This window comes from Bradyrhizobium sp. CB2312 (assembly GCF_029714425.1).
Classification (GTDB): Bacteria; Pseudomonadota; Alphaproteobacteria; order Rhizobiales; family Xanthobacteraceae; genus Bradyrhizobium.
In genome coordinates, this window is the sequence record NZ_CP121668.1 from 3,170,887 (window position 1) to 3,227,493 (window position 56,607).

Here is a 56,607-nt window from a genome sequence, read left to right on the forward strand (position 1 = left end):
GACCAGCACGTTGGCGACGATCTGACGAGAAGCTGTGTCTATAAAATGCGCCATGTTGGTCGTCTCGGACGTGTTGATCAACGTCTTGCCGTCGGGGCTGATGGTCATGCCCTCGGGCTCGACGCCGACCTGGATGTCGCCGAGCCGCGCGCGCTTCTCGAGGTCGATCACGGTCACCGTATTGTCGTTCTCGTTGGCGACATAGAGAATTTTTCCCGCCGCATCCTGGGCGAACAGCTCGGGGTCGGGTCCGGAGGGCAGGCTGTCCACCACGGCTTGCGTCTTGGCGTCGATGACCTGGATGGTGTCGTCGTCGCCGACCGCGACCATCACGAACTTGCCGTCGCGGGTGAACTCGATGCCGCGCGGGCGCTGGCCGACCTTGATCGTCTTGGTCACGGTCCAGCCGTCGGTGTCGATCACCGAGACCGTGTTGCTCTTCTCGTTCGAGACATAGGCGATGAAGGCATGCGCGGGCGCTGCGGTGAGCGCTACGAGCACCGTTGCCATCAGCAGACGTAACGTCTGTCCGCGGGCGGTCCTTACCTCCCCCGCTTGCGGGGGAGGTCGTATCGCATCGCTAGATGCGATACGGGAGAGGGCTCTCTCCTCTTGGGGGTTATCGCTTGTGGAGACACCCTCTCCCCAACCCTCCCCCGCAAGCGGGGGAGGGGGCGCAGTGTCGTCGCGGTGGCAGCTCGAACTCATTTCAGAATGCTCACTTCAGCTTGCATTTGCTCTCCGGGCGATCGTAGCCGAGCGTGTCGAGCTCGGAGACCTGGTGCAGGAAACCTTCCTGCGGCGAGACCGACACCACCATGCGGCCGTCGACCAGCAGGATCGGCTGGCGCAGTTGCAGGTTCCAGTCGCGCAAGGTCAGCTTCGTGCCCTTGAAGGCGGCGACGGAGAAATCCGGTCCCTTGATGAAATCGGTGACCTTCTTGACGTCGCCGGAGTTGGTGCGCGAGGTGGCTTCACCGATCATGCGCACCGCGGTCCAGGCCTGCATGTCGAGCGGGGTCATGCGCCGCGAGTTCAGCTTCACGAACCGATTCTGCATCTGGATCGCGCCCCATTGGTCCTGCGAAGCGTCCCAACTGCGCGGCACGAGGCCGGCCGAGCCGGCGACGGGGCGCGGGTCCCAGGTGCGATAGGGCAGGTACGCGCCGAACACCTCGCTCTCGTCGGCAGCGACCAGCACGTCATAGGCGGGCGCCTGTTGCGTGAACACCGGCATCTGCCGCTGGATCAACGTCACGCCGCTGTCGGTGCGCCGCGCGCCGCCCTTGTCCTCGAAGATGCGCTCCTGCACGATCTTGGCGCCGAACCGCGCCGCAGTGCGCCGCAGTGCATCGGCGAACAGCTTGTCCTCGTCATGCGAGCCGACCACCAGCAGCCAGCGTGACCACTTCTTCCACACCAGGTATTGGCCGAGCGCATCCGCCAGCATCGCACGGGTCGGCGCGGTGTGGATGACATTGGCGCGGCAATCGGCCTCGCGCAGCCGCTCGTCGATCGCGCCGGCGTTGAACAGCAGCGTGCCGCGATCGCGCAGGGCGTCGGAGACCTTCAGCAGCGCGTCCGCCGGAAGATCGGCGATGATGAAGCCGTTGCGCGCGGCAAGGTCGGTCGCAGCCTGCACCGCATCCTCGCCCTCCTTGATGCGGCGCTCCTCCAGCGTGAAGCGCTGGCCCGTGAATTTTCCCGTGGTGTTGTTGTCCTCGATGGCAAGGCGCGCGCCGGCGACGCCGTCATTCTCGGCGGGCTGCTCGACCAGCGACAGCGTCGATCTGGTACCGGCGACACCGAGATAGCCAACGCCGATCGTGACAGGGTCGGCCGCGAGCGCGCTCGTCGCGGCAAGACCTAAGCCGATCAGGCCGACCAACCATCGGATCATGTTTCCTCCAAACGTTCTCCCCGGCTTGACCGCCGGTGGAGAATTGTCTCTGCTGAAGCATGACCGATTTGTCAGGGCATGCAACCCCGCATTTCGTCGTCGCGAGCTGTGGAGGCGGAATCACGATCATGCGAGCGCTGATATGTTTCGCGGCTTTGCTGTTGACCAGCTCGGTCGCGTTCGCCGATCCGCCGAAGCTCGCGGTGTTCGATTTCGAGCTGATCGACACCAGCCTGCCCGGCGAGTTCTATGGCTCCAAGCCGGAAGAGGCGCGGCTGCTGCGCATCAGCGAGCAGCTCCGCAAGGAACTGGCGGAGTCAGGCAAGTTCCAGGTGCTTGACATCGCGCCGGTCAGGGACGCCGCCCACCACGCCAATCTGCAAGCCTGCGGCGGCTGCGACCTCAAGCTTGCCGGGCAGCTCGGCGCCGAGCTCGAGATCACCGGGATGGTGCAGAAGGTCTCGAACCTGATCATCAACCTGAATATCTATCTGCGCGACGTGAAGACCGGCAGCATGATCACGGCGGCCAGCGCCGACATGCGCGGCAACACGGACGAATCCTGGTCGCGCACGATGAGCTATCTGATCCGCAACCGCCTGCTCGCGCCGAATTACGGCAAGCCGGAGTAGGGCACTTTTTCCCTCTCCCCTTGTGGGAGAGGGTGGCTTCGCGAAGCGAAGCCGGGTGAGGGGTATCTCTCCGCGAGTCCCGTAGCCATTGAATTCGCGGAGACAGACCCCTCATCCGGCGCTTCGCGCCACCTTCTCCCACAAGGGGAGAAGGAAGTAAGCTCACCCCTTCAATCTCTCCGCGTGCCAGTGCAGGTGATCGCTCATGAAGGTCGAGATGAAATAATAGCTGTGGTCATATCCTGCCTGCCGTCGCAGCGTCAGCGGGATGCTGGCCTTGGCGCAGGCGGCCTCCAGCAGCTCGGGCTTGAGCTGTTCTTTCAGGAAATTATCGGCCTCGCCGACATCGACCAGAAAGCCGGAAAACTTCGCGCCGTCCTCGATCAGCGCCACCGTGTCGTGGTTGCGCCAGGCATCCTTATTGGGGCCGAGATAGCCGGTCAGCGCCTTGATGCCCCAGGGCACCTGTGAGGGTGCGACGATCGGCGCGAATGCGCTCGCGGCGCGGAAGCGGTGCGGGTTGCGCAGCGCGACCGTCAGCGCGCCGTGGCCGCCCATGGAGTGGCCCATCACCGATTGCCGCTTGCCATCGACGGGAAAATTTCCCGCCACGAGTTTGGGCAATTCGTCGGTGACATAGCTCCACATGCGATAATTGCGCGCGAACGGCTCTTGCGTCGCATCGACATAGAAGCCGGCGCCGAGACCGAAGTCATAGGCGTTGTTGGGATCGCCAGGCACGTCGGGCCCGCGCGGCGAGGTGTCGGGCGCGACGAAGATCAGGCCGAACTCGGCGCAGGCCCTGCGGAATTCGCCCTTCTCGGTGACGTTGGCATGCGTGCAGGTGAGGCCGGAGAGATACCAGACCACGGGAAGCTTGGCGCCGTCGGCATGCGGGGGAACATAGACCGAGAACACCATGTCGGTGCCGGTCGCCTGGCTCGCATGGCGATACACGCCCTGCACGCCGCCGTAGGATTTGTTGGTCGAGACAGTCTGGATCGTCATGCCTTTTGCTCCGTGGCATCTAACCACATCAACATTGCAACGCTTGTGTGACCGAATTTGCGGCGGTGTGTTTCGTCAGGCGACGCCGCTGTCGATCGCCAGCCGCACCAGCTCGACCGAGGTCTTCACGCCGAGCTTCTGTCGCATGATCGAGGAGGTGTTGGCCACCGTCTTGTAGGACGACTGCACCAGCCAGGCGATTTCGGACAGGCTCTTTCCGGCGCTGAGCAGCCGCAGGATCTCCATCTCGCGCGCGTTCAGCTTCGACAGCGGGCTTTGCGCGAGCGTCGGCCCGGCGAACGCAATGCTGCGCGCGATCGCGGTTGGCAGATATGTGCCGCCGGCTCCGACCGCGCGGATCGCCTCGACGAGGTCGTCGGGGTCGCCGGTCTTTGAGACGTATCCCTTGGCGCCGCACTCGATCGCACGCGCAGCGAAAGCCGGGTCGTCATTCATGCTGAACATGATGATGCGCGCCTCGGGCGCGCGCTCGAGGATGCGGCGCGCCAGCTCGAAGCCGGAAACGGTCGGCAGGTTGATGTCGATGATCGAGAGGTCGGGGCGCTCGACGATGAAGACGCTTTCGCCGTCCTCGGCGTCGGCGGCCTCCAGGATTTCGATCTCACCCTCGTCGGCCAGCACGGCACGGCAGCCGGAGGCCACGATAGGATGATCGTCGACGATCAGAATGCGCATAGGCGTTCCCCGTGACAGTGCCGGACTCTTTATTTCGCGCCGCATGATCCCGAATGAGGAAACGTGTCTCATGTCGGATCATGCAACCCGGCCGGGATTGCTGTATGCTTTCGATTAGATATCGGGCGCTTCGCCCCTGTCAACGTCATCGGACAGGTGCGGCCCAACCTTCGCGAGACACGAGCAGCATCAATGTGGCAAAATCTATCGTTGCGTGCGCGCATCAACCTGCTGCTGGCGCTGTTGCTGGCACTGGGGCTCGCCGTCAATATCGGCCGGCAGGTCGCGGAAGCAGGTCCCCGCGTGCAGGCCGAGGACCAGAGCGTGATCCGGCTTGCGCGCGAGTTCATCGAGATGATCGTTGCTGATCTCAACGAGGCGCCCGATCCCGATGCCAGGCTGAACCAGATCCCGCGCGATCTCAGCCGGCTCCGCCATGTCAGCATCGCCCTCATGGATTCCAGCGGGAGCCCGCTGACGCCACCCCGTCCTGATACCGATGACGACGCGCGCGGGCCGCCCGCCTGGTTCGTGAGTCTGGTTCATCCCGAGCAGACCGCGGTCAGTGTGCCGGTCTCGGTCCATGGCAAGCCCGGCTCTCTCCTGATCACCTCGCATCCCGATGACGAGATCGCCGAGATCTGGGACGGCATCGTGACCCAGCTCGAGGTCGGCTCGGTGATCGCGCTCGCGCTGTTTTTCCTGATGATGACGGTGGTCGGCCGCGCGCTCACCCCGCTTCAATCCCTGTCCGACGTGATGGCCGAGCTCGAAGGCGGGCGCTACGAGGCGCGTGTCGCGCCGGGCGGCGCGCCGGAGCTGGCCGCGATCTGCACCAAGCTCAATCACCTGGCCGCAACGCTCGGCGAGGCCGTCGAGGACAAGCGGCGTCTTGCCGAGCGCGCGGTGTCGCTCCAGGACATCGAGCGCAAGGAGATCGCGCGCGAGTTGCACGACGAGTTCGGGCCCTATCTGTTCTCGCTGCGGGCGCATGCCAGTGCGCTGGCGAAGCAGGCGGACGGGCGCGACCCGAGCACGGACGCCGTGCGAAAACACGGCAGCGCGATGATGGAGCAGATCAACGCGCTCCAGCAGTTCAATCGCCGCGTGCTGGAGCGGCTTCGCCCCGTCGGCCTTGCCGAGCTCGGCCTGCGCCAGGCGCTGGAATCGCTGTCGCGGCTGTGGCGGGAGTCGCATCCCGACGTCGCGATCGAGACCTCGATCTCGCCCGCGCTGGGTCCGACGACGGGCGAGACGGCCGATCTCACCATCTACCGGATCGTGCAGGAGGCGCTCACCAACGTGTTCCGCCACGCCGGCGCGACTTCGGTCAATGTCGTGATCGAGCCTGTCGAGCAGGCCGGCGGCCGCTCCTGTGCGCGGGTGCGGATCAGCGACAATGGCCGCGGCATGGAGCCGGGCCAGAAGCTCGGCTTCGGCCTCGTCGGCATGCGCGAGCGGATCCTGGCGCTGGGCGGCACGCTTAACGTCGTCTCTGGCGACGGCGGACTGACCTTGGAGGCGCTGGTTCCCACAGTGGTGTCCTGATTACATCGGGAAAAATTCCCGATTTGGTCGGGAAGGCGGGTTCGGATATTGCCCGACCTTTTGTGGCTGGTGCATGGGCTCTCGCCGATTACACTCGTCTCGACCAAACGGCGACATCAAAACAGCCGGGGGGTGGGGATGGGAAGGCTGGGATGGGCAAGCGTCTTTGGTTCAAGCGTCTTTGGTTCAAGCATCTTTGGTTCAAGCGTCGTTGGTTGATGGCCTCGGTTTCGACCGGGCTGGGGCTGGTCTGCGCGAGCCAGGCCGGCGCCGCGCAGGACGAGGAGACCAACGTCCAGAACCTGCCGGCGGTCGAGGTGACGGCGCCGCCGTCGACACCGAGGCGCACCGCGCCTTCGCGCCCGGTCGCGCGCGTGGCGGGAGCATCGTCGTCCGCACGCCCGAAGACGCGCATCTACGTCTACCCGACGGCCCCCGGAGCCGGCAGCGCCATCGAGGTCGACAAGATTCCAGCCAGCATCAACGCGGTTGATGCCAACCAGATCAGGCGCACCCGCTCGCCAAATATCGCCGATGCCCTGCAGCAGTACGTGCCCGGTGTCAGTATCAACGAAGTGACCGGCAATCCATTCCAGCCCGATGTGCAGTTTCGCGGTTACGTCGCTTCACCTCTGGCCGGCACGCCGCAGGGCCTTGCCGTCTACCAGAACGGCGTGCGCATCAACGAGGCGTTTTCCGACATCGTCAATTGGGATTTGATCCCGACGGCAGCGATCCGATCGGCAGTGGTCGTGACCAATAACCCCGCGTTCGGCCTCAACGCGCTCGGCGGCGCCATCGACCTGCAGATGAAGGACGGCTTCAACTATCAAGGGGCCGAAATCGACGTCATGGGCGGCTCATTCGGCCGCATCCAGGGCTCTGCACAATGGGGCAAGCAGGTCGACAACAACTGGGCGGTCTACGGAGCGCTCGAAGGCATTCACGACAATGGCTTCCGCAACTTCTCGGCATCGGACGTCCGGCGCTTCTATGGCGATGTCGGGTACCGCTTTGAAGGCAACGAGTTTCACATCAACGGCGGCATCGCCAACAATTCCTTGGCTGGACCCAGCACTGTTCCGGCCGAATTGCTCCAGCAATATTGGGGGGCGACCTATACAACGCCACAAACCATTTCCAACAAGGTCGGCTATCTCAACCTGACCGGCAAGGTGGAGGCGACGCCGACCTGGACCATTGAGGGCACGGCGCATGTGCGGGCCTTCAAACAGAATACCGTGGACGGAAATCCGACCGATACGGTGCCCTGCGACGCCGATGCGACACTGCTTTGCTTTGGCGATGTCGACCCTTTGACTGGCCTCCAACCGTCGGCCAATGGCCTCAATGGCGTTCAGCTCGCCAATACCTTTGCGCCAGGTGCCATCCTCAGCGAGATCGATCGCACCAGCACGAAATCGACCACGTTTGGCGTGTCCGGGCAGGCGACTAACAGCGATCAGTTGTTCGGTCATGAGAACCGCTTCGTGGTCGGCGCAAGCTATGATGTCAGCAGCACGCGGTTCACCGGTAGCGCCGAATTGGGAACGATAGGCACGAACTATGTCATCACGGGCAGCGGCATATTCCTGGGCCCGTCCGGCGACCCGACATCGATTGGCCCTGTGTCGCTTCGCACCGTCAACCAATATCAGGGGCTCTATGCGCTCGACACGTTCAACGTGGATGAGCGCTTCGCGATCACGGGAGGTGGGCGGTTCAATGCGGCCCATATCTCCCTGATGGACCAGCTCGGCACGGCGCTCAACGGCGATCATAACTACGATCGATTCAATCCGATCATCGGCGGCACCTACAAGATCACGTCCGAAGTGACCGCCTATGCGGGTTATTCCGAAGCCAACCGTGTGCCGACGCCGCTCGAACTTGGCTGCGCCGATCCGGCGAGGCCTTGCATCATCGGGCAGTTCCTGATCGCGGACCCGCCCCTTCAGCAAGTCGTATCCAAGACCTTCGAGGCGGGCTTCCGCGGCACCAAGGAATTGAACATCGGCTCGCTCGGCTGGAAAATCGGTGCCTACCGTGCCACCAACTACGATGACATCCTCGCGACCCCAATTCCGGGCCTGACGGGCTTCGGCTTCTTCCAGAACGTCGGACGGACGCGCAGGCAGGGTATCGAAGCCGAGGTGAGCCTGAAGTCGAATGTGCTTCAGTTCCAGGCGAGCTACGCATTCCTGGATGCGCGCTTCCTCGATGCGCTGACGCTTGGCTCAGACAGCCCGTTCGCCGACGCAGGCCACATCCAGGTCTTGCCGGGCAATCACATTCCGCGCCTGCCGAGCCACCTCATCAAGGCCAGTGTCGAATATGCTGTTACCGACGTGTGGAAGGTCGGGGGCGACGCGCTCTTTGTTTCCAGCCAGTATTTCGTCGGCGACGAGTCCAACCAGTTTCCGCAGCTGCCGTCCTATACCGTGTTCAATCTCCACACCTCCTACCAAGTCACCAAGAACGTCCAGCTTTACGGTCGCGTCAACAACATCTTCGACAACCGCTACTCGACCGTCGGCACCTTCTTCGACCGCGAAGCCTTGCCCAATTTCACCAATGGCGGCGCAGAATTCACCGACCCGCGCTCGCTGAGCCCGGCAAGGCCGCGCGCGTTCTATGCGGGCATGCGGGTGACGTTCTAACCTCGTGCCGAAACAGGGCGCATAAACGCGCCCTGCATCGATCCTCGTCCAACCTGCGGTCAGTAATCCCAGAACACCGGCACCCACCGGAACGCATCGCCGTCGGCCGCGACCCGGCCTACGGACGGGAACGGCAGGTGCGTGGCCACCAGCAGCCCTCCGGTCTGAACCAGCTCCTTGAACAGCTGAACCCGGACGCGGGCCGCTTCCTCGGGATCGTGCTCGAAGCCGTTGTACCAGTCGGGGTGCTCGAACCCGACTGCGAACACGGCATCGCCCGCGAACATCAGCCGGTCGCCGCCGGACACCACGCGAACCACGCTGTGTCCGGGGGTGTGACCGCCGGTGCGACGGACGACGACGCCCGGGGCAATCTCATGCTCCTCATCGAACTGGCGCAGCTGACTGCCGTATTCCTCCACGAAACGCTTGGCGGTCGAGCGAAGCGCATCCGGGAATCCCGGCGGCATGGACACGTGGGAGAAATCGGGAGCGTTCCAGAACTTGACCTCGGCGGCCGCCACGTGGATGCGCAGGTCCTTCCGCAGCCGCTCCTTCACACCGTCAACCAGCAACCCGCCGACATGGTCCATGTGCATGTGGGTGAGCACCACGTCGGTCACGGACGAAAGATCGATGCCGGCGGCCTCCAGTCGCTTGATCAACTGCCCGGCCCGCGGCAAGTGCAAGTCCGGGTCGAATCCCAACCCGGCATCGACCAGAATGGTCTGCTTGCCGCTCCGCACCACCACGACGTTCAGCGCCCAATCGAAAGCGTCCGGCGGCAGGAACATCTCCTTCAGCCAGGCCGCCCGGGCGGAAGGATCGACATTGTGGGCCAGCATGGCGGTTGGCAGCGGCAGCACGCCGTCGCTGACCACCATCACGTCGATGTCGCCGATCTTCAGCGCATAGCGCGACGGGACCAGCTCTTCGGGCTTCGACTTCACGGCGGATGAGGTGTTGTGCATGCTCATGTTGGTCTCCTGTTTCAGGGTGAAGACTTCCGGCTGGTCATGGTTGAGCAGGCCGCGCCGCCGGGAGAGCGCGGCTGCCGTCGCGAGATGCGACTAGAGGCTGGTCACGCGTTCCGGATCGGCTGATGCTAACGCCGCGGCGCGCTCGGCGCGGGGCGGGTAGATCCAGACGGTGTTGATCTCCCGCTTGGTCTTCTTGGCGACGTCGCCGACCAGCTCGACCGCGCGCTCCCAGCCGCGCGTGAACAGCGCGCCGGCTTCGCCGAGATCGAGGCAGGTGACGTAAGCCTTCTGGTGATAGGGCCTGGTCGCAACGCCGAGCAGCTCGGCGGCGGCGTTGTTGCCGGCAAAGGCGCCCATGCGCGTCGCGTGCTGGCAGGACATCAGCGCGTAATTGCCGTCGTCATCGCATGCGGCCCGTGCGGCATCGCCGGTGGCAAAGACGCTGGGGATGGCGGGCACGCGCAGGTCGCGGTCCACCAGCAGCCGGCCGAAATTGTCGCGCTCGGCGGGAATCTGCGCCGTCAGCGGCGCGGCGCGGATGCCCGCCGCCCACACCACCGTTTCGGTTTCGATGTGCTCGCCGGTCGAGAGCGTGACGCCGGATTTGTCGAGCGAGGCAACGCCGGCGCCGAGCCGGGTCTCGACGCCGAGCTCGCGCAGCGCCTTCTCGATCACGGGGCGGGGACCTTCGCCCATGTCGGGGGCAACCGCGCTGTTGCGCTCGACGATGATCACCCGCGCCTCGGAATCCTTGCCGAGGATCTGGCGCAGACGCGCGGGCAGTTCGGTGGCCGCCTCGATGCCGGTGAAGCCGCCGCCGGCGACGACGACGGTGTCGCGTCCGTTGACGGCCGGCCGGCCGGCAAGGCCGTGCAGATGCTTGTCGAGTGCGATCGCGTCATCGAGTGAATCCACGCTGAAGCCATGCTCGGCGAGGCCTGGAATGTTGGGACGGAACAGGCGGCTGCCGGTGGCGACCACCAGCCGGTCGTAGGACAGCATCTTCCTGCCCCTGGCCGTGGCGATCTGCACCGTCTGCGCCTTGGCGTCGATCGTCTCGGCGCTGCCCTGGATGTAATCAACGTCGATCGCCTCGAGGACATCGAGCAGCGGCGCCGTCAAGGTTTCCGGCTTCGGCTCGTAAAGCCGCGGGCGGATCACCAGCGTCGGCTGCGGTGCGATCAGCGCGATCTGGAGATCGTCGGGCGAAACACCCTGAATGTCGCGCAGGCGGGCGGCGGAGAGGGCGGCGTACATGCCGGCGAAGCCGGCACCGATGATGAGTAGTCGCATGTGATTGTCTCCCATGTTTGGTTGGTTCGAAACGCGCGCGGCATCGCCGCCGCTCGATGCGAGCGGAGCCTGTTACGACCAGTGATGACGCAAAGAGGTGAGACGGAGGGCGCCGGGCCGTTACGGCGCGGTGCAGTTCGGTAGCGAGGACAGCAGGGCGGGGCCCTCGCAAGCCGCGCGGCAGCTGCGCGGGCCGAGCGGCCAGCCGCGCAGGGCGACCGGCATCGCGGGCTTCCCGAGCCAGCCGCGATCGAGCAGGATCGACGTCGCGGCATTGGCGCTTCGTGGGCCCTGTAACCCCGCCTCTTCGGCGATCGGCGAGGTGAAGCGCACCGTCAGCGAGAGCCCGTAGACGAGCGCCGAGGCGGCGGCCTTCCGTTTCGGTGCGATTGCAAGCTGTTTCCAGTCCATCGTTCGTCTCCGTCCGGATGATGTGACGTTGCGATCTTTAGCGAACCGGATAGTCGACTGCGCCAGAGCGATTGCCGCCCCTGTCGAGAGATTGCTGCTACCGCATGCGCCTGCGCCAATCGCTCGGCGTTTCGCCCGTCAGCTTCTTGAAGGCCGCGGCGAAGGCGGTCTGCGAGGAATAGCCGAGCGCTGCGGCGATCGAGACCACCGGCTCGTCGCTCCCGCGCAGCATGTCCATGGCCTGCTCGAGCCGGTGCTGGCGCAGCCAGGCATGCGGCGAGAGCCCGGTGCTCTCCTTGAAGGACCGGCAGAAATGGAAACGCGACAGTCCGGCGTCGGACGCGAGCGCCGAGAGCGAGACATCTGCATCGCTGTCCGAGCGCAGGCGTTCGATCGACCGGCGCAGGACCGAAGGCGAAAGACCGCCGATGATCGGCTGCGGCGTAGCCGCAACGCCCGCATGGGCGGCCAAGAGCCGCGTGGCGAGCAGATCCGTCAATTGTTGCCTGAACAGCGCGTCCAGCGCGGCGCTGCCTTCGAGCGAGTCGGCGGCGCTCAGCAGCAGCCGCGACGTGATGGCGTCGGGATGCCCGGTTCGCTCCAGCAGATCGCCGGGGTTCGTCGTGTTGGCCTCGTCGGCGATCCGCAGCAGCGTCCGCTGCGGAAGATAGAGCTGAACGACATGCATCGGGCGGTGGATGTCCCATCGCGATGTCGAGCCGGCCGGAATGATCGTCACGACCCCGGGACGCGCCGTCGAAATCGCGGCCGTCCTTCCCGTGCGACGCTCCAGCGCCTGCGAGCCGGCGGGATAGGCCATGACGACATGATCGGCCATGGGCTCGACGGTGTCGTGCAGCGGTTCGTGCCTCCAAAAGGCGATGGCACCGCTGTTGCAATCGGAGGCCATGCGAAGCGGCTTCGTCTTGAGCACGCGTGCCATCTCGGCATCGGCGGCGCGACGCTCGGACGTCGCGTGATCGTCCGGCCTTGCGCCAAGTATGGGTGGCAAGCCCTTGGGGGAGGGATTGCGCATGAGTGTGGTGCTCCCGGTCATTGCGTGGCTCCTCCCGATCGCTTCGAGCTCAGATCAGGTGTCCGTGTTTCTACGGGTCGAGCGCGTTCTAGGCGCTGCCCGGGCCGAGCGTCTTGCCTGAAGCGCCCATGCTTTGCCCGATCCTGCTCCGAGCCGGCGCGCGCTTTCGCAAATGCCCGATGCGCAGCGCCGCGTCGTCGCGGTGCCGGTTTCGTGAGAGAGAAATAAATTCGCTGAAAAGGCCGGGTGCCGGCGGCCGAGGCGGGGCCCTTGGCCGGCGGCGCCGTGGGCGGACGGCTTGCACAGAATATCCCGCCTCCGGCATGATAGGCTCGGAGGTTCACGTCACCGTGTCATTGAAGAATCCGGACGCAGTCGCGGCCATCGTTGCAGCGCTTCGGCACGTTTACGGTGACGAGGTCGCGCGAATGATGCTCGTTGGCGGCATGAGCCTCGCCACCCTGATCGATGCGATGTTTTCGGCGCCCTTGACGCATCGGCAGGCCGTCCGGGCGATCACCGACGGATTGGACGATTTTGTCATCTCCCCGGACCTGGGTCTGATGTGGCACCTCAAGTACATCTATGGAGATGAGCCCGGTTCGCTGGATGTCGTGGACATGGAGATCGCCACGATGAACGGCACGCTGGCGAGCAAGGACGTCTGGCTGCGTCTGTCCTCCTAGAGCAGAACTCGGCCCGGTCTTGAATTGATCTATGTCAACGCTGCCTCTCCTCCGGTGCTCACGTCATACAGGGCGGCGCATGCGGCGGCTTTCGCCGCCCGTCAGTTCGCAAGCGCCCTTGGGGAGGACCGTCATGCGTCACAGCCATCACCGTTCGATCAAGTCCGTGACCGTTGCAGGAATCGCAGCCAGCGCACTGCTGGGATTTGCGACCGTCACGCTCAGTCCGGCTCCTGCTCACGCGGTGGTCTATTGCCAGTACATCGACTATCCCCCGAGCTGCGTCGCCAGGGCCGGCGTCGTGCTCCGTCCGCGTCCGGTGGCACGCGCCGCGGTCCGGGCCGGCACGGCGAGCTCGACCAACTGGAACGGCGGCGTCAATCGCGTCGGCGTGCGGCGATAAATCAGCGCTGGCTTGCGGCGCAACGCCCTCAACGGGCCGGATTCACACGGGCCGCGTGATTAACGGTTTCTTAGCGCTAATCATGCGGATGATCTGCGCGGGAATACCAAGGGAGACTGCTCCCATGCTGAACGACGGTACCTACGCGGCGTGGTACAAGACGCCGCTCGAGCAGGGCACCGGCATCGTCCATGTCGCAGACGGCCAGATCTGGGGCCGCGACAGCCTGATGACGTATCATGGTTCCTGTCAGGTCGACGGCGATCACTTCACCGCGACCGTGTCGACGAAGCGTCATACCGAAGGACGTGATACGGTCTTCGGCGTCTATGATGAACTCACGCCGAACATCGTAGGGACGTGCCCGGGCAAGATCGCGACGTACACGGCGACGGCGGGACAGGCGCCGGGAGTCGTCCTTGAGGGAACGCTGATCCTGACGGAACGGCCGGTGGCGGCACCCGAACGAACGGCGCAGATCCCCGCGTTCAATCCCGACAAGCTTCCAAAATTGCCGAAGCGCTCCCGCTGATCGGCAGCGTGCGCTGATCGGCACATCGGGCGCTTCGACGCGTCGCGCCCCTGGCCGCGCAATTCTGCATCCTCAAATTTCCGCTCCGGCGCTTCTCAAATTGCCCGCCAGGCGTCATTGTGACGCGGACCAGCATCACCCTCGGAGCAGCATCACATGTCGGACAAAGTCTCACGTCGCCAGTTCGCAAAACTGGCGGGATTGTCCGCAGCCGGAATCGCGGGTCCCGTCGAGGTCGCCGAGGCCAAGCCGGAGCCGGCGCCGCGGGGCATGGATGGCTTTCCGCCAGGCTTTCTCTGGGGCACGGCGACTTCGTCCTATCAGGTCGAGGGCGCGGTCAATGAGGATGGGCGAGGGGCCTCGATCTGGGACAAGTTTGTCCGCATCCCCGGCAAGATCGAGGACGGCACCACCGGCGACCGCGCCAATGAGCATTATCACCGCTACAAGGAAGACATCGCGCTGATCAAGGATCTCGGCTGCAAGGCCTATCGCTTTTCGATCGCCTGGCCGCGGATGTTTCCGGACGGTGACGGCAAGCCGAACCCGAAAGGGTTCGACTTCTACAATCGCCTCGTCGACGAGCTATTGAAGAACGGCATCGAGCCGTGGGCGACGCTCTATCACTGGGACCTGCCGCAATCGCTGCAGGACCGTTTTGGCGGCTGGCGCTCGACCGAGACCTGCAAGATCTTCGGCGATTATGCGGGCTATGTCGCCGAACGCTTGACTGACCGCGTCAAGAACGTGTTCACGTTGAACGAGAGCGGCCGTTTCGTGCAGTTCGGTTACGGCCTCGGCATCGATGCGCCCGGCATGACGCTGCCGCAGGCCGAGGTCAACCAGATCAGGCACAACAGCGCGCTCGCGCACGGGCTCGCGGTGCAGGCGGTGCGTGCGCGCGGGCGCCGCGGCACCAGGGTGGGGCCGGCCGAGAACATCGACGTCTGCGTTCCCGCGATCGACACGCCCGAGCATGTCCGCGCCGCCGAGATCGCGCTGCGCGAGATGAATGCCGGCTATCTCAACGTCATCATGACCGGGCAGTATACCGACGCCTTCCTGAAATATGCCGGCGCCAACGCGCCGAAATACACCGACGCCGAGCTGAAGATCATCTCCTCGCCGGTCGACTTCCTCGGCCTCAACATCTATGCGCCGCAGAACTACGTGGTGCCGTCCGACCAGGGTGCCGGCTTCATGCCGCTGCCGATCCCGAAGTCCTTTCCACACATGAATTCGAACTGGCTCCGCGTCGCGCCGGAGACGATCTACTGGGTGCCGAGGCTCGCGGCAAAGATCTGGAAGACGGATGCGATCTACATCACCGAGAACGGCACCTCCAGCGAGGACGAGATCTCGCCCGACGGCAAGATCTACGACACCGACCGCATCATGTATCTGCGCAACTATCTCGCCCAGCTCCAGCGGGCGACGGCGGAGGGCGTGCCGGTGCGCGGCTATTTCCTCTGGAGCCTGATGGACAATTTCGAATGGGTGTTCGGGCTGAACAAGCGGTTCGGTCTCTACCACGTCAATTTCGACACCCAGGTGCGCACGCCGAAGCTCAGCGCAAGCTTCTACCGCAACGTCATCGCGAAGAACGCGGCGGGGGTGTGATCTTTTCCATCGCATAGCGTCGTCATGGCCGGGACAAGCCTGGCCACGACGTCCCTGAAGCTTTCGCGCCCGATTTTACGCGCAGCGGAAAATCCGGGTGGGACGCGCGCCCGTCTGCCGCGTTTGAGTCGCCCTGACGCAAGATTGCGCGACAATTGCCGTTTAGCCTGACGGACCAATCGCTTCACAGGCATCACCGCGTCTCACGCGGAACCGGTGCTTCTACTGTGCATGGGGTTGTTTTTCACTTTTTGCAGAGAGGCCGTCCGGCGCCGCAGATTGACTCAACTCGCCCCCTGATTCACAACGCCCCTCAACACGCAAAACAAGAGGACAACGCCCATGACCGACGCACTGATCATCGATGCCTGCCGCACCCCGCGCGGCGTCGGCAAGGCCGGCAAGGGAGCGCTCTCCGGCATTCATCCGCAGCAGCTGGGTGCAACCGTGCTGCGCGCGCTCGCCGACCGCACCGGCATCAACACCGCCGACGTCGACGACATCGTCTGGGGCTGCAGCGCGCAGGTCGCGACGCAAAGCGGCGATCTCGGCCGCATGTCGGCGCTCGATGCCGGCTATGACGTGCGCGCCAGCGCCGTGACGTTGGATCGCTTCTGCGGAAGCGGCATCACCAGCGTCAACATGGCGGCATCCTCGATCATGGCGGGCGCCGAAGACCTCGTCATCGCCGGCGGCTGCGAGATGATGTCGATGGAGGGACGCCGCGGCGGCGGTCCGATGATGATGGACAGCGGCAATCTGCGCCTGCGGGCGAAGCATCCGCAGTCGCACCAGGGCGTCTGCGCCGACGCGATCGCGACGCTGGAAGGCATCACCCGGCAAGACGTCGACGCGCTCGGGCTCGAAAGCCAGAAGCGCGCCGCGCATGCGATCGCGAACGGCCACTTCAAGAAGAGCCTCGTGCCCGTCCATCGCGAGGACGGCAGCCTCGCGCTCGACCACGAAGAATATCCGCGGCCGCAGACCACGATGGAGGGTCTCAGCAGCCTGAAGCCGGCATTTCCTGCCGTCGCCGACTATGCGCTCGACGACAAGGGCACGACCTATCGCGGCCTGATCCTCCAAAAATATCCTGACCTCGACGTCGACTTCGTGCATCACGCCGGCAACTCATCCGGCGTGGTCGACGGCGCCGCCGCGATCCTCCTGGCCTCGCCGTCTTACGCCAAGGCGCATGGCCTTAAAGCCCGCGCCCGCGTGGTGGCGATGGCCAACATGGGGGACTCGCCGACGTTGATGCTGAACGCGCCAGTGCCGGCGACGCGCAAGGTGCTGGCGAAGGCCGGGCTCACCATCGACGACATCGACCTGTTCGAGATCAACGAGGCGTTCGCGGTGGTTGCGGAAAAATACATCCGCGATCTCAAGCTCGACCGCGCCAAGGTCAACGTCAATGGCGGCTCAATCGCGCTCGGCCATCCCATCGGCGCGACCGGCTCGATCCTGATCGGCACCGTGCTCGACGAACTCGAACGGCGCGACCTCAGGCGCGGTCTCGTGACCATGTGCGCCGCCGGCGGCATGGCGCCGGCCATCATCATCGAGCGCCTCTAACCAGCCTCCGCTTCACCTCTCCCCTTAAAAACCGGGAGAAGAAGCGGCTGCAGTGCGATCCAACCCTTATTTTTCAGGGTGAATCGCACGCGGTCGTTCGGTCGTCGCTTGTCGAAAGCCGCGAATCAGCTTTAGCAAGGTTGCGTGCGGGCCTTTGAAACAAGGTAAAATCCGCTGCCAGAGGCTTCCTCCGCTCCGGAAGTAGCTAAAAAGCAGGGTTTTTTGCCACAGGGGGCCAAAAAAGCCCGTAAAATCGCGACAAAACTGTGCAGAAGGCTATAGGCCTTCGCCGGTTGGTCTAATATGCAACCGGCAACGAATCAGAGGAGACACGATGCCGACCCAACTTTCCAAATCGCAGTTGATCGAAAAGATTGCGACCGCCACCGAGCTTTCCAAGCGCGACGTCAAGAACGTCATGGAGACGCTGACCGACGTCGGCCACAAGGAGCTCAAGAAGAACGGCCTGTTCCTGGTGCCGGGCTTCGCCAAGTTCGTGGTCATCAAGAAGCCCGCGACCAAGGCGCGCAAGGGCACCAACCCGTTCACGGGTGAAGAGATGATGTTCAAGGCCAAGCCGGCCCGGAAGATCGTCCGCGCCCGCCCGGTCAAGGCTGCCAAGGACGCCGTGGCCTGATAACGCAAAGGCCCCCTCGATGAGAGGGGGCCTTTTGGGGCAGTCGCAAGGGCCTGAGACGGAGGGCTCAACCCTTGCGGCGCTTCACCCGGACCGGGACCGGCGCAAACCGCGGCTCGGGTCCCGCGACCGCATCGCGCACCCGGTCGATGGCGCGATCGAGCAGCTGGCGCAGCCGCTGCGTCTTGCGCGATCTCCTTGCTTTCTCCAGCAGCTTCTTCATCGCATTACTCCGCCGCTTCGATCTTCGGATCGACCTTGGCTTCCGCCGGCTCGAGCGCTGCGGCGATGGCCTCGTCGACGCGCTCCAGCCAGATGAATTCGAGGTTGTCCCGCGCGCTCTTCGGGATGTCGTCATAGTCCCGCTTGTTGCGCGCCGGCAGCATCACCCGCTTCAGGCCGGCGGCGGCCGCGGCCACCACCTTCTCTTTGATGCCGCCGACGGGCAATACCAGACCGCGCAGCGAGATCTCGCCGGTCATCGCCGTGTCGCTGCGCACCGTACGGTTGGTAAGCAGCGACGTCAGCGCCGTGAACATCGCAACGCCCGCGCTCGGTCCGTCCTTCGGGGTGGCGCCCGCGGGGACGTGAACGTGGATGTCGCTCTTCTCGAACAGCTGGGGATCGATGCCGAGCTGGCTGGCTCTGCTCTTCACCAGCGTCAGTGCCGCCTGCACGCTCTCGCGCATGACTTCGCCGAGCTGGCCGGTCAGGATCATGCCGCCGCGGCCGGGCACGCGCGAAGCCTCGATGAACAGGATGTCGCCGCCAACAGGCGTCCAGGCAAGGCCGGTGGCCACGCCCGGAATGCTGGTGCGCTGCGCGATCTCGCCTTCGAAGCGCGGCTGGCCAAGCACGGTGGCGATGTCCTTTGTCGTCACCATCACCTTGGCGGCCGTGCCTTCGGCGATTTGCACCGCGGCGTGGCGGAACACCTTGCCGATCTCGCGCTCGAGGTTACGCACGCCGGCCTCGCGGGTGTAGCCCTTGACCACCAGCTTCAGCGCCTCCGGCTCGATTTCGGCCTGCTCGGCCGAAAGGCCATTGGCCTCCAGCTGCCGCCGCACCAGATACCGCCGCGCGATCTCCAGCTTCTCGTCCTCGGTGTAGCCGGCGAGGCTGATCAGCTCCATGCGGTCCAAGAGCGGACCCGGAATCTGGTCCAGCATGTTGGCGGTCGCGATGAAGACCACGCGCGACAAGTCGAATGGCACGCCCAGGTAGTTGTCCCGGAACGTCCCGTTCTGCTCGGGGTCGAGCACTTCCAGCATGGCGGCGGAAGGGTCGCCCTGCACGCCGCGGCCCATCTTGTCGATCTCGTCCAGCATCATGACGCAGTTGCGAGCGCCCGCCTTCTTGATGCCCTGGATGATGTTGCCGGGCAGCGCGCCGATATAGGTGCGCCGGTGACCGCGGATCTCGGCCTCGTCATGCACGCCGCCGAGGCTGACGCGCACGAAGGGGCGATCCATCGCGCGGGCGATGGACTGGCCGAGCGAGGTCTTGCCGACGCCGGGCGGGCCGACGAAGCACAGGATCGGGGCCTTGCCCTGCGGCGCCAGCTTGCGCACCGCCAGATATTCGATGATCCGGCTCTTGATCTTCTCCAGGCCGAAGTGATCGGCATCCAGGATGCGCCGCGCCTCCTTGATGTCGATCGGCTTCTCCTCGGGCAAGGCCCAGGGCAGCTCGATCAGCCAATCGAGGTAAGTGCGGACCATGCCGGCTTCGCCGGCAGCCTCAGGCATGCGCTCGTAACGGCGCAGCTCCTTCTTGGCATGCGCTTCGGCTTCCGGCGGCATGTTGGCCTTGGCGATCGCAGCCGTCAGCTCGGTGACCTCGGCGGCCTTGCCGTCGCCTTCGCCCAGCTGGCGCTGGATGGTTGCCATCTGCTCGCGCAGGATCGCCTCGCGCTGCCGCTCGTCGAAGCTGGCGCGCGTCTTCTGGCCGATCTCGTTGGAGATGCGCAGCACCTCCAGCCGCTCGGCCAGGTGCCTCGACACCTTCTCGACGCGCAAGGCGAGGTCGATGGTCTCGAGCACCTCCTGCTTGTCCTGCGGCTTGATGTCCATGAACGAGGTTGCCAGATCCGCCAGCGCGCCGGGCGCGGTGGTGCTCTGGAACATCGCGACCAGCTCGGGCGGCGCCTGCGGCAGCAGCTCGACAGCCTCGATCGCCTGGCGCTGCAGGTTCAGCGCCCGTGCTTCGATCTCGGGCGAGCTCGTGGTCGGCTCGGGGATCTGCTGGATGCGCGCGGCCGGGAACGGCGTCCCCGGCAGGAAGTCGAGGATGCGCGCGCGCTGCACGCCCTGGCAGACGATGTGATGCGTGCCGTCGGGCGCGGTGATGTAGCGCACGATGTTGGCGATGGTCGCGACCCGGTAGAGGTCGTCCGGCCCGGGCTCCTCGATCTCGGGGCTGCGTTGCAGGACGATGCCGACCGGCCGCTGCTCGCGCAGCGCCTGCTGCGCGGCGGCGATGGACTTCGCCCGGCCGATCGCGATAGGCGCGATGGCGCCCGGAAACAGCACCATCTCGCGCACGGGGATGATGATCAGTGCGTCTTCGGGGATCTTCACGTCGGGACCGTTTTGGGAATTCGTCTGTTCGGTATTCATCTGTTCGGTGGCCATGATCGACCTCAGGATTTGGCGAGGCGCAGTGCGACGCAGCCGTCCATCACGAAGCGGCTGATGGCGTAGCGGCCAAGGGGCAATGCAATGCGGCGCTCAAAACGCCCCTGCGGCAGCTCGAGGCGGTGGATGCGGGCGTTGCGAAGCTCCGGCGGCAGCGTGCGCTGGCCTGAGATGACAAGCGCGCCGTCATGGATCACCGTCTCGACATTGTCCGGATTGACGCCGGGGAGCGCGACCAGGATCAAAAGCTCATGCTCGGTCTCGAGCACGTCGATCGGCGGCTCCCAGCAGGCCTCCTGCCGGCCGAACTGCTGGCGCAGCCGTTCGGCGCGGGTGAGCGAGTCCAAAGCTTCGGACAGCATCCAGTCGAGGGAATTTTTGGGTTGCATGGCAAAACTCGGGGGAAGGCGCTGCGATTGGAAAACCAGCATATGGGGATGGTTCCCCGGAATTCCAGCATCGCGCGCTTGGAGCATGCCTGGCCCCTCGAAGCGAGGAGGCCCTTGCCGCCGGACGCATCGACGCCGCGGAGATGTTCCGCGGCGTCAGAGGCAATAGTTGGGCGCAGGCCGCAGATCAGGCGGCGGCGCGGTACTCTTCTTCCGCTTCGAGGTTGATCACCGAGGTGGCAAGCTCGGTCAGCGTGTGATCGGTCGCCTCTTCCTCGTCCAGCGTCTCCTGGAGCAGCCTCGCCGCGTCCGGCATGCCGAGCTCCTCGGCCCAGGTGCGCAGTGTGCCGTAACGGGAGATCTCGTAGTGCTCGACGGCCTGAGCCGCGGCGAGCAGGCCGGCGTCGAGGGCAGGGGCGTTCTTGAACTCCTTCATGATCTCGGCGCCCTCGTCGGTGATGCCGTTGATCGCCTCGCACGGCTTGCCGCGGGCGGGCTTACCCAGCATCTTGAAGACCTGGTCGAGACGTTTGACCTGACCCTGGGTCTCGCGCAGATGCTTGTTGAAGGCCGCCGCAAGGTCCTTCGAATGCGCGGCCTTGGCCATCTTCGGCAATGTCTTGATGATCTTGTTCTCGGCGAAATAGATGTCCTTCAGCGTCTCCAGGAACAGGTCGCTCAGCATCTTGGGCGCCTGACGCGGGCGGCGCGATGCGGTCTTCTGCTTGGTTGCACGTTTCTTTGCTCGTTTAGCCATAGATCCTCCTCATGAGGCGACACGGGAAGGCATGCCCTTCCTCAATCCTCACGCGATCAAGAGTCGTGATGAGCAAATGTTCCTCGCGAAGGCCTTCGCGAGCCGCTATGGCTTGCGCCTCGCCCATCCGGGACCCCTTCCATGATCGACTTCGCCCTGTCCGCCTTCGTGACGCTGTTGCTGGTGGTCGATCCCGTTGGCCTCGCGCCGGCCTTCCTGGCTGCGACAGGGGGCATGCCCGACAAGGTCAAGCGCACGGCTGCGCTGCGCGCGCCGCTGATCGCGGCCTCGATACTCGTCGTGATCGCGCTGGCCGGAAACTGGCTGCTGCGCCAGCTCGGGATCGGCATCCCCGCCTTCCAGATCGCCGGCGGACTGCTGCTGTTCGGCGTGTCCTACCAGATGATCTTCGGCGACCGGCCGCATCGCGAGGCCCGAGAGGCCGACAAGGCAACATCGGAACACGCGTCCGATGTCGCGGTGTTCCCGCTGGCCATCCCGATGATGGCCGGCCCCGGCGCGATCGCGACCACGCTGCTGCTTTCAGGCGATGCCGGCTACGGGGGCAAGCTCGCCATCATCATTACGATCGTTCTGGCGGTGTGCCTGCTCTGCATGCTGTGCTTTGTCTCGGCTCACCTGATCGCCCGCACGCTGGGGCGTATCGGAAATGCCGTGCTCTCGCGCGTGCTCGGCATGCTGCTCGCGGCCTATTCGGTGCAGTTCGTGATCAACGGCATTGCGGCCGTTAAAGTGAGCTTTTCCTGAGCCTGCGACAATCTGCTAATATGCTGATTTTACAATTGGTTTCTCGATGTAACGGTACAGCCGGCAGGACCGTGCCTAATCCGGTCCGCTTTCTCTTGCACTGCCATATTGCTTTGACGTACTTCGGGTCTAACAAGCGCCCATCGCCAAGAAATCGAGAAGAAATCGAGAAGAAACTGAGATGTCGATGACAGCGGACGAGCTCGCCAAGAGACAGGCCATCATCGACGCCTGCCGCCGCATGAATGCGCTCGGCATCAACCAGGGCACATCGGGCAATATCAGCGTCCGGCATGCGGACGGGCTCCTGGTTACGCCGACCAGCGTGCCCTATGAGGCCATGACGCCCGACCAGATCGTGTTCATGAGGATGGACGGCGCGCATGCGCCCGATCAGAAGCCATCCAGCGAGTGGCGCTTCCACCGCGACATCTTGAAGTCGCGCGAGGAGGTCAACGCCGTCGTCCACGCCCATCCGACCTATTGCACCATCCTGGCGATCATGGGCATGGCGATCCCGCCCGTGCACTACATGATTGCGGCCGCCGGCGGCGACAGCATCCGCTGCGCGCCCTATGCCACGTTCGGAACGGCGGAGCTGTCCGAACATGCGGTGCGGGCGCTCGCGGGCCGGCTCGCCTGCCTGCTCGACCATCACGGCATGATCGCGATCGGCAAGACGCTGGACAAGGCGATGTGGCTCGCCGTCGAGGTCGAGACTCTGGCGCGGCAGTATCACGGCTGTCTCCAGATCGGACAACCACCGCTGCTGTCGAGCGAGGAGATCGAGCGGGTTCGCCAGCGCATGGCCGGCTACGGCCTGTCGGAAGGGTAGGGCGGACAGACAGTGTTCGTGCGGCTCAGACATATCGTCGATCGCAAGGGGACGAACCGCACCATGGTTCGGCTCCGGGCGCTCTTGCGCAGCAACGAGTTCTACCTGATCCCGCTGGCGCTGGTGATCGGCACGCTGGCCGGCGCCATCGTGACGCTGATGGCGGAGATCGCGCAGATCGCGCATGTCGTGATCTATGGCATTCCCGTCGACGTCCGCCTGTCCGCCAATGCGCGGGTCAGTCCCTGGGCGGCGCTGCTCGCGCCGGCGCTCGGCGGATTGGCGCTCGGCATCATGGAATGGTCGCGCCGGCGCATGAAGATCTCGAACGCGGTCGACCCGATCGAAGCCAATGCCCTTCGCGGCGGCAATCTCTCGATGCGCGACAGCGTGGTGGTGTCGAGCCAGACGCTGATCTCCAACGGCTGCGGCGCCTCGGTCGGCCTCGAGGCCGGCTATACCCAGATCGGCTCGGGCATCGCCTCGCTGCTCGGCAAGTTCTTCAACCTGCGCCGCAACGATCTGCGCCTGATGGTCGGTTGCGGCGCCGCCGCGGCGATCGCAGCGGCATTCGGCGCGCCGATCACCGGCGCCTTCTACGCCTGCGAGCTGATCGTCGGCGTCTATTCGGTCGGCAGCGCCGCGCCGATCCTGGCGGCCTCGCTCGCCGGCGCGCTGACCGCGCAATGGCTCGGCGGCGCGCCGTACTCCATCGAAATCCCCAAGGTCAGCTCGGTCGGCATCGAGCAGTATCTGGCATTGATCGGGCTCGCCCTCGTCACCAGCGGCGTCGGCATCGCCGTGATGCGCTCCTCCTCGACGTTCGAGCGCCTGTTCAAATGGCTGCCGGTCTGGCTGCGCCCGGTGATCGGCGGCCTGATCGTCGGCTGCTTTGCGATCCTCACGCCGCAGGTGCTGGCGGCCGGCCACGGCGCCATGGTGCTCGATCTGTTTCACGACATGACCATCGGCCTGATCGCGCTGATCATCGGCGTGAAGGTGACGGCCTGCCTGATCTCGCTCGCGTCGGGCTTCCGCGGCGGCCTGTTCTTCGCCTCCCTGTTCGTCGGCAGCCTGATCGGAAAATTCTTCGCCGCGTTGCTGCTGCTGGTCAGTCCGAACTTCGTGATCGATCCGCTGGTCGCGATGCTGACGGGCATGGCGACGCTCGGGGTCGCCATCGTCGGCGGCCCCCTCACCATGTCGTTCCTCGTGCTCGAGATGACCCGCAATGTCGACGTCACCGCCGTGGTGTTGGCGGGCTGCATCGTCACCTCGATCTGCGTCCGCTTCATGTTTGGACATTCCTTCTCGACCTGGCGCCTGCATCTGCGCGGCGAGACCATCCGCAGTGCCAACGACGTCGGCTGGCTGCGCAACCTTACTGTAGAGCGGCTGATGCGCTCCGATGTCGGCAAGGTGCCGTCGACCACGACGATCGCAGCCGTCCGCCGCGAATTCGCGCTCGGCTCGCGGCCGGGTATCGTCATCGTCAACAATGCTGACGAATATGTCGGCCTCGTGCTGTTGCCTGACCTGTTCTCCAGCGACCTCGACACTATCGCCGACGACATCCAGGTGATCGAGCTCGCTCGCCTGATCGACATCGTGCTGATCCCGGAAATGAACGTGAAGTCGGCGATGGCGGTGTTCGACGAGGCGGAAGCCGAGATGCTGGCGGTGGTCGATTCCACCGATAGCCGTAAGGTGGTTGGTTTCCTCACCGAGACCTTCACCCGCCGCCGCTATGTCGAGGAGATCGACAAGGCTACGCGCGGCGTGCTGGGGGCGCTGTCGTAAGGGTCTGCGGCCTCTGGGTCGAGAGAGGTATTGGAGGAGGGCCATGGCACCCGCAGTCGCCTCTGAATTTCCTTGAAGACGTCTTGCTTTGGACAAACCGCGTCAGCGATGATCGGGGCAAGCAAATGCGACGGACGCCTTCGGGCGACATTGGGCTGGGAAGGGGAGCGCCAATGAACTCCGTAACGACACCGATCGAGCCGCCTTATGAGCTGTCCGCGCGCATGGACGCACAGCTCACGCATACCTTCGCGAAAATCAAGAGCGTGGATGACGAGATCGCGCGCGCCAACGAGCAGCTTGCCCGGCTGGAGCGCGATGCCGTGCGCACTCGCCCGCGGCGTGGCAGGCCAGCGCTGCGCGGCCTCGCCGGTCTCGGGCTGGCTGCAGGGATCGGCATCGCAGCCTTCGTCTCGCAATCATCCCACGGTGATACGGTCAGGCAGATGATCGCAGGTTGGGCGCCGTTGCACGCTGCGACGTCGTCGCAGTTGCAAGCAGGGCCGGTGCGCGAAGCCGAGACGAGCCCGATTGCTCAATTGGCCGAGGCATCGCCGCAACCGGCATCTGCCGCCGAAACCATACCGGAGGTCGTCGCGCCAACCGGCAGCACGCTCCCGCCGGAGTTGACCGAATTGCTGCAGAAGCTCGCGAGCGATCTCGCAAACGTGCAGCAAGGCATCGATCAGCTCAATGCGAGCCAAGCGCAACTGAAAGCAAATCAGGAGCAAATGTCGCTCGACAATCTCAAGCTTGCTGATGAGTTGAAAGCAGGCCAGGAACAAATGGCGCGGCTCGTCGCCAAGATCCCTGAAGACAGGGCATCTGAAAGCAAGGCGTCGGATAACAAGAGGCCCGAGATCGCCGGGAAAACGACCGACCGGTCGAACGCGGGGCAGAAGACGAGCGCAGCACCAGTGCCTGCGCCACGTCCGGCTGCGGCTCATACGCCCAAGCCGGCGCCGGCAACGTCGTCGCCGCATGCCGCGGTGCGACGGGCGCCCCCGGTCCAGCTGCAATCGGCGCGACAATAGTCGCGATCGATACGGGCCCGTAGTCGCGGCCACATTCACGGCAACGATCGCCCCACATCGATGGTGCCGACGCCGCCGAGAACTCCGCCGGCATCGCGCCGAGTAAGACGACGGTCATGCCGCTTTCGAATTCGCCGAGCCGCACCAGCGCGACGCGGACCACGCCGATGATCGTATGGCGCCCATCGATCCAAGGTGTCGAGTCATCATGGAAGCGGGACGGCGTGCTTCATGCGCGCCGCCCGCGTCCGGCTATCGGCCTGGTTGAGATGGCGCTGCCACGAGGCAGGCTACGATCCGGCGGACCAGTGGCAGCACCATCAGCAACGTAGGAAAGGCGACCAGCCATGATAGCGCCCAGGCGCCCGGCCAGGTCGCCAGGAACGCCGGCGTTGCGCCGAGGCTCCGCAGCGTCGAAATGACTGACACCACGGCCGTCATGAGGACGGACAGCACGAATGGCATCACGATCGGCGCATAGCGCGCCGGTAGTTTGCGAACCGCAATCATCTGATTTCTCTTGGGGAAAAAGACGCGTCAGTCACGTTGAACCCATTAAAATGGCATCGATCCCGACGGCGTCGGTTGATGCGTTGGTTCACGTAAACGCTTACGGCGACCGCAAAACGGCGCGGCTGTTCATTATCCGCTCAGGTTGAGTGGTGCAAGCTGGATCAGGTGGTTCGGTTTACAATCGGTCAAAGCGTGGCAGATTGCCGCGATCCTGAAACCATTTCAGTGGTTTGCGGGTTAGGTCACGTTTGAATTTTTTTTGGCGAGAACAGAGGACGCTCAAGATGAGCAATCGACCCGTCAGTTCCAGGTTTGGGCGCACCGCTGCGCTGGCCGCGTTCGCAAGCCTCGCCCTGGCTGTGGCTTCGGTATCGCCGTCGGTTGCGGCGTCCCCTGTCGCGGCCAAGACCTTGCGCACCACCGCCGCGGCAGGTCCGGCCTCGTCCAATGCCACCGATTTCAGTGCAGCCCGACGCCATCGTTATTATCGACGCGGGCCGAGCGCCGCAGGTCTCGCCTTCATGGGCGTGGCGGCAGGTCTGATCGGAGGCGCGATCGCCGAGAGCCGGCGCCAGGAGTACTACGACAACTATTACTATGGCCCGCGTCCTTACTACGGCGGCCCGGGCTATTATGGCGGCGGTCCTTATTACGGCCCGCGCTACTATCCCTATTAGGTGACCGGTTTCGCAAAAAGGGCCGGTGCCTTGCACCGCCCTTTTTTGTTGCTTCCGGCATCCCGGGATGCCGCGGTTGATGATGCTGTGTCGCTCGTCCGTCAAGCGGCGCAGCCAAAAATATTTAGATTTGCCGAAATTCGGATTTGTCGTATATGTTGCCCATCCCGGCTCATCCTTGAGGGGCGATCATGCGGTCGTCAGGGATGACGGATCCGGCGCCGACGATGTTCGAGCTGGCGCTCTACACTTCCGGCAAATCACCGTCCCGCTGGTGCCGACATCGCGCCGTTGGCGTAGCGCGACCAGTCGGGTTCGGTCGGCTGCGAGGGCCACATCGCCGCGTTGGAGTTACGCACCGACTGGGTGATGGGGGCGGGATGCGCCTTGCGGACGTGGTGGCGGTCACTTGCCGCTGCGGTCTGGATGGTGGCCGCGGCAATCAAGGTGGCGCCGAAAATGGCGAAAGATTTTTGCATGTCGTTTCTCCCGTGACGACGCTCCGGCAGTGGTGTCTTGTGTGTTCGTCGTCGCCGCTGACATGGCGATGCGCCTTTCCGAATATCAGCGGCGCCGCCTTCACGTTGGAGCGAGCAAATTTTTTGGTCCCGGCTAAATATTCGGCAATCGCGCCCGTGACGCGGTGGACTTGCCCGCCGCAATCCGGTTCAATGGGTCGAATTCGGTTTCCAGGCGACAACGATGTCGAGATATCTGCTGGTCCTGTTGTTGATGGCCTCGCCGGCGGCCGCGCAGGTCAAATTGACCCCGACGGCCACGGCTGCGCATCCGGACCCCTGCGCTCCGATCGGGCGCACCGCGGACCGCAAGCTGGTCTACTCCATGAAATGCGAGAACCTTCCGGCACCGCCCGCGCCACCGCCGCAGGCGGAACTGAAGGAGGCGCCGCCGCCTGTCACTGAGGCGGAGCCGGAGGCGCGGCGGAGCGGCATTTTCGGCTGGTCCTACGACCGCCGGTGACGGCGCCCGCCACTTGCGCGAAGGCCCATGGAATGCTCTTTGCTTGGAAGTTCCCGTGGGGCCATCGCCCCCGACCCAGAGAGATGAGATGAGCAAACTCGTTATCCGCGCCGGCGACTTCACCTTCGATGCCCGCTTCGAGGAGCAATTGGCGCCCAAGACCGTCGCCGCATTCCGCAAGGCGCTGCCGTTCGAAAGCCACATCATCCATGTGCGCTGGAGCGGCGAGGGCGTGTGGATGCCGCTCGGCGATCTCGATTTCGGTGTCGGCTACGAGAACCACACCAGCTATCCGGCGCCTGGCCAGATCATCCTCTATCCCGGCGGCATCAGCGAGACCGAGATCCTGCTCGCCTATGGCGGCGTGCATTTCGCCAGCAAGATGGGCCAGCTCGCCGGCAACCATTTCATCACGCTGATCTCGGGCCTCGAGAATCTCGCGACCCTCGGCAAGAGCGTGCTGTGGAAGGGCGCGCTGCCGATCCGCTTCGAGGAAGTCTGAGTGACTGACGCCCGCTACCCGCGCGATCTCCGCGGTTACGGCCGCAACCCGCCGCACCCGCAATGGCCTGGCGATGCGCGGGTCGCGGTGCAGTTCGTCGTCAATTTCGAGGAAGGCGGCGAGAACAACATTTTGCACGGCGACCGCGCATCGGAAGCGTTCCTGTCCGACGTGCTCGGCGCGCAGCCCTGGCCAGGCCAGCGCCACGCCAACATCGAATCGATGTTCGAGTACGGCTCGCGCGCCGGCTTCTGGCGGCTGTGGCGGATGTTCAATGAGCGAAAGTGGCCGACCACCGTGTTCGGCGTCGCCACCGCGCTGAAGCGCAATCCCGAGATTGTTGCGGCGATGAAGGAGTCCGGCTGGGACATCGCCAGCCACAGCCTGAAATGGATCGAGCACAAGGACATGACCGAGGCGCAGGAGCGCGCCGAGATCGCCGAGTCCATTCGCGTCCACACCGAGGCGACCGGCTCGCGGCCGCTCGGCTGGTACACCGGCCGCTCCTCGATCAACACCAACCGCCTGCTGGTGGAGGAAGGTGGCTTCCTCTATCTCTGCGACTCCTATGCGGACGACCTGCCCTACTGGGTCAAGGGCGGAGGCGGCAAGCAGCTCATCATTCCCTATACGCTAGATGCCAACGACATGCGGTTCATCAACCCGCAAGGTTTTGCCGAAGGCGAGCAATTCTTCACCTATTTGAGGGACGCTTTCGACGTACTCTACGCCGAAGGCGGGATTGCACCAAAAATGATGTCGGTGGGGCTCCACTGCCGTCTCGCCGGCCGGCCCGGCCGCGCCGCGGGGCTGATCCGCTTCCTGGATTACATCGGCAAGCATGAGCGCGTCTGGGTGCCGACCCGGCTCCAGATCGCGCAGCACTGGCACGACAAGCACGCGCATCTCGCGGCCGACGCGTTCGAGATCGGGTGAGAGGACGATGCCGCAGATCTCGCTCGCCGATCTCAATGCTGCAAGCAAAGCCGATTTCGTCGCCGCGCTCGCCAACGTCGTCGAGTATTCGCCGTGGATTGCGGAGAAGCTTGCCGAGCAGCGGCCTTTCACCGGCATCAACCAGTTGCACACGGCGCTGATGGCGGCGATCCAGAGCGCCGAGCCTGACGCGCAGCTCGCGCTGATCCGCGCGCATCCCGATCTCGCCAACAAGACCCAGCGCGCCGCGGGCCTGACGGCGGAATCGACCGACGAGCAGAACAGCGCCGGCCTCGACCGGTTGTCGGACGCCGAATACGCGGCGTTCGAGCGCGTCAACAGCGCCTATCGCGACAAATTTGGCTTCCCCTACATCGTCTGCGTGCGCCGTCACACCAAGGATTCCGTGCTGCGCGATTTCGAGACGCGGCTGCTCAATATCGCCAAGACCGAGACGCGGCGTGCAATCGAGGAGATCGGCCGTATCTCGGCGCTGCGGCTCGATCAGCTCGTCGCTGCCGACGACAAGCTGAAGGTGCACGGCCGGCTCTCGACCCATGTGCTGGACAACCACGCCGGCAAGCCCGCGCCTGGAATTCCGGTCGAACTGGTCGAGCTAGCGAACCTCGGTGAGAGCCGCGTGATCGCGCGCACCGTAACCAATGCAGACGGCCGCACGGACCAGCCGCTGATCGGCGGCCGGCCGCTGCCGATCGGCCGCTACGAGCTCCGGTTCAGCGTCGCCAAATATTACGCCGCGCGTAACGTGCCGCTCACCGATCCGCCGTTCATCGACGAGATCCCGCTGCGCTTTGCGATCAGCGAGCCGGAAGGCTACTACCACGTGCCGTTGCTGGTCACGCCGTGGAGCTACTCGACCTATCGCGGCAGTTAGACATGCTGAGCGGATGAGGCGACCGTCGCGGCATCGGCCTCCGCCTGAGCGCCGCCGCTCAGGCCGTTGAGGAAGGCATTGAGCAGAACCGAAACGACGGCGCAGAGCAGGATGCCGGACTCCAGCAGCGGCTGGAGATCGTGCGGCAGATTCCGGAAGAAGCCGGGGGCGACGAGCGGGATCATGCCGAAGCCGATCGAGATTGCGACGATGAAGAGATTGTAGCGGTTGGTGCGGAAGTCGACCGAGGTGAGGATGCGCGCACCCGTCGCCGCCACCATGCCGAACATCACGAGTCCCGCGCCGCCGAGCACCACCAGCGGCACGGCCTCGACCAGTGTGGCGAGCTTCGGCAGCAGCCCGAGCACGAGCATGATGCAGCCGCCCGTGATCGTCACCCAGCGCGAGCGCACGCCGGTGACCGAGACCAGGCCGACATTCTGCGAGAACGAAGTGTAGGGAAAGGTGTTGAAGATGCCGCCGAGCAGCGTACCGACGCCGTCAGCGCGCAAACCACGACTGAGGGACTCGCGATCGATCGTTTTGCCGGTGATGTCGCCGAGCGCGAGGAACATGCCGAGTGACTCGATCATCACCACGATCATGACGACGCACATGGTGACGACAGGCACCAGATGGAATTGCGGCATGCCGAAGCGAAAGGGGATCACCATCGCGCCCCAGGATGCGGCGGCGACCTTGTCGAAATGCATCACGCCCAAAATGCTCGCGAGCACGGCACCGGCGATGATGCCGAGCAGCACCGAGACGTTGGCGAGGAAGCCGGAGCCCCATTTGATCAGGGCGAGGATGAAGAGCAGCACGAACAGCGAGATGCCGAGGCCCTGCAGTTGCCCATAGGCCGGATTGGGAAAGCTGCCGGCGACGCCGTCGACCACCCTGGTCAGCGTCGGCAGGCCGCCGCCGGCCCAGTTGATGCCGACCCGCATCAGGGAGATGCCGATGATGAGAATGATGGTGCCGGTGACGACGGGCGGAAACAGCGGCAGCAGCCGGCTGACGAACGGGGCGACGGTGATGCCGAACAGGCCGGCCGCGATGACGGAGCCATAGATGCCGAGCAGGCCGATATCGGGCGCCGCCGCCATCGACAGCATGGGCCCGACGGAAGCGAAGGTCACGCCCATCATCACGGGCAGGCGAATGCCGACGCCGGGGAAGCCGAGGCATTGCACCAGCGTCGCGAGCCCGCAGGCGAACAGATCGGCGCTGATGAGGAAGGCCACGTCCTCCGGCGGCAGCTTCAGCGCGCGTCCGATGATCAAGGGCACCGCGACCGCGCCGGCATACATCACCAGCACATGCTGGAGCCCGAGTGCGAGGAGACGAGAGACCGGCAGAACCTCGTCGACGGGATGCCGTTCGCTGGTCATGCATCATTCCCCTGAAATATGCCTATCCAAACTTCTCGAGCAGCGCCGGAAACAGCCGGTCCGGCTTGAACGGCGGCGCGGTGAAGCGGATGCCGGTGGCATCGGCGATGGCGTTGCCGAGCGCGGCCGCGACGGGATTATAGGGACTCTCGCTCATCGACTTCGCACCGAGGGGCCCGATGGTGTCGGATGTGTCGGCGAAGAAGACCTCCGTGCGCGGCACGTCGGCAAAGGACGGCAGGTGATAGTCGCGGAATTTCGGGTTGGTGACGCGCCCCTCGGCGTCGATCACCATCTCCTCGTAGAGCGCGGCGCCAAGCGCCTGCGCCACGCCGCCTTCGACCTGACCGCGGCACTGCATGGGATTGGCGACGACGCCCGCGTCCGCAGCCTGCACGCTGCGCAGAATCCTGAGCTCGCCAGTGCCCTTGTTCACGGCGACGCGAAAGCCCTGCACGTTGAAGCCGACCGAGCGCGGCGTGCCGCCGGAATTGCCGGTAGCGGCGAACGGCTGGCCGCGTTCGCGCGCGAGCGTCGCAAGCTCCGTGAAGGGCATGCGCCGCACGCCGCTGACGACCGCCTCGTCGTCGAGCGTGCAGCTCGCGATGTCGCAGAGCCACGCGTCGGCGGCTGCGGCTTTCAGCTCTGTCGCAAGCTGCGAGGCGGCGGCGTGCGTGGCCTTGCCCGCGACGAAGGTGCCGGCACTGCCATAGGCGCCGGTGTCGTGGCCGCCATGGGCGGTGTCGGACTGGCGCAGGCGGATGCGGTCGACGGTGGTCGCAAGGATCGTCGCGGCGATCTGGCGGTGCACGGTGCTGGTGCCGTTGCCGAACTCGGCGGTGCCGACGGTGAGGTCGAAGCCGCCATCGTTGTTGAGCGCGATCATGGCATCGGCGATGTGGCCGGCCGGCGGGACCGTGTCGATCATGGTCAGCGCGACGCCGTCGCCGATCAGCCATTCCGGGGATAGCTCCGGCTGCGAACCATTGGGCTGCATCGCGCGCTCGACGAGGTCGATGCACTGGTCAAGCCCGTAGGAGCCATAGAGCACGTCGTGGAATTCGGACGGCGGGGGCGACAGCATGGGATCGCCCGGCTTGACGACGTTGCGCCGGCGCATGTCGTAGGAGCTTATGCCGAGCTGCCTGGCCAATTCGTCGATCGCGGCTTCGATGGCGATCTGCGTCTGCGGCAGGCCATAGCCGCGAAACGCGCCCGCCGGCACCGTGTTGGTGTAGATGGCGTAGCCGTCGACCCGCTTGTTCGGGCAATTGTAGACGGCGATCGACTCGGACAGCGAGTGGAACATCACGGGGCCGGCGTGATTGCCGTAAGCGCCGGTGTTGGAGAGCACCTCGAGCTGAAGCGCGGTCAGCCGGCCGTCGGCATCGGCGCCGGCCTTGATGTGGACCCGCATCGGGTGCCGCGTCGAGGTCGCGATGAACTGCTCCTCGCGCGTCAACTCCAGCTTCACCGGACGTCCCGTCCTGAGCGCAGCAAGCGCCAGAATGTCCTCGACGAACATCTCCTGCTTGCCGCCAAACCCGCCGCCGACGCGCTCGCAGAACACGCGGACCTTGTCCATGGGAAGCTGGAAGATGTCGGACAGCGCGCGGCGGGTCAAGAACGGCACCTGCGTCGAGGTGCGGACATTGAGCACGCCCGCGGCATCGAGCCAGGCGAGGCCGCCATGTGTCTCCAGCGCGGCATGCTGCACGCGGTGACTGTGGAAGGTGGCCTCATAGGTGGCGGCGGAGGTGGCGAGTGCTGCGGCGACGTCGCCGAATTCGCCATGCGTCTCCGCCGCAAGATTGCGCTGGGGATTGGCGATGCGGTTCGCGGTGGTGCGGTCAGGATGAAGGACGGGCGCGCCCGGCGCCATCGCCTGCTCGGGATCGATCAGCGCCGGCAGGATGTCGTAATCGACCTTGATCCGGCGGCACGCCTCCTCGGCGGCGGCCTCGCTCTCGGCCACGACCGCAGCAACCCTCTGGCCGATGAAGCGGACGACGTCATCGAGGATGCGGGTGTCCTCGGGATCCATCCAGTCCTTCTCATGCCGAGCGGTCGAGATCAGGACCGACGGCGCATCCTCGTGCGTCAGCACCGCGTGCACGCCGGTGACGCGCAGTGCCTCCGACGTGTCGATCGCGACGATCCTGGCATGCGCATGCGGCGAGCGCAGCAGCTTGATATGCAGCAGGCCCGCGATGGCAGTGTCGAACGTGTAGCACGCCTTGCCGCGCACGACGTCCGGGCCGGCGGGCGCCGGAAGGCTGCGGCCGAACGCAGCGCCGGCCTCGACGCTGTCCTCGACATTGGTCTTGCCGAGCAGCGCGTCCTCGATGGACCGATAGCCGGTGCAGCGGCAGATATTGCCCTTGAGCGCCGATCCAAGATCGGTGCGCTGCGCCTGGTTCAGCGAGGCGCAGGTCAGGATCATGCCGGCGGTGCAGAAGCCGCATTGAAAGCCCTGCGCGTCGAGGAAGGCCTGCTGCATCGGATGCGCGCCATGATCGCCGCCGAGACCTTCAATCGTGGTGACGGCACGCCCTTCGGCGCGGAACGCAGGGATCAGGCAGCTATGCACGGGCTCGCCGTCGAGCAGCACGGTGCAGGCGCCGCAATCGCCGGCATCGCAGCCCTTTTTCACGCCGAAATGCCCGAGCTCGCGCAGGAACGTCCGCAGGCACTGGCCCGCGCGCGGCTCATCCGAAAAGACCTTGCCGTTGATCTCGAAACTCATGACGGCGTTGCCCCCAAGAGTTCGGCGCGTATCTCCTCGGCAAGCCGTAGCGTCATGTGCTTGCGCCAGAGCGGCTTGCCGTGGATGTCGGTGTGGTACAAATCATCCGTGATCTGCTGGGCGATCACCTCGCGAAGCGCGCTGGCGGCCGGGGCCTTGGAGAAGGATAGCTGGATCGGTCGCACCGTCGATGCCGTGACCGTCAGCGTCAGCGTGCCGTCGGCATCGAGGCTGCCGATCAGAAGCGCCGCCGAACGGCCGACCGGCGCCAGCGATATTTGACGAAACGCGGTGCGGCGCCTCAGCGCGGCGAGCGGGATGTTGATCTGCCGTATGAGGTCACCTGGCGTCAGCCGATTACGCTGGTTGCCAAGGACAAAATCGACCACAGCGATCTTCTGCTCGCCGCCGCCGGCCTTCCAGATGGTGCAGACGCCGTCGAGCGCCGAGGTGAGCGAGATCATCGGTCCGGCCGGCAGCGACATGCAGAGATTGCCGCCGACCGTTGCCGTCTTCCAGATCTTGAACGAAGCAAGGAAGGCGCGGCAGCACTGGCCGATCAGCGGCGCCGCTAGCCAGTCCGGTGGGCAGGCGAAACCATCGAGCTGCGCCACGGTGCAGGTGGCCGCAATGGAGAGATGGCTGTCTGTGATCGTCAGCGCCGGCCATTTCAGGTCAGTGAGGTCGATCAGCCGCCGCAGGTGGATTTGCGGCTCCGAGAACAGCCAGGTGCCGCCCGCGAGCCAGGCATCGCCTGCCGTCCAGGCGGGCAACTGCGCGCGCGTTTGCGGATGGGCGACCGTCGTGATGGTATTCAAATCCATGGCTGTGCCAGCGCTTTCGCCCGATGAATCGTGGGATGAGTCTTGCAAGACCGGAGCCAAGTCGCAACAAACAAGTCGCGGCAGAACGGCGTTTGGGCACTTGGCCGCATTGGGTGCCCGTCGCGCGAATGTGAGGAGAGGTGAGATCATGAGCGACGCAAAGCCGATCTGGGTCAGGGATCCCCTCGCTATCCTCGCCGACGGCGCCGAGCGCGGGATCGTGGTGAGGGATGGCCGGATCGTCGAGCTCGTCCCCACCGGCGGCGCGCCGGCGACGGCCGACGTCGTGGTGTTCGAGGCGGGCGAGCATGTCGTGCTGCCGGGGTTGATCAACACGCATCATCATTTCTATCAGACGCTGACGCGGGCGCTGCCGGCGGCGATGGACCGAGAGCTGTTTCCCTGGCTCAAGGCGCTCTATCCGGTGTGGGCGAAGCTCACGCCGGAGCGGCTCGAGCTCGGCGTCACCGTGGCGATGTCCGAATTGCTGCTGTCCGGCTGCACCACGACGACAGATCATCACTATGTGTTTCCGGCCGGCCTGGAAGACGCCGTCGATATTGAAGTCGGCGTCGCGACGCGGCTCGGGATGCGCGTGTTGCTGACGCGCGGCTCGATGAACCTGTCGCAGCGCGACGGCGGCCTGCCGCCTGATAGCGTCGTGCAGGACGAGGATACGATCCTGGCCGACAGCGCCCGCGTGGTCGCAAAACATCATCAGCGCGGCGCGGATGCGATGGTGCAGATTGCGCTGGCGCCATGTTCGCCGTTCTCGGTGACGACGTCGCTGATGCGCGCGACCGCCGATCTCGCGGACAAGCTCGACGTGCGCTTGCACACCCACCTCGCCGAGACCGAGGACGAGAACAAGTTCTGCCAGCAGATGTATGGCTGCCGTCCGCTCGACTACCTCGAGCAATGCGGCTGGCTCAATGCGCGCACATGGCTCGCCCATGGTATCTTTTTCAATGACGCGGAGATGAAGCGGCTCGGCAAGGCCAGGACGACCATCAGTCACTGCGCGTGCAGCAACCAGATTCTGGCCTCCGGCTGCTGTCCCGTGTGCGACATGGAGGAAGCCGGTGTCCAGATCGGACTCGGTGTCGACGGTTCGGCCTCGAACGACGGATCGAATCTGATGCAGGAGGTGCGCGCGGCGTTCCTGCTGCAACGCGCCCGCTATGGCGTGAGCAAGGTCAGCCACAAGGATGCGCTGCGCTGGGCCACAAGGGGCTCGGCGGCCTGCGTCGGCCGGCCGGAACTCGGAGAGATCGCTGTCGGCAAGGCCGCGGATCTGGCGCTGTTCAAGCTCGACGAATTACGCTTCTCGGGCCACGGCGATCCCTTGGCCGCGCTGGTGCTGTGCGGAGCGCATCGCGCCGACCGGGTCATGGTGGCGGGACAATGGGCGGTGGTCGACGGGGCGATCCCGGGCCTTGATGTCGCCGATCTCATCCGCCGCCACAGTTCGGCGGCGCGGGCCATGCAGGCGGGATGATCGAGGCAGAATAGATGGAGGGGGCGACCACAAGTGCCGGGTGCTTCTGGCCACCCCCTCCGAACCTCCTCCGGGAGGAGCAGGTGATTTAGTCAATGCAAGAAGCGTGCTACTTGCCCGGCAGCTTGTCGTCGATGCCCTTCACGTAGAAATTCATGCCGAGGATCTGGCCGTCGTCGAGGTGATCGCCGCCTTTGCACTCGATCGGCTTGCCGTCCTGCCCAACGACCGGGCACTTGAACGGGTGCAGCTTGCCCGCGGTGATCGCGGTCTGGGCATCCTCGGCCATTTTCTTCACGTCGTCAGGCATGTTGGTGTAAGGCGCCATCGCGAACATGTGGCTGTCGAGGCCGCCCCAGCTGTCCTCGGACTTCCAGGTTCCGGCGAGCTCGGCCTTGACACGCTCGATGTAGTAGGGGCCCCAGGTATCCAGGATCGAGGTCAGCTGGGTCTTGGGACCGAACTTGATCATCTCGGAATCCTGCCCGAAGGCGAGCTTGCCGCGTTCGCTGGCAATCTGCATCGCCGCTGGCGAATCCGTGTGCTGCATGATCACGTCGGCGCCCTGATCGATCAGCGCCTTGGCGGCATCGGCCTCCTTGCCCGGATCGAACCAGGTGTTGGCCCAGATGACCTTGACCTTGATGTTCGGGTTGATGGTCTGCGCCGCCAGGATCGTCGCATTGATGCCGGAGACGACCTCCGGAATCGGGAACGAGCCGATATAGCCGAGCACGTCCGACTTCGACATCTTGGCCGCGATCAGGCCCTGGATGTAGCGGCCCTGATACCATTTGGCCGAGTAGGTCGACATGTTCGGGTTGCGCTTGTAGCCGGTGGCGTGCTCGAAATGCACGTTCGGATATTTCTTGGCGACCTTCAGCGTCGGGTCCATGTAGCCGAACGACGTCGTGAAGATCAGCTTGTTGCCGGCGCGGACGAGCTGCTCGATGGCGCGCTCGGCGTCGGGGCCTTCGGGCACGTTCTCCAGATAGGTGGTCTCGATCTTGTCGCCGAGCTCCTTCACCAGCGCCTGGCGTGCCAGCTCGTGCTGGTAGGTCCAGCCTAAGTCACCGATCGGACCCAGATAGATGAAGCCGACTTTCAGCTTGTCGGCGGCGGAGGCCGCGCTGACGCTTCCGGCAAGCAACAGTCCGGCAGCCAGCGCAAGAAGTGATTTCCTCATCATCGATCTCCAAACATCAGGGGAAAGCCACGATCCGCAAGGTGCGCGCCCCATCGCGCACCTCGCGGAAAAAACATCAGCGGTCAGGCACGAACACTGTGCCGAGGGCGGCCGGCGCGGTCGAGCCGCCGGTGCGCGCGCGGGACAACAGAACCAGGACGATGACGGTTGCAAGGTATGGCAGCGCCGACATGAACTGCGAGGGAATGCCGACGCCCCAGCCCTGCGCATGCAGTTGCAGGATCGTCACCGCGCCGAACAGATAAGCGCCGATGACGAGCCGGCCGGGCCGCCAGGACGAGAACACGACCAGCGCCAGCGCGATCCAGCCGCGGCCCGCGGTCATGCCGGGAATGAAGAACGGCGTGTAGGCGAGCGGCAGATAGGCGCCGGCAAGACCTGCGCAGGCGCCGCCGAACATCACGGCGAAGGTGCGAATGCGCAGCACCGGATAGCCGAGCGCATGTGCCGAGACGTGATTGTCGCCACAGGCGCGCAGGATCAATCCCGCCCGCGTGCGATACAGGAACCACCAGACGCCGATGATGAGCGCGATGGAGAAATAGACGAAGGCGTCCTCGCCGAACAGCACGCGGCCGATGAGCGGAATGTCGCTGAGGCCGGGAAGATGCAGATGCGCGGCCGGCGTGATGCGCTCGCCGACGAAGCCGGCGCCGATCAGGCCGGAGAGTCCGATGCCGAGGATGGTCAATGCCAGTCCCGTCGCGACCTGGTTGACCGCGAGTCCGAGCGCCATCAGCGCGAAGATCAGCGACATCAGCGTGCCCGCAACGATGCCGAACAGTGCGCCGACCAGAATCGACCCGGTCAGCCAAGCGCCGGCAAAGCCGCAGGCCGCGCCGACGATCATCATGCCCTCGACGCCGAGATTGAGCACGCCGGAGCGCTCGGTCACGAGCTCGCCGGTCGCCGCGATCAGCAGCGGCGTCGATGCGGCGAGCACCGAGAGGATGATGGCTTCAACCAGCTCCACGGGCCACCTGTCGGTTCGGGAAGACCAGCTTGAAGCGGTAGAGGATGAGGGAATCGCAGGCGAGCACGTAGAACAGCAAAATGCCCTGGAAAACCTTGGTGACATCCAACGGGATCTTCATCGCGATCTGTGCCTGCTCGCCGCCGATAAAGGTCAGCGCGAGGAAAAGGCCTGCAATTAATATTCCAAGCGGGTTCAGCCGGCCGAGGAAGGCGACGATGATCGCGGTAAAGCCGTAGCCGGGCGAGATGCCGGGCTGGAGATGCCCGACGGGACCGGCGACCTCGATGATGCCGGCAAGCCCCGCCAGCGCGCCCGAGACCGCGAAGGTCAGGATGACCAGCTGGTTGGCGTTGAACCCGCCGAACCGGGCAGCGCGGGGCGCGGCACCCACGACGCGAATTTCGAAACCCTTGATGGTGCGCCCGAGCAGGATCGCGGCAGCCGCGACGACGAGCAGGGCGATGATCGAGCCGAGGTGCAGGCGGCCGCCTTCAATCAGCAGCGGAACGGTCGCGACCGGATCGAACTCGGCGGTGGTCGGGAAATTGAAGCCGTGCGGATCGCGCCAGGGGCCGCGCACGAGATAGTCGAGGAGGAGATCGGCGACATAGACCAGCATCAGGCTGGTCAGGATCTCACTGGCGCCGAACTTGACCTTGCAGATCGCCGGGATCAGCGCATAGAGCGCGCCTGCGCCGGCTGCGAGCACGAGCATGGCCGGCAATACCCAGGCTCCCGCGTCGGTGCCCTGTGTCTTCACGGCGATCCAGCTTCCGGCGACGGCACCGATCAGGAATTGACCTTCGGCGCCGATGTTCCAGGCATTGGCGAGATAGCAGAGCGACAGCCCGATTGCGATCATCACCAGCGGCGTCGCCTTCACGGCGATCTCCTGAAGCGAATAGCCGTCGGTGAGCGGAGCGATGAAATAGGCGTGCAGGGCGAGCAGCGGATTCTTGCCGAGGATCGCAAACAGGATGACCATGGTTGCGATCGTCAGCCCGATCGCGATCAACGGCGAGACCAGCGCGATCGTGTTGGACCGCTCGGAGCGCTTCTCAAGCACCAGCTGCATGCGCGGCCTCCTTCGGCTCGAGGCTGCTGCCGCCCATGAGAAGGCCGAGCTTTTCGCGGGTTGCTTCGCTGGTGGCAAGCGGCGCGGAGAGCCGGCCATGGAACATCACGGCGATGCGGTCGGCGATCTCCGCGAGCTCGTCGAGATCCTGGCTGGTCACGAGCACGGCGGCGCCTGCGGTCGCGAGATCAAGCAGCGCCTGGCGGATCACGGCGGCCGCGCCGGCGTCGACGCCCCAGGTCGGCTGGCTCACCACCAGCACCGCCGGGTTGCGCAGGATCTCGCGTCCGACGATGAACTTTTGCAGATTGCCGCCGGAGAGGCTCGCGGCCTCGGGATCGCGCTTGGCCTTGCGGACGTCAAACGTCTCCGTCGCGCGATCGACGGTGTTCAGCGTGGCCGCGGTGTCGATGAAGCCGTGATGGACCATGCCACTGGCGGCATGCCCGGTGAGCAGCGCGTTCTCCGACAGTTTCATGCGTGGCGCGGTGCCGTGGCCGAGCCGCTCCTCGGGCACGAAGGCGGCGCCGAGCTTGCGCCGCTGCGTGATCGAGAGGTGGCCGGCGGCGATGCCTTCGATCACCACCGTCCCGGGGTCCTTCGACAGGCGTTCACCGGACAGCGCGGCGAACAGCTCGTCCTGGCCGTTTCCGGCGACGCCGGCGATGCCGAGGATCTCGCCGCCCTTCAGCTCGAACGAGATGTGCTCGAGCCGCACACCGTGCGCCTCGCCTGGGGCGAGCGAGAGATCGTTGATGACGAGCCGCGGCACGGTGGTCTTCCGGCCCGCGGGCGCCTTCACCTGCTTGATCTCGCCGCCGACCATCATGCGCGCGAGCGAGGCGGCGGTCTCGAGCCTGGGATTGCAGGTCTCGACCTTCCTGCCGCCGCGCAGGATCGTGGCGGTGTCGCAGAGCCGCTTCACCTCCTCGAGCTTGTGGCTGATGTAGAGGATGGCGCGGCCTTCCGCCTTGAGCCGCTCCAGTACGATGAAGAGCTGGTCAGCCTCCTGCGGTGTCAGCACCGCGGTAGGCTCGTCCAGGATCAGGAATTGCGGGTCCTGCATCAGCGCTCGGACGATCTCGATGCGCTGGCGTTCGCCGACCGACAATTGCCAGACCTCGCGTTTGGGATCGAGCGGCAGGCCGTAGGTCTTCGACACCTCCTCCAATCGCGCCGACATGTCCTTGAAGAATTCCCTGCCGTCGAGGCCGAGCGCGACGTTCTCGGCGACCGTGAGATTGTCGAACAGCGAGAAGTGCTGGAACACCATGCCGATGCCGCGGCTGCGGGCTTCCGAAGGGCCGGACAGCACGAGTCGTTCGCCCCGCCAGCGAATCTCGCCGGCGCTGGGCTGGATCAATCCGTAGATCGCCTTGACCAGCGTCGATTTGCCGGCACCGTTCTCGCCCAGCAGGGCATGGATCTGCTTCGGCCAGATCTCGATGTCGATGGAATCGTTGGCGAGGAAATCGCCATAGCGCTTGGTGAGCCCGATCGTCTGGAGCAGAGGGGGCTCGCCGGAATGCGGGCTGGTAGGCGTCGGATCCAACATTCGCTGATGGGCTTGCATGGGATGGAGTGCCTCAATTGTGGGCTAGTTTGTGGCGCTGCGTAAGATGCGAAAAAGCGTCATCCCTTGCTCAACGCTTCGGCAGGCGGTTCGGCCTCGCGAGTCGCCAGCCTCGCCAGGCCCCATCATCTCCGATCGACCTCAAGACGGTTGACGCCCGCAGGCAGCCTGTTGCAAATTTGTGACGGTCTACGCCAAATCGGAACCCGCTGTGCAGGGGTGAGGTGAAGTTGCGCAAATTCGCGCCAGCACGCGTATGCAATTCTCGGCCGGCTCGACACCGGTCGTGCGCGATCGTATTCCAATTTTCAGAAATTCGCTAAAGCCTAACAATATCAGGCAGGAATGTGTGGCGCGGGTCGGACGTCGCGCTGCTGCCCGCAATCAGCGGCGAAGCACAACAAGCGCCAAAGCTCGTAGGAAATTGCTGTCCGCTGCCGAAACAAGCGGCATGCGCTGAAAAAAGTTGAGGCTTCTCACTCCGAAAGATCGGCGCAAGTGTCGCACCCAAGGGCGTTGATTTTTACGTGTCCAAACTTGGGGGTATTCAGGATGTCGTTTCGTTCTAGGGCAATTGCAGCAACGGCGCTGTCACTTGCTATGCTGGCCACCGGTGGCCGGGCTCTCGCGGCGGATCTGCCGGTCAAGGCGGCCAAGAAGGCGGCCGACCTGCCGTTCTTCCTGGTGATCGACGACCGAGTCACCTTCTCCTACATCTTCAATGCCTCGCAGCCTGGCGCGTTCACCAACACCAACGGTGTGATCAACGCCAAGACCACCAAGCAGGTCTACTCCTTCACCCACTTCGACCTCTGGGCTTACGGCACCAACTTTTTCACCATCTCGATGTTCAAGTCGGACCACAACGATCCGGCCGGTCCCTGCACGCAAACCGGGGGCATCGTTTCGCCGGCGGCGGGCTTCGCGTTCACACCGGCGAGCTGCGCCGGCGCGACCGAGATCTACGGCCTGTTCCGTTCCACTTTCGGCTGGAACGAGCTCTTCAACACCAAGGCATTCACGCAAGGCCCGCTGCATAACATCTCGTTCGAGGTTGGCATGGATGCCAACACGGAGAACCGGTATTTCGGCGCTGCCAAGCGCGACGTCGTCGGCGGTCTGCAGTTCGCCTTCGACCTGCCTTACAAGGGCTACTTCAACGTCGCGCCGCTGGTTTACTGGGAGTTCTCCAACCACAACTCCTTCTCGCAATGCGGGGCCGGCTTCTCCGCTCCGTGTCTGACCGACGGCAACACCTCGTTCAAGCCGACCTGGGCGATCGAAACCAACTACTACATGGACCTCGGCTTCCTGCCGCCGAACATGCAGTATTTCTCGATCAGCGGCCGTGCCGCGTGGTACGGCAAGAAGGGAACGGACACCGAGCCGCTTCCGGCCAGCGTCGCCAACAACGTCTATCCGACCAAGGTTGAGTTCAACTCGGAGCCGATCCGTCTGACAATGGATGCCTCGAAGGCAATCTGGGGCGACAAGTACTCGCACTTCGTCGATGTCTGGGTGGCCTATCGTTACTGGCAGAACAAGTTCGGCCTCGATCACAATAATGCCTTTGCTTGCACCACCTTCGTCGGTGGCACGAAGGTGAGCACCGGCTCCTGCACCGAGTCCTCGCTCTACTCCGGTATCACCGTGAAGTTCTGATCGAGGGATTTCGAGATCGAATGACGCCGCGTAGAGATGCGCGGCGTCATTCGTGTTTGCGAAAAGAACCGCTGCCGTAGGGTAGGCAAAGCGAAGCGTGCCCACCACTTCTGCTTCCATGCGTGCTGATGGGGGGCACGGCGCAAGGGCGCCTTTGCCCACCCTACGGTACCGATTGCTGGAATAGCTACTTTGTCCAGACGCCGTGGTGCAGCGCTGCGGCTTCATCCTCGAGCAGCGGGCCGACGACCTCGGTTGCCCGCTGACCACTGGTAAAGACCTCGCGGCAGGGCAGGTCGAGCGTGGGGTTCTCCGGATGGTTGCCGGTTATGCCGCGCAGACGGTGCTCGCTGAGGCCGTAGACGAGGCGGCCGATGCCGGCCCAGTAGATCGCGCCGGCACACATCGCGCAGGGCTCGGCGGAGGAATACAGCGTTGCCGTCGCCAGCACATCGCGGCTGATCGTGCGGCAGGCTTGCGTGGCCGCCAGACGCTCGGCATGCGCGGTGCCGTCGTGATCCGGCATGTAGCCGTTCTCGGCTTCGATCAGGACCTTGCCGTCGGCATCGGCGACCACGCAGCCGAAGGGGTGATTGCCATGGGTGAGCGACCGGCGGGCGACCGCGAAGGACAGGCGTAAAAACTGTTCGTCGCGTTCGGCTGCGCCGCTCATCGCTGTCCCGTGCTCAATGCCCCGCCATGTGCCGGCCGACCACCGTAAGATCGGCCTCGCTGATCTGTGCTTCATACACGAATTCGCCGTGGAACATCACCACCAGCCGGTCGGAGAGTTCGAGCAGTTCGTCGAGATCCTCGCTGACCAGCAGCACCGCCGCGCCACGGTTGCGCGCGGCCATGATCTCGGCATGGATCTGCGCCACGGCTGCGAAGTCGAGGCCGAAGCAGGGATTGGCCGCGATCAGCACCTCGACGTCGCCCGCAAGCTCGCGGGCGAGCACGGCGCGCTGGACGTTGCCGCCTGATAGCGCCGAAATCGGCGTCTCCGGTGTGCGGGTCTTGATCTTGTACTGGCCGATCTTTTTCGTCGCATCATCGCGGAAGGCGCCGCGGTTGAGCCACCAGCCGCCGCTGGCAAAGGGTGCGCGGTCGAACTCGCGGAAGGCGATGTTGTCGGCGACGCTCATGCCGCCGACGCAGGCGTTCTTGAGCGGTTCCTCGGGCAGCAGCGACATCTTGTGGCGCCGCATCTCCTCGCGGCTGGCGTGGTATGGATCGCCCGCGACGCGGACCTCGCCGCTCTCGGCTTCGCGCTGGCCGGCCAGCACCTCGACCAGCTGCCGTTGGCCGTTGCCGGAGACCCCGGCGATGCCGACGATCTCGCCGGCGCGGACGGTGAGGGAGACGTCATGCACGGCCATGGCGCCGGCATCGTCCAGCGCGCGGAGCTTGTCCAGCTCAAGGCGCGCCTTGCCGGCTTCGCCGGTACGCGGCGGCTGCACGGTCAGCTCCTCGGCGCCAATCATCGTGCGCGCCATTGCGTCGGGCGTCAGCTCTGAAACCTTGCCGGCGCCGGCCAGCTTGCCACGGCGCAGGATCGTAACCTCGTCGGCGAAGGCCATGACCTCGCGGAACTTGTGCGTGATCATCAGGATGGTCAGCTCGCCCTTGACGACCATGTCGCGAAGCATGCCGAGCACCTCGTCGGCCTCGGCCGGCGTCAGCACCGAGGTCGGCTCGTCCAGGATCAGGAAGCGGCGCTTCAGATAGAGCTGCTTGAGGATCTCGCACTTCTGCCGCTCGCCGGCGGAGATGTCGGAAACCTTCGCGCCGAGCGGGACCTTGAAGGGCATCCGGGCAAGGAACGCCTCGAGCTCTTTCATCTCCTTCGGCCAGTTCACCACGGCGGGCACATCATCGCGGGCCAGCACGAGATTTTCCGCGACCGTCATGGCCGGTACCAGCGTAAAATGCTGGTAGACCATGCCGAGGCCGAGCGCATGGGCGTCCTTCGGGTTGGCGATCGCCTGCTCGCGGCCGCCAACGAGGATGTCGCCTTCGGTGGCGTGGTAATAGCCCATGATGCATTTGACGAGCGTGGACTTGCCCGCGCCGTTCTCACCGAGCAGGGCGTGGAACGAGCCCGGCCGCACCTTCAGCTCGACATTGTCCAGCGCCAGGAAGTCGCCGAAGCGCATGGTCATGGCGATGGCGTCGACGCCGAAGGCGCCCGCCGGAGGTGGCGTTTCGCCGATGATCACGAAATCGCTCCGATGAAGGCGTCGGAGGTCGAAACCGCGCCGAACACGCCGCCCTGCATCTTGATCATCTTCAGGGCGTGATCGTGGTTGCTCTTGTCGGTCGCGCCGCAGCAATCGTGCAGCAGCACGCATTCGAAGCCGCGGTCGTTGGCCTCGCGCATGGTGGTGTGGACGCAGACGTCGGTGGTGATGCCTGTGAGCACGATGTTCTCGATGCCGCGGACGCGCAGGATCAATTCGAGGTCGGTGGCGCAGAACGAGCCCTTGCCGGGCTTGTCGATGATGGGCTCGCCTAGCAGGGGACTCAGCTCTTCGATGATGTCCCAGCCGGGCTCACCGCGCACCAGGATGCGGCCGCAGGGGCCGGGATCGCCGATGCCGGCGCCGATCTGGCGCGAGCGCCAGCGCTTGTTGGCGGGCAGGTCGGAGAGGTCGGGTCGGTGGCCTTCGCGGGTATGGATGATGTGGAAGCCTTGGGCGCGCATGACGCTGAGCAGCCTCTTGATCGGCTCGATCGGCGCCCGCGTCAGCGAGAGGTCGTAGCCCATCTTGTCGACGTAGCCGCCGACGCCGCAGAAATCGGTCTGCATGTCGATGATGATGAGCGCGGTGTTTTGGGGGCGGAGATCGCCGTTGTAGGGCCAGGCATAGGGCTCGGACTTGATGTAGCGCTCGGGCATGATTTCGCTTCCTAGCGAGTGATCGACAATTCGGCCGGGGCTCCGGTCAGCGTGCGTTTCGGCGAGCAGGTGATGATCATGATCGCCAGCGTCAAAATGTAAGGCGCGGCGTTGAAGAGGTGATAGCCGGAGGTGACGCCGACCGATTGCAGCGCCGGTCCCAGCGCCGCGGCGCCGCCGAAAGCGAGCGAGGCCCACAAGCAGAGCAGGGGGTCCCAGCGGGCGAAGATGACGAGTGCGACCGCGGTGATGCCCTGGCCCGAGGACAGGCCCTCGTTCCAACTACCGGGATAGAACAGCGACAGGAACGAGCCGCCGATGCCGGCGAGGAAGCCGCCGACCATGGTTGCGCGCAGGCGGATCAAGAGCACGGAATGGCCCATCGCACGCGCGGCATCCGAGCTTTCACCTGCGGTGCGGATGAGAAGGCCCCAGCGCGTGGTGCGGAAGGCCCAATAGAGGATTGGCGCCAGCGCGACGCCGATCAGGAACAGCACGTTGACCTGCAGCGCGGCGCGCACCTGCGGGATGTCACTCCACCAGCCGAAATCGATCGCGGGCAGGCGCGGCGCGGTCGGCTCGATCAGTGGCTTGCCGAGATAGAACGCAAGGCCGGTGCCGAACAGCATCAAGGCGATGCCGACCGCGACGTCATTGACGCGGGGCAGCGAGCAGATGCCGGCGTGAAGCGCGCCGAGAAGTGCGCCGGTGATGCCGGCAGCGAGCACCCCTAGCCACGGCGATCCCGTGAGATAGGAGATGCCATAAGCGCTCATCGCGCCCATCACCAGTGTGCCTTCGAGGCCGAGATTGATGCGGCCGGATCGTTCGGTGATGCATTCCCCCAGGCTCACGAACAGGAAGGGCGTCGAGACGCGAATGGCGCCGCCAAGCACGGCGAGCGGCACGGTCCACAGTCCGATCGATCCGTCTGCCATCAGGATTTGCCTTTCAGGAATCCGATGCGGCCGTAGAGCGCATCACTGGCGAGCACGAAGACGAAGATGATGCCCTGGAGCACCAGAACGGATGCGTCGGGCAAGCCGAGCCGGCGCTGCAGCAGGCCGCCGCTGGCGCTGATGCCGCCGAGAAGGATTGCGACGGGAATGATCGCGAGCGGATTTTGCCGCGCGAGGAAGGCAACGAGAATGCCGGTGAAGCCATAACCCGCTGCAAGGTTGGCATTGGTGCGCCCCTGCACGGCCGCGACCTCGACCATGCCGGCAAGGCCGGCGGCGCCGCCGGCGAGGAAGCAGATGGTCAGGATCAGCTTGCTGACGCCGAGACCGACGATTTTTGCGGCGCGGATGTTGCCGCCGGCAACGCGCGCCGCGAAGCCGAACACGGTGTGATAGATCAGGATATAGGCGCCGATCGCGGCGATCAGGCCGAACAGGAGACCCCAATGTACGTCGGTGCCGGGAATGCTGCCGATCATGTTGGCGGCGCCGATCTCGCGGGTGGACGGCTTGTTGAGGCTGGCGGGATCGCGCATCACGCTTTCGACGAGATGGTTGAGGATCGCGAGCGCGATGTAGACCAGCAGCAGGCTCGATATGGTTTCGTTGACCCCGCGATACTGTCGCAGTGCACCTGACAGCGTGATCCACAGACCACCGCCGACTACGCCTGCGATGACCATGGCGATCTGCACGACGAGCGGCGGCATGCCCTGGAGCGCGAGCGCGGCGCTCGTCGCCGACAGCGCGCCGATCAGAAGCGCGCCTTCGCCGCCGATGATGACCATGCCGAGCTGCGCGGGCAGTGCGGTGCAGAGTGCGGTGAGGATCAGGGGCGCTGCGCGCGTCAGCGTGTTCTGCCAGGAGAACCAGGTGCCGAATGCGCCGTAGTACATGTAGAAATAGAGATCGAGCGGGTTCTTGCCGAACATCGCCACGAAGATGCCGAACACCACGAGTGCGCCGGCCAGCGCCGCGCCCGGGATCAGGACGTATTCGATGCTCGCGCCGTAGCGCTGGAGAAAGCCGGGATCGGCGGCCGGGGCGATTGCCCCGACCGCTTCTGCAGAATCCGCGGCTTCCGTGGTCACGAAGTCGCTCCGATCACGCCTTCGACCAGATAGTCCATCTTCTCCAGTTCAGGATCCTTCTGGCCGCGATCGGTGCCGGCCGGGATGACCGTCTTGCCCTTGTTGTCGACGAGGCCGCCCTTGAAGATGGCAAAGCCGTCGGCAGACAGGAATTTTGCCTTGGCTTCGTCGGCCGCTTTGCGCGCCTCGGCGGACACCGCTTCGCCATAGGGCGAGACCTTCACGATCTCTTCCTTCAGGCCCCCGCGGTAGAAATTCGGGATACCTTCGCCGGAGGCGATCATCTTGACGAACTTCGGATAAAGCGCCTCCCAGTTCCACTCGGCGCCGGTGAGATAGGCCTTGGGTGCCAGCGCCGACTGGTTGGTGTGATAACCGCAGACGGAGGCGCCGCGGCGTGCGGCGTTCTCGACCATGGTCTTGGGTCCATCGACGTGGCAGGTGAGCACGTCCACGCCCTGGTCGATCAGGCTGTTGGTGGCTTCGGCCTCCTTGACCGGCATCGACCAGTCGCCGGTGAAGATCACCTGCGTCGTCGCCTTCGGATTGACGGACTTGGCGCCGAGCGCAAAGGCGTTGATGTTGCGCAGCACTTGCGGGATCGGTTTGGCCGCGACGAAGCCGAGCTTGCCGCTCTTCGATGTCAGGCCGGCGACGATGCCCGAGATGTACTGGGCCTCGTCGATGTAGCCGAAATAGCTGCCGGCGTTCTTCGGGTCCTTGTCGCTCCACAGGCCGCCGCAGTGCTCGAAGCGCAGCTTCGGGTACTTGGCGGCCATCTTGAGCATGTGCGGATTGTAGTAACCGAACGAGGTCGGGAAGAGCAGGGTCGCGCCGTCGAGATTGATCATGGACTCGATCGTCTTCTCAACCGCGTCGGTCTCCGGCACCTTCTCTTCCTCGATGACCTTGAGGCCCGGAATTTTCTTCAGCGCCGCGGCGCCCTGCGCGTGCGCCTGGTTGTAGCCGTAGTCGTCGCGTGAGCCGACATAGATGAAGCCGATGGTGGTCTCGGCCGCGAAGGCCGGACGGAGGCCCGCTGCAGCGCCGAGGGTGAGGGCCGCGCCGCCCTGCAACACATGACGTCGTGAAATCCTGCCAGAATCCATTGCTCGCTCCCCTTGGCGGCTGCCCCGCCTTCAATCTCGCGGCTGCGCCGGACTGGCGGAGCCCAGGGAGAGTGTCGCAAGCTTCATGCCAGAGCTTAGGAAGTAGGCAATCTGCAATAAGGCTTTGATCAGTATAATTATCTGTCCGATGTAAATTCTGACGAGGAAATTGGCAGATTAATTTGTGAGCAGCCAAGCCTCATTGTATGCAATAGAGTTAAGCAGCATTAACCCGCTCACGATGTGTGGATGTGAGCCGGACCGTCTGCCGGTCGGCCGCATTCATGCTAACCACGGCGTCGGCCGAGCGATCTTCGCTGGCACCGAACTTGTATCGTTTGTTGTCACGATCGCCGCGTGCGGTCTTCAGGATGGAAAGCTCGACCGAGATGGGTGCTGCTACCGCTGTTCAAGACGCATCGCTCGGAAATGAGATCGTCCGCCGCATCAACGAGCTCGCCGCGATCTCGGAAGACGCCGACAAGCTCACCCGCATCTATCTCAGCAAGGAGCTGCGCAAGGCCGCGGATCTCATTCTGAGCTGGATGCGCGACGCCGGCATGAGCGCGCATCTCGATGCGATCGGCAATGTCTGCGGCCGCTACGAAGGCGCGCGGCCGGGCGCGCCCTGCCTGATGCTCGGCTCGCACTATGACACCGTACGCGATGCCGGCAAATGGGACGGCCCTCTCGGCGTCATCACGGCGATCGCCTGCGTCGCCGACCTCAACCGTCGTGGCAAGCGGCTGCCGTTTGCGATCGAGGTGGTTGGATTTGCCGATGAAGAAGGGGTGCGCTTTGCCTCGACGCTGCTCGGCAGCCGTGCGGTGGCCGGCACTTTTGACGAGAGCGTTTTGAACACACGCGACCGCGATGGCATCTCGATGCGCGATGCGCTGGTTCAGTTCGGGCTCGATCCGGAGCACATCGGCAAGGCGGCGCGGACGCGGCGCGAGCTGCTCGCCTATCTCGAATTGCACATCGAGCAGGGGCCGGTGCTGGAAGCGCAGAACCTGCCCGTCGGTGTGGTCACGGCAATCGCAGGCGCGACACGGCTTGCGGCGCAGCTGACCGGCATGGCAGGCCACGCCGGTACGGTGCCGATGGCGCTGCGTCGCGACGCACTCACGGGCGCGGCCGAATGTATCGGCGCGATCGAAGAGTTCTGCCGAACCGACGAGAGCGGGCTGGTCGGCACCGTCGGCTACATGCAGGCGCGGCCCGGCGCCACCAACGTCATTCCGGGTGAGGTGTCCTTCACCATCGACATGCGTGCGCCGACCGACATGCATCGCAAGCGCGCGGTGGCCGATGTCGTCAGGCAGATCGAGGCGATCGCAAAGCGCCGGCAATTGACGCTTCAGCTCGACGTCACGCACGAGAACCGCACCGCGCCTTGCGCGCCATGGCTGAAGGACCAGATCGCGCGGGCGATCGCCACGGAAGGCTTTGCCGTGTTCGAGCTGCCGAGCGGGGCCGGGCACGACGGCATGGCGATGATCGACATCGCCGACGTCGGCATGATCTTCGTCCGCTGTCGTGGCGGCATCAGCCATCATCCGGACGAGCATGTCGAGCTTGCCGACGCCGATGCCGGCGCGCGGGTGCTGCTCAGGGTGATCGAGCATTTCAGGCCGCGCCACGATCACGCCGGCGAGAGCTGACCGTCATGAAGCCGCAAGTCACCGGGTAGAGACACGAATCAGACATGTGTAAAATGGGTGACCGCCGTCACCGGGATCTCGAGACATCACCGACCTGCACAGATGAACAGCGATATTTCCTTTCCATCACATCGGGAGAACCGGTTTTACCAGGGCATGGCTGCGACCTTCGTCGCCAATGCCCTTCAGGCGGTCAATTTTCTCGGTGATCGATTCCTGAGACAATCGCCCCATTCGTTGTCGGCCATCGAGGACCTCTACCGGCACTCGATGGACAGCGCCTTTTCGGTGACTGAGGCCTTTCTCGTCACCGGCGCGCCGCACGCATCGGCCTATTACCCGCGCGACTTCGCCTGGTTCTATCCTGATGTCCTCGATCCCGAGACCATCATGGATGCGCAGGACGCGGTGCGCCGGGCGCGCCTGCTCGAAAAGAGCGTTCGTCTGCTGCTCGAAGCGGTTCGCGCCGACGTCGTTACGACGACCATCGTTCCGGCGGGACGCGGCCGCTACCTCGGCGTGAACTACTTCTCGCGCCCCTCGGATACGCTGCTTGGTGTTCTCGCCGGTCTCCGGCAGATGATCTCCGCGGAGGAGAGGGCATCGTCCTATCTTGCGATGTCGCAATGCGCCCATGCCGGCCGCTTGCTGTTGGCCGAATACGGTAGCGATTTGAAGCGCGCAATCCTGAAGCTTGCGAGCGAGCTCGAACCGTTCGACGCCGACGGCACCAGATATTTGCTCTGCGACGCCAGCGGGCCGCGCTCTGCGGCAACCGACACACGCGCCGAGCGACGGCGTTTCGTCAACAATGCCTGCGTTTACACGACATTCGTGTGGGGCGCGCAGCTCGGCATCCTCGAGGAGAACGAGCTGAAGCGGGTGCTCGGGCGCGATCTCGCAGAGTACAAGAGCGGCCTGCTGCATCTGTTCGGCAAGGACGGTTATATCAGGCATTCCCTCGACAGCCCGGCGGGCACGCCGGTGTCTCAGGTCGCGCTGGATTTCGTCAGCGTGCATCGCGGCTTCTGGAATATGAACGATGCGAGCGAGCGCGCGCTGTTCGCGGCGACGACGGATCTGATCGTCGCCGAGCCGCGGTTTCGCATCCCCAGCACGTTTCACTTCCTGGTGTCGGCGGATAATCCGCGCAACAAGATGATCCACAAGATCGCGGCGCCCGCCTACCAGGGACGCTCGTCCTGGCCGACGTTCAACGTCGAGTTCGCCGATCGCATGCTGGACTTCGATGAATTCTCAGGGAGCGACACCTACCGCGCCTGCGCGCAAGGGATATTGAAGGACATTCGCACTGCGACCGAGGTCCACGGCGGCTATCAGGAGCTGATCTCGGAGCAGGGTCTGAAGTACCGCACCTGGGCCTACAAGGGCGCGGTGGCGCATTCCTGGTTTCCGCGCTTCCTGTCGGTCTGGAGGAGGGCGTATGGAACGCCGCTCCTCCAGTGGAATGACTGAGCCTCAAGGGCGCTATCCCGCGGTTACGTCCACAAGCTCGCCGCCCTCGAGCACCTTCGCTGCCTTGGCGCGGTCGAGGTCGCCTTCCCAGGCGGCCACGACGACCGTCGCCACGCAATTGCCGACGAGGTTGCCGAGCGCGCGGGCCATGCCGATGAACCAGTCGACCGACAGCACCAGCACGAGGCCGATCGCAGGAATGCTCGGCACCGCGTTCAGCGTCGCGGCAAGGATCACGATGGCCGAACCAGGCACGCCGTGAGCGCCTTTCGAGGTGATCAGGGAAACGCCGAGCACCAGGAGAAGATCGCCGAACGACAGCGGTGTGTTGGTCGCCTGCGCGATGAAGACGACTGCGAGCGTCAGGTAGATCGAGAAGGCGTCGAGGTTGAAGGAATAGCCGGTCGGGATGACGAGACCGACGACGGAATCCTTCACGCCCATGCGCTCCAGCTTCTTCATGATCTGCGGCAGCACCGCGTCGGATGAGGCGGTCGCGAGCACGATGGTGAGTTCTTCGCGCAGGTAGGCCAGGAACTTGAGAATGTTGAGTCCCGCGAGCGCCATGACGCCGCCGAGCACGCCGAGCACGAAGATGCCGACCGAGACGTAGAACAGCATCACCAGGGAGACGAGCTGCTTGAGCGAGCCGACGCCGTATTTGCCGACCGTGTAGGCGACCGCGCCGAGCACGCCAAGCGGGGCGACGCGGACGATCAGGCCCATCACGCGGAACAGCACGGTGGAAGCCGCATCGATGATGGAGGTGACGAGCGCGCCCTTCTCGCCGCCGACCAGTGCGAGGCCGACGCCGAACAGCACGGCGAAGAACAGGACCTGGAGCACGTCGTTGCGCGACAGCGCATCGAAGGAGGTGGTCGGGATCACGTTCATCAAGAAGGCGCCGATGCCGCCGCCGGACAGCTTGTGCGCGTTGTCGGCATAGGTGTTGAGCGCCTTGGCGTCGAGCGTCGAGGGATCGATGTTCATGCCGTGGCCGGGGCCGAAGATGTAAGCGAGCAGCAGCCCGACCACGAGGGCGACGGTCGTCATGACCTCGAAATAGACCAGCGCCTTGACGCCGACCCGGCCGACCTTCTTGAGGTCGCCGGCACCAGCGATGCCGTGCACGACAACGCAGAACACGATCGGTGCCACGATCATCGAGATCAGCTTCAGGAAGGCGTCGCTGAGGATCTTGAGGCTGACGGCGAAGTCCGGGGCGGCCATCCCCAGGATGACGCCGAGCACCAGCGCGGCCAGGACCTGGACGAACAGCGAGGTGTAGAGCGGCTTCGGTTCGGCGGTGGGTGCCGCGGTGATGGTCGACATGTTGAAACTCCCCCGGTTTGACGCGTCTTGGACGTCAAAAAGGAGCAACAACCGTGCCAGAATGTCGCGGGTCGCCAGTGAAGGCGGTCTATTCTGCCGCTTTCGCCGTTTTGCCGAACATCCGCGCCGGTGCCGGGAAACCGCAGGAGGTGCCGTCGGTGATCTTGACCTGGTCTTCCCACGGCAGGCGGAATGTGCCGGCGACCATGTCCTGCATGAAGGTGTAGGGGCAGTCCATCGCGCCGCCCTTCACCGCGACGTAGCCGCGGTGCCAGAGCTGGTAGATGTTGTTCTCCACACCCCAATTGATGCGGGCCTCGCGCACGAGATCGGGCCGCACCTCGGCGGTGATGATCTCGTCGGCGCGGCCGGTGGTGCCGTGCGCCAGCACGGTGCCGTCGAAATTGACGATCATGCCTTCGCCCATGGAATCGAACGAGCCGTCGGAGCCGCACATGCAGACGTTCGCCGTAACCATGAGGTTCTGGAACGAATTGGCCTGGTTGGTGAAGCGCCAGGCCTCGCGGATCGGCGCGGTGTAGCCGGCGGTGCGGATCATGATCTCCGCGCCCTTGTAGGCGCATTCCCGCGCCATCTCCGGGAACATGCCGTCGTGGCAGATGATAAGCGCAATCTTCGCGCCTCTTGGCCCCTCGATGACGGGAATGCCGATATCCCCGGGCTCCCACGGCTCGACCGGAATCCAGGGATGAAGTTTTCGGTAGTAGAGCTTGATCTCGCCGTGGTCGTCGATGATCAGACCCGAATTATAGGGATTACCGTGTGGATTGAACTCCATGATGGAGAAGCAGCCCCAGATCTGGTTGTCGAGGCAGGCCTGCCTGAAGGCCGCAACCTCGGGGCCGTCGAGACGGCACATGATCTCGGGATTGGTATCCATCGAGAGGCCGTGCAGCGAATATTCGGGGAACACCACCAGATCCATGGTGGAGAGATTGCGGCGCGCTTTGCCGACCATCCAGACGATGCGCTCGGTCTGCTTGGCCAGATCGGCCCTGGTCACGACGGTTGGCAGCTGCAACTGCACCAGCCCGATGACCACGCCCTCAGGCGATTTGTTCAGCCCGCCCAGTCCGTTCATGGTCAGCTCCCTCATCGGCTTCGTCGCCGCCTTCGCACGACGTCGTTGCGCGCGATCCCGTGACGGAAAGCAAATCCGATTTTGGCAGGGAGCAAAAGATTATATTTCAGGCGTTCGCGCAGTTCCGCTGCACACAGGCAGCCGCTTCACGCGACGAGATCCAGCAGCCGGCACGATCCGCGCACAAGCACCTTGCGTCCTGTAGGCGTCATCGCAGGCACGCCGCCATCGACGACAACGAGGCCGAGCTCGACCAGGCTTCCGACGACATACGCCTTGGAGAGGCGACCGTTCGACACCGGGTTGCGAAGCGCCTTCAGCGCTTCCCACTGGTCGGGTGAAAGATCGAAGTCGAAATCGTTCATGTTGCCTCAAGCGACAGTACCGTTCGCGCGCCCCTGTTAGCGGCGCTGCATGAAGACCGTGCGACGACAATGAGTCGGGAATTCGGTAAAGTGTTTAGAACTTCTCTTCACGAATTGCGGCACTTCGTTGCGCCACAAAAGTTAAGATCGCGCGGGTGCACATATCGTCCTTCAACGGGATCACATATTGATGATCCGGGCTTGATGTTGCGCCGCAAGCTACCGCGCTGCACGGGAAATGCTGCTGTCCCATTCTGCGTCGCAATATGCACAAAAATTACGAGACGACGGGTTCGAGACTCTGTTAGCTTGATTCGTAGGGAATGGCTTCACACGGCAGGAGGTGGAGTGCATGAACAGGCTGGTGGCAATTCGCAGTCAAGAATCCCTGTGCCGGGAACGTGTCGCGCTCGATTCGGAGCGTCGGATTTTCTGGCTCGCGCAAGCCCAGGAATGGGAGCAGCGCGCGCTCGACGAAATCGCCTATCACTTCCGAGAGTGCAATGCCTCTCACGCGGAGCTTGCGCGAGGCTGATTTGTGCCGCGCCTTCGCGGCTTACTGATAAGTCGCCACGATATCGGACACCGCGCGCTCGAGCTGCTGCGCGGTGGCGCATTGACGCACGACCGTGCAAAAGGTCGCGTAACGCGGCATCTCTGAATCGCCAAAGCCCCAGGCGAGCCTTCCTTCCGGATTGAGCCAGACCAGCCGCTTCGAGCGTTCGGAGATGCGGCGCAGGATGTCGGCGCGCGGATCGAGATTGTTGCTGCGGGCGTCGCCCAGCACGATCACCGTGGTCTGCGGTGTCAGCGTGCTCATGAAATCGTGCTCGAAGTCGAGCAGCGAAGATCCGTAGTCGGACGAGCCGAAGCCGACCTTGGACATGATCTCGGCCATCGCCTCTTCCGGCGATTTCTTTTCCAGGATCTCGCTGACCTCGATCAAGTGCGAGGAGAAAGCGAAGGAGCGGACGTCGTCCACGACCTCGTGCAGCGAATGGATCAGCAGCAGGAAGAAGTCGGAGACCTGCGCGACCGAGCCGGAAACGTCGCAGAGCGCAACGATCTTCGGTCGGTCGCGATGCTTGCGCTTCCATGCGGTGAGGAACGGCACGCCGCCCCAGGCGGCGTTGCGGCGGAGCGTGCGGCGGACGTCGAGATGGCCGCGGCGCTGGCGCTTGCGCGGCTTCGAATAGCGCTCGCGCAGGCGGCGCGCGATCTGGCGAATAAGTGCGCGCATCTCCGCGACCTGGCGCCGCTCGATGCGGGCGAGCGGCGCGTTGCGCAGGATCTCGTTGCGGAGGTTTTCGGCCTC

Annotated in this window: 54 protein-coding genes (2 of these 54 cut by a window edge); 23 read left to right on the forward strand and 31 right to left on the reverse strand. The window is 64.6% G+C overall.

All coding sequences use genetic code 11. From position 1 onward, the window contains the following. Both QA642_RS15195 and QA642_RS15200 read right to left on the reverse strand, forming a co-directional pair. A protein-coding gene (locus QA642_RS15195) for a YVTN family beta-propeller repeat protein (RefSeq protein WP_283085371.1) crosses the window boundary here: on the reverse strand, positions 1-510 show its 5' portion. It extends 438 nt beyond the left edge of the window; the window shows 510 of its 948 coding nt (coding positions 1-510); its start codon is at positions 508-510; its stop codon lies beyond the left edge, outside the window. A 208-nt stretch (positions 511-718) separates the two neighbouring features. After that, on the reverse strand, positions 719-1,900 hold the full coding sequence (locus tag QA642_RS15200; RefSeq protein ID WP_283085372.1) for an ABC transporter substrate-binding protein: 1,182 nt from the start codon (positions 1,898-1,900) through the stop codon (positions 719-721). A gap of 59 nt (positions 1,901-1,959) precedes the next feature. Between QA642_RS15200 and QA642_RS15205 the strand changes: the two genes are divergently transcribed. Continuing rightward, on the forward strand, positions 1,960-2,532 hold the full coding sequence (locus QA642_RS15205; RefSeq protein WP_283085373.1) for a DUF3280 domain-containing protein: 573 nt from the start codon (positions 1,960-1,962) through the stop codon (positions 2,530-2,532). Positions 2,533-2,694: 162 nt separating this feature from the next. Here QA642_RS15205 and fghA read toward each other — a convergent pair whose 3' ends face one another. Beyond that, positions 2,695-3,540 carry an S-formylglutathione hydrolase gene (fghA, locus tag QA642_RS15210; protein WP_283085374.1) on the reverse strand — a complete coding sequence of 282 codons (846 nt, stop codon included), beginning with the start codon at positions 3,538-3,540 and terminating at the stop codon, positions 2,695-2,697. A gap of 75 nt (positions 3,541-3,615) precedes the next feature. Further along, a complete protein-coding gene (locus tag QA642_RS15215; RefSeq protein WP_283085375.1) occupies positions 3,616-4,236 on the reverse strand; it encodes a response regulator transcription factor in 621 nt (206 codons plus the stop codon). Positions 4,237-4,428: 192 nt separating this feature from the next. Between QA642_RS15215 and QA642_RS15220 the strand changes: the two genes are divergently transcribed. Both QA642_RS15220 and QA642_RS15225 read left to right on the forward strand, forming a co-directional pair. After that, a complete protein-coding gene (locus tag QA642_RS15220) occupies positions 4,429-5,784 on the forward strand; it encodes a histidine kinase (protein WP_283085376.1) in 1,356 nt (451 codons plus the stop codon). A 152-nt stretch (positions 5,785-5,936) separates the two neighbouring features. Further along, on the forward strand, positions 5,937-8,444 hold the full coding sequence (locus tag QA642_RS15225; RefSeq protein WP_283085377.1) for a TonB-dependent receptor: 2,508 nt from the start codon (positions 5,937-5,939) through the stop codon (positions 8,442-8,444). Positions 8,445-8,503: 59 nt separating this feature from the next. On the opposite strand, the gene QA642_RS15230 is transcribed toward QA642_RS15225, so the two are convergent. The 4 genes from QA642_RS15230 to QA642_RS15245 all read right to left on the reverse strand — a co-directional run bounded on the left by QA642_RS15230 (position 8,504) and on the right by QA642_RS15245 (position 12,185). Next, entirely contained in the window at positions 8,504-9,439 is a 936-nt protein-coding gene (locus tag QA642_RS15230) for an MBL fold metallo-hydrolase (protein ID WP_283086897.1), read from the reverse strand. Positions 9,440-9,514: 75 nt separating this feature from the next. Beyond that, complete coding sequence (locus QA642_RS15235; protein WP_283085378.1) at positions 9,515-10,717, reverse strand: NAD(P)/FAD-dependent oxidoreductase; 1,203 nt, start codon at positions 10,715-10,717, stop codon at positions 9,515-9,517. 120 nt (positions 10,718-10,837) lie between these two features. After that, entirely contained in the window at positions 10,838-11,128 is a 291-nt protein-coding gene (locus QA642_RS15240; RefSeq protein WP_283085379.1) for a hypothetical protein, read from the reverse strand. A 97-nt stretch (positions 11,129-11,225) separates the two neighbouring features. Then, entirely contained in the window at positions 11,226-12,185 is a 960-nt protein-coding gene (locus QA642_RS15245; protein ID WP_283085380.1) for an AraC family transcriptional regulator, read from the reverse strand. Positions 12,186-12,592: 407 nt separating this feature from the next. On the opposite strand from QA642_RS15245, the gene QA642_RS15250 reads away from it, so the two are divergent. From QA642_RS15250 to QA642_RS15275, 6 genes are all read left to right on the forward strand, one after another. Then, positions 12,593-12,850: a hypothetical protein gene (locus QA642_RS15250; RefSeq protein WP_283085381.1), complete on the forward strand. Its 258-nt coding sequence runs from the start codon at positions 12,593-12,595 to the stop codon at positions 12,848-12,850. 133 nt (positions 12,851-12,983) lie between these two features. Next, positions 12,984-13,253, forward strand: coding sequence for a hypothetical protein (locus QA642_RS15255; RefSeq protein WP_283085382.1), 270 nt, complete (start codon positions 12,984-12,986; stop codon positions 13,251-13,253). A 124-nt stretch (positions 13,254-13,377) separates the two neighbouring features. Next, a complete protein-coding gene (locus QA642_RS15260) occupies positions 13,378-13,785 on the forward strand; it encodes a hypothetical protein (RefSeq protein ID WP_283085383.1) in 408 nt (135 codons plus the stop codon). 156 nt (positions 13,786-13,941) lie between these two features. Beyond that, positions 13,942-15,405 carry a GH1 family beta-glucosidase gene (locus QA642_RS15265; protein WP_283085384.1) on the forward strand — a complete coding sequence of 488 codons (1,464 nt, stop codon included), beginning with the start codon at positions 13,942-13,944 and terminating at the stop codon, positions 15,403-15,405. Between the two features lie 342 nt (positions 15,406-15,747). Next, positions 15,748-16,980: an acetyl-CoA C-acetyltransferase gene (locus tag QA642_RS15270; protein ID WP_283085385.1), complete on the forward strand. Its 1,233-nt coding sequence runs from the start codon at positions 15,748-15,750 to the stop codon at positions 16,978-16,980. 334 nt (positions 16,981-17,314) lie between these two features. Then, a complete protein-coding gene (locus QA642_RS15275) occupies positions 17,315-17,617 on the forward strand; it encodes an HU family DNA-binding protein (RefSeq protein WP_027528369.1) in 303 nt (100 codons plus the stop codon). A 67-nt stretch (positions 17,618-17,684) separates the two neighbouring features. Here QA642_RS15275 and QA642_RS15280 read toward each other — a convergent pair whose 3' ends face one another. From QA642_RS15280 to QA642_RS15295, 4 genes are all read right to left on the reverse strand, one after another. Then, positions 17,685-17,840: a hypothetical protein gene (locus QA642_RS15280; RefSeq protein WP_283085386.1), complete on the reverse strand. Its 156-nt coding sequence runs from the start codon at positions 17,838-17,840 to the stop codon at positions 17,685-17,687. A 4-nt stretch (positions 17,841-17,844) separates the two neighbouring features. Continuing rightward, a complete protein-coding gene (gene lon / locus QA642_RS15285) occupies positions 17,845-20,250 on the reverse strand; it encodes an endopeptidase La (protein WP_283085387.1) in 2,406 nt (801 codons plus the stop codon). An 8-nt stretch (positions 20,251-20,258) separates the two neighbouring features. Further along, positions 20,259-20,642 (reverse strand): Hsp20/alpha crystallin family protein, encoded by a 384-nt coding sequence (locus tag QA642_RS15290; protein WP_283085388.1) that lies wholly within the window; start codon positions 20,640-20,642, stop codon positions 20,259-20,261. 187 nt (positions 20,643-20,829) lie between these two features. Next, complete coding sequence (locus tag QA642_RS15295) at positions 20,830-21,399, reverse strand: ferritin-like domain-containing protein (RefSeq protein ID WP_283085389.1); 570 nt, start codon at positions 21,397-21,399, stop codon at positions 20,830-20,832. A gap of 141 nt (positions 21,400-21,540) precedes the next feature. Between QA642_RS15295 and QA642_RS15300 the strand changes: the two genes are divergently transcribed. The 4 genes from QA642_RS15300 to QA642_RS15315 all read left to right on the forward strand — a co-directional run bounded on the left by QA642_RS15300 (position 21,541) and on the right by QA642_RS15315 (position 25,836). Continuing rightward, complete coding sequence (locus QA642_RS15300) at positions 21,541-22,167, forward strand: MarC family protein (protein ID WP_283085390.1); 627 nt, start codon at positions 21,541-21,543, stop codon at positions 22,165-22,167. A gap of 181 nt (positions 22,168-22,348) precedes the next feature. After that, positions 22,349-23,002, forward strand: a complete 654-nt coding sequence (locus tag QA642_RS15305; RefSeq protein ID WP_283085391.1) for an L-fuculose-phosphate aldolase — start codon at positions 22,349-22,351, stop codon at positions 23,000-23,002. A 12-nt stretch (positions 23,003-23,014) separates the two neighbouring features. Continuing rightward, positions 23,015-24,802, forward strand: a complete 1,788-nt coding sequence (locus QA642_RS15310) for a chloride channel protein (protein ID WP_283085392.1) — start codon at positions 23,015-23,017, stop codon at positions 24,800-24,802. A gap of 224 nt (positions 24,803-25,026) precedes the next feature. After that, complete coding sequence (locus QA642_RS15315; protein WP_283085393.1) at positions 25,027-25,836, forward strand: hypothetical protein; 810 nt, start codon at positions 25,027-25,029, stop codon at positions 25,834-25,836. A 252-nt stretch (positions 25,837-26,088) separates the two neighbouring features. Here the strand turns inward: QA642_RS15315 and QA642_RS15320 are convergent, their stop codons facing one another. Beyond that, a complete protein-coding gene (locus QA642_RS15320) occupies positions 26,089-26,346 on the reverse strand; it encodes a DUF2798 domain-containing protein (RefSeq protein ID WP_283085394.1) in 258 nt (85 codons plus the stop codon). Positions 26,347-26,633: 287 nt separating this feature from the next. Here QA642_RS15320 and QA642_RS15325 point away from each other — a divergent pair, with 287 nt between their 5' ends. Further along, positions 26,634-27,026, forward strand: coding sequence for a hypothetical protein (locus tag QA642_RS15325; protein WP_283085395.1), 393 nt, complete (start codon positions 26,634-26,636; stop codon positions 27,024-27,026). A gap of 260 nt (positions 27,027-27,286) precedes the next feature. On the opposite strand, the gene QA642_RS15330 is transcribed toward QA642_RS15325, so the two are convergent. Then, complete coding sequence (locus QA642_RS15330) at positions 27,287-27,505, reverse strand: hypothetical protein (protein ID WP_283085396.1); 219 nt, start codon at positions 27,503-27,505, stop codon at positions 27,287-27,289. A 223-nt stretch (positions 27,506-27,728) separates the two neighbouring features. Between QA642_RS15330 and QA642_RS15335 the strand changes: the two genes are divergently transcribed. From QA642_RS15335 to uraD, 4 genes are all read left to right on the forward strand, one after another. After that, positions 27,729-28,007 (forward strand): hypothetical protein, encoded by a 279-nt coding sequence (locus QA642_RS15335; RefSeq protein WP_283085397.1) that lies wholly within the window; start codon positions 27,729-27,731, stop codon positions 28,005-28,007. Positions 28,008-28,095: 88 nt separating this feature from the next. Continuing rightward, entirely contained in the window at positions 28,096-28,509 is a 414-nt protein-coding gene (locus tag QA642_RS15340; RefSeq protein WP_038957608.1) for a DUF3830 family protein, read from the forward strand. Beyond that, complete coding sequence (puuE, locus tag QA642_RS15345; protein WP_283085398.1) at positions 28,510-29,445, forward strand: allantoinase PuuE; 936 nt, start codon at positions 28,510-28,512, stop codon at positions 29,443-29,445. 7 nt (positions 29,446-29,452) lie between these two features. Further along, entirely contained in the window at positions 29,453-30,340 is an 888-nt protein-coding gene (gene uraD / locus QA642_RS15350) for a 2-oxo-4-hydroxy-4-carboxy-5-ureidoimidazoline decarboxylase (protein ID WP_283085399.1), read from the forward strand. On the opposite strand, the gene QA642_RS15355 is transcribed toward uraD, so the two are convergent. The 3 genes from QA642_RS15355 to QA642_RS15365 are packed head-to-tail and all read right to left on the reverse strand — an operon-like array spanning position 30,337 to position 35,304. Then, entirely contained in the window at positions 30,337-31,734 is a 1,398-nt protein-coding gene (locus QA642_RS15355) for a nucleobase:cation symporter-2 family protein (RefSeq protein WP_283085400.1), read from the reverse strand. The two genes, uraD and QA642_RS15355, sit on opposite strands and share 4 nt — an antisense overlap. A gap of 22 nt (positions 31,735-31,756) precedes the next feature. Continuing rightward, on the reverse strand, positions 31,757-34,480 hold the full coding sequence (locus tag QA642_RS15360; protein ID WP_283085401.1) for a molybdopterin cofactor-binding domain-containing protein: 2,724 nt from the start codon (positions 34,478-34,480) through the stop codon (positions 31,757-31,759). Further along, positions 34,477-35,304, reverse strand: coding sequence for an FAD binding domain-containing protein (locus tag QA642_RS15365; protein WP_283085402.1), 828 nt, complete (start codon positions 35,302-35,304; stop codon positions 34,477-34,479). The genes QA642_RS15360 and QA642_RS15365 overlap by 4 nt, the downstream gene beginning before the upstream one ends. 148 nt (positions 35,305-35,452) lie before the next feature. On the opposite strand from QA642_RS15365, the gene QA642_RS15370 reads away from it, so the two are divergent. Next, complete coding sequence (locus QA642_RS15370; protein WP_283085403.1) at positions 35,453-36,802, forward strand: 8-oxoguanine deaminase; 1,350 nt, start codon at positions 35,453-35,455, stop codon at positions 36,800-36,802. 109 nt (positions 36,803-36,911) lie between these two features. On the opposite strand, the gene QA642_RS15375 is transcribed toward QA642_RS15370, so the two are convergent. The 4 genes from QA642_RS15375 to QA642_RS15390 all read right to left on the reverse strand — a co-directional run bounded on the left by QA642_RS15375 (position 36,912) and on the right by QA642_RS15390 (position 41,615). Further along, a complete protein-coding gene (locus tag QA642_RS15375) occupies positions 36,912-37,988 on the reverse strand; it encodes a BMP family ABC transporter substrate-binding protein (protein WP_283085404.1) in 1,077 nt (358 codons plus the stop codon). 76 nt (positions 37,989-38,064) lie between these two features. Further along, positions 38,065-38,982, reverse strand: a complete 918-nt coding sequence (locus QA642_RS15380; RefSeq protein ID WP_283085405.1) for an ABC transporter permease — start codon at positions 38,980-38,982, stop codon at positions 38,065-38,067. Continuing rightward, positions 38,969-40,060 (reverse strand): ABC transporter permease, encoded by a 1,092-nt coding sequence (locus tag QA642_RS15385; protein WP_283085406.1) that lies wholly within the window; start codon positions 40,058-40,060, stop codon positions 38,969-38,971. The genes QA642_RS15380 and QA642_RS15385 overlap by 14 nt, the downstream gene beginning before the upstream one ends. Then, positions 40,044-41,615, reverse strand: coding sequence for an ABC transporter ATP-binding protein (locus tag QA642_RS15390; protein ID WP_283085407.1), 1,572 nt, complete (start codon positions 41,613-41,615; stop codon positions 40,044-40,046). Before QA642_RS15390 ends, QA642_RS15385 begins: the two co-directional genes overlap by 17 nt. A gap of 570 nt (positions 41,616-42,185) precedes the next feature. On the opposite strand from QA642_RS15390, the gene QA642_RS15395 reads away from it, so the two are divergent. Continuing rightward, complete coding sequence (locus tag QA642_RS15395) at positions 42,186-43,295, forward strand: hypothetical protein (protein WP_283085408.1); 1,110 nt, start codon at positions 42,186-42,188, stop codon at positions 43,293-43,295. Positions 43,296-43,482: 187 nt separating this feature from the next. Here QA642_RS15395 and QA642_RS15400 read toward each other — a convergent pair whose 3' ends face one another. From QA642_RS15400 to QA642_RS15425, 6 genes are read right to left on the reverse strand one after another with little or no spacing between them, the layout of a single operon-like run. After that, positions 43,483-43,968 carry a nucleoside deaminase gene (locus QA642_RS15400; protein WP_283085409.1) on the reverse strand — a complete coding sequence of 162 codons (486 nt, stop codon included), beginning with the start codon at positions 43,966-43,968 and terminating at the stop codon, positions 43,483-43,485. A gap of 13 nt (positions 43,969-43,981) precedes the next feature. Then, a complete protein-coding gene (locus QA642_RS15405) occupies positions 43,982-45,514 on the reverse strand; it encodes an ABC transporter ATP-binding protein (protein ID WP_283085410.1) in 1,533 nt (510 codons plus the stop codon). Beyond that, the gene (locus tag QA642_RS15410; RefSeq protein WP_283085411.1) at positions 45,511-46,194 is read right to left on the reverse strand and encodes an isochorismatase family cysteine hydrolase; all 684 of its coding nucleotides are present in this window, start codon (positions 46,192-46,194) and stop codon (positions 45,511-45,513) included. Before QA642_RS15410 ends, QA642_RS15405 begins: the two co-directional genes overlap by 4 nt. A gap of 11 nt (positions 46,195-46,205) precedes the next feature. Beyond that, the gene (locus QA642_RS15415; protein ID WP_283085412.1) at positions 46,206-47,132 is read right to left on the reverse strand and encodes an ABC transporter permease; all 927 of its coding nucleotides are present in this window, start codon (positions 47,130-47,132) and stop codon (positions 46,206-46,208) included. Next, complete coding sequence (locus QA642_RS15420) at positions 47,132-48,244, reverse strand: ABC transporter permease (protein WP_283085413.1); 1,113 nt, start codon at positions 48,242-48,244, stop codon at positions 47,132-47,134. Before QA642_RS15420 ends, QA642_RS15415 begins: the two co-directional genes overlap by 1 nt. Further along, on the reverse strand, positions 48,241-49,353 hold the full coding sequence (locus QA642_RS15425; RefSeq protein WP_283085414.1) for a BMP family ABC transporter substrate-binding protein: 1,113 nt from the start codon (positions 49,351-49,353) through the stop codon (positions 48,241-48,243). Before QA642_RS15425 ends, QA642_RS15420 begins: the two co-directional genes overlap by 4 nt. Before the next feature lie 389 nt (positions 49,354-49,742). On the opposite strand from QA642_RS15425, the gene QA642_RS15430 reads away from it, so the two are divergent. Then, a complete protein-coding gene (locus QA642_RS15430; protein WP_283085415.1) occupies positions 49,743-51,017 on the forward strand; it encodes an allantoate amidohydrolase in 1,275 nt (424 codons plus the stop codon). 102 nt (positions 51,018-51,119) lie between these two features. Further along, entirely contained in the window at positions 51,120-52,493 is a 1,374-nt protein-coding gene (locus QA642_RS15435) for a hypothetical protein (RefSeq protein ID WP_283085416.1), read from the forward strand. 12 nt (positions 52,494-52,505) lie between these two features. On the opposite strand, the gene QA642_RS15440 is transcribed toward QA642_RS15435, so the two are convergent. The 3 genes from QA642_RS15440 to QA642_RS15450 form a co-directional block, all read right to left on the reverse strand. Continuing rightward, positions 52,506-53,825 (reverse strand): dicarboxylate/amino acid:cation symporter, encoded by a 1,320-nt coding sequence (locus QA642_RS15440; RefSeq protein ID WP_283085417.1) that lies wholly within the window; start codon positions 53,823-53,825, stop codon positions 52,506-52,508. Positions 53,826-53,913: 88 nt separating this feature from the next. Further along, positions 53,914-54,927, reverse strand: coding sequence for a formamidase (locus QA642_RS15445; protein ID WP_283085418.1), 1,014 nt, complete (start codon positions 54,925-54,927; stop codon positions 53,914-53,916). Positions 54,928-55,073: 146 nt separating this feature from the next. Continuing rightward, the gene (locus QA642_RS15450) at positions 55,074-55,292 is read right to left on the reverse strand and encodes a hypothetical protein (RefSeq protein WP_283085419.1); all 219 of its coding nucleotides are present in this window, start codon (positions 55,290-55,292) and stop codon (positions 55,074-55,076) included. Positions 55,293-55,644: 352 nt separating this feature from the next. Here QA642_RS15450 and QA642_RS15455 point away from each other — a divergent pair, with 352 nt between their 5' ends. After that, a complete protein-coding gene (locus QA642_RS15455; RefSeq protein ID WP_283085420.1) occupies positions 55,645-55,827 on the forward strand; it encodes a hypothetical protein in 183 nt (60 codons plus the stop codon). A 21-nt stretch (positions 55,828-55,848) separates the two neighbouring features. Here QA642_RS15455 and QA642_RS15460 read toward each other — a convergent pair whose 3' ends face one another. After that, positions 55,849-56,607, reverse strand: partial view of a VWA domain-containing protein gene (locus QA642_RS15460; protein WP_283085421.1) — the 3' portion only. 621 nt of this gene lie beyond the right edge of the window; 759 of the gene's 1,380 nt are visible here — the last part of the coding sequence; its start codon lies off the right edge, out of view — the gene reads right to left on this strand; its stop codon occupies positions 55,849-55,851.

Excerpts from the sequence above, each read along its gene's own strand:
- QA642_RS15200 (WP_283085372.1), bottom strand. The coding sequence starts at position 1,900 with ATGATCCGATGGTTGGTCGGCCTGATCGGCTTAGGTCTTGCCGCGACG.
- QA642_RS15205 (WP_283085373.1), top strand. The coding sequence starts at position 1,960 with ATGACCGATTTGTCAGGGCATGCAACCCCGCATTTCGTCGTCGCGAGC.
- fghA (WP_283085374.1), bottom strand. The coding sequence starts at position 3,540 with ATGACGATCCAGACTGTCTCGACCAACAAATCCTACGGCGGCGTGCAG.
- QA642_RS15215 (WP_283085375.1), bottom strand. The coding sequence starts at position 4,236 with ATGCGCATTCTGATCGTCGACGATCATCCTATCGTGGCCTCCGGCTGC.
- QA642_RS15220 (WP_283085376.1), top strand. The coding sequence starts at position 4,429 with ATGTGGCAAAATCTATCGTTGCGTGCGCGCATCAACCTGCTGCTGGCG.
- QA642_RS15225 (WP_283085377.1), top strand. The coding sequence starts at position 5,937 with ATGGGCAAGCGTCTTTGGTTCAAGCGTCTTTGGTTCAAGCATCTTTGG.
- QA642_RS15235 (WP_283085378.1), bottom strand. The coding sequence starts at position 10,717 with ATGCGACTACTCATCATCGGTGCCGGCTTCGCCGGCATGTACGCCGCC.
- QA642_RS15240 (WP_283085379.1), bottom strand. The coding sequence starts at position 11,128 with ATGGACTGGAAACAGCTTGCAATCGCACCGAAACGGAAGGCCGCCGCC.
- QA642_RS15245 (WP_283085380.1), bottom strand. The coding sequence starts at position 12,185 with ATGACCGGGAGCACCACACTCATGCGCAATCCCTCCCCCAAGGGCTTG.
- QA642_RS15250 (WP_283085381.1), top strand. The coding sequence starts at position 12,593 with ATGATGCTCGTTGGCGGCATGAGCCTCGCCACCCTGATCGATGCGATG.
- QA642_RS15255 (WP_283085382.1), top strand. The coding sequence starts at position 12,984 with ATGCGTCACAGCCATCACCGTTCGATCAAGTCCGTGACCGTTGCAGGA.
- QA642_RS15260 (WP_283085383.1), top strand. The coding sequence starts at position 13,378 with ATGCTGAACGACGGTACCTACGCGGCGTGGTACAAGACGCCGCTCGAG.
- QA642_RS15265 (WP_283085384.1), top strand. The coding sequence starts at position 13,942 with ATGTCGGACAAAGTCTCACGTCGCCAGTTCGCAAAACTGGCGGGATTG.
- QA642_RS15270 (WP_283085385.1), top strand. The coding sequence starts at position 15,748 with ATGACCGACGCACTGATCATCGATGCCTGCCGCACCCCGCGCGGCGTC.
- QA642_RS15275 (WP_027528369.1), top strand. The coding sequence starts at position 17,315 with ATGCCGACCCAACTTTCCAAATCGCAGTTGATCGAAAAGATTGCGACC.
- QA642_RS15280 (WP_283085386.1), bottom strand. The coding sequence starts at position 17,840 with ATGAAGAAGCTGCTGGAGAAAGCAAGGAGATCGCGCAAGACGCAGCGG.
- lon (WP_283085387.1), bottom strand. The coding sequence starts at position 20,250 with ATGGCCACCGAACAGATGAATACCGAACAGACGAATTCCCAAAACGGT.
- QA642_RS15290 (WP_283085388.1), bottom strand. The coding sequence starts at position 20,642 with ATGCAACCCAAAAATTCCCTCGACTGGATGCTGTCCGAAGCTTTGGAC.
- QA642_RS15295 (WP_283085389.1), bottom strand. The coding sequence starts at position 21,399 with ATGGCTAAACGAGCAAAGAAACGTGCAACCAAGCAGAAGACCGCATCG.
- QA642_RS15300 (WP_283085390.1), top strand. The coding sequence starts at position 21,541 with ATGATCGACTTCGCCCTGTCCGCCTTCGTGACGCTGTTGCTGGTGGTC.
- QA642_RS15305 (WP_283085391.1), top strand. The coding sequence starts at position 22,349 with ATGTCGATGACAGCGGACGAGCTCGCCAAGAGACAGGCCATCATCGAC.
- QA642_RS15315 (WP_283085393.1), top strand. The coding sequence starts at position 25,027 with ATGGACGCACAGCTCACGCATACCTTCGCGAAAATCAAGAGCGTGGAT.
- QA642_RS15320 (WP_283085394.1), bottom strand. The coding sequence starts at position 26,346 with ATGATTGCGGTTCGCAAACTACCGGCGCGCTATGCGCCGATCGTGATG.
- QA642_RS15325 (WP_283085395.1), top strand. The coding sequence starts at position 26,634 with ATGAGCAATCGACCCGTCAGTTCCAGGTTTGGGCGCACCGCTGCGCTG.
- QA642_RS15330 (WP_283085396.1), bottom strand. The coding sequence starts at position 27,505 with ATGCAAAAATCTTTCGCCATTTTCGGCGCCACCTTGATTGCCGCGGCC.
- QA642_RS15335 (WP_283085397.1), top strand. The coding sequence starts at position 27,729 with ATGTCGAGATATCTGCTGGTCCTGTTGTTGATGGCCTCGCCGGCGGCC.
- QA642_RS15340 (WP_038957608.1), top strand. The coding sequence starts at position 28,096 with ATGAGCAAACTCGTTATCCGCGCCGGCGACTTCACCTTCGATGCCCGC.
- uraD (WP_283085399.1), top strand. The coding sequence starts at position 29,453 with ATGCCGCAGATCTCGCTCGCCGATCTCAATGCTGCAAGCAAAGCCGAT.
- QA642_RS15355 (WP_283085400.1), bottom strand. The coding sequence starts at position 31,734 with ATGACCAGCGAACGGCATCCCGTCGACGAGGTTCTGCCGGTCTCTCGT.
- QA642_RS15360 (WP_283085401.1), bottom strand. The coding sequence starts at position 34,480 with ATGAGTTTCGAGATCAACGGCAAGGTCTTTTCGGATGAGCCGCGCGCG.
- QA642_RS15365 (WP_283085402.1), bottom strand. The coding sequence starts at position 35,304 with ATGGATTTGAATACCATCACGACGGTCGCCCATCCGCAAACGCGCGCG.
- QA642_RS15370 (WP_283085403.1), top strand. The coding sequence starts at position 35,453 with ATGAGCGACGCAAAGCCGATCTGGGTCAGGGATCCCCTCGCTATCCTC.
- QA642_RS15375 (WP_283085404.1), bottom strand. The coding sequence starts at position 37,988 with ATGAGGAAATCACTTCTTGCGCTGGCTGCCGGACTGTTGCTTGCCGGA.
- QA642_RS15385 (WP_283085406.1), bottom strand. The coding sequence starts at position 40,060 with ATGCAGCTGGTGCTTGAGAAGCGCTCCGAGCGGTCCAACACGATCGCG.
- QA642_RS15390 (WP_283085407.1), bottom strand. The coding sequence starts at position 41,615 with ATGTTGGATCCGACGCCTACCAGCCCGCATTCCGGCGAGCCCCCTCTG.
- QA642_RS15395 (WP_283085408.1), top strand. The coding sequence starts at position 42,186 with ATGTCGTTTCGTTCTAGGGCAATTGCAGCAACGGCGCTGTCACTTGCT.
- QA642_RS15400 (WP_283085409.1), bottom strand. The coding sequence starts at position 43,968 with ATGAGCGGCGCAGCCGAACGCGACGAACAGTTTTTACGCCTGTCCTTC.
- QA642_RS15410 (WP_283085411.1), bottom strand. The coding sequence starts at position 46,194 with ATGCCCGAGCGCTACATCAAGTCCGAGCCCTATGCCTGGCCCTACAAC.
- QA642_RS15415 (WP_283085412.1), bottom strand. The coding sequence starts at position 47,132 with ATGGCAGACGGATCGATCGGACTGTGGACCGTGCCGCTCGCCGTGCTT.
- QA642_RS15425 (WP_283085414.1), bottom strand. The coding sequence starts at position 49,353 with ATGGATTCTGGCAGGATTTCACGACGTCATGTGTTGCAGGGCGGCGCG.
- QA642_RS15430 (WP_283085415.1), top strand. The coding sequence starts at position 49,743 with ATGGGTGCTGCTACCGCTGTTCAAGACGCATCGCTCGGAAATGAGATC.
- QA642_RS15435 (WP_283085416.1), top strand. The coding sequence starts at position 51,120 with ATGAACAGCGATATTTCCTTTCCATCACATCGGGAGAACCGGTTTTAC.
- QA642_RS15440 (WP_283085417.1), bottom strand. The coding sequence starts at position 53,825 with ATGTCGACCATCACCGCGGCACCCACCGCCGAACCGAAGCCGCTCTAC.
- QA642_RS15445 (WP_283085418.1), bottom strand. The coding sequence starts at position 54,927 with ATGAACGGACTGGGCGGGCTGAACAAATCGCCTGAGGGCGTGGTCATC.
- QA642_RS15450 (WP_283085419.1), bottom strand. The coding sequence starts at position 55,292 with ATGAACGATTTCGACTTCGATCTTTCACCCGACCAGTGGGAAGCGCTG.
- QA642_RS15455 (WP_283085420.1), top strand. The coding sequence starts at position 55,645 with ATGAACAGGCTGGTGGCAATTCGCAGTCAAGAATCCCTGTGCCGGGAA.